Source organism: Pseudolabrys taiwanensis (assembly GCF_003367395.1).
GTDB lineage: Bacteria > Pseudomonadota > Alphaproteobacteria > Rhizobiales > Xanthobacteraceae > Pseudolabrys > Pseudolabrys taiwanensis.
In genome coordinates this window covers 3,054,275-3,111,606 of sequence record NZ_CP031417.1, presented here as the reverse complement: position 1 = coordinate 3,111,606, position 57,332 = coordinate 3,054,275, and the positions used below count along the sequence as shown (strand labels likewise).

Below are 57,332 nucleotides of genomic sequence, written 5' to 3'. Positions count from 1 at the left end.
GGCCTCACCATCGAGGAATGGCTCCGCTACGCCTCGCCGGAAAGCCTGTCGCTGTTCATGTATCGCGAGCCGAAGGCGGCCAAGCGCCTGCACTTCGACGTCATCCCGCGCAATGTCGACGACTACTATCAGTTCCTCGACGCCTATACGCGGCAGGACGGCAAGCAGCGGCTCGCCAATCCGGTTTGGCACGTCCACGGCGGTGAGCCGCCGAAGCCGGACATGCCGGTGTCGTTCCAGATGCTGCTGACCTTGGTGTCGTCGTCGAACGCCGAGAACGCCGAGACGTTGTGGGGCTTCATCGGCCGCTATCGTCCGGGCGTGACGGCGCAGACGCATCCCAAGCTCAACGAGCTGGTCGGCTACGCCATTCACTATTTCCGCGACTTCGTGCTGCCGGAAAAGAAATTCCGCGAGCCTTCCGATCAGGAGCGCGCCGCGCTCAACGACCTGCGCGATGCGCTGTCACAGCTCGCGCCAGACGCGACCGCGGAAGACATCCAGAATGTGGTCTACGAGATCGGCCGCCGCGAGCCGTTCCTCGATCACAAGAAGAAGTCGAAGGACGGCAAGCCGGGCGTGTCGCTCGACTGGTTCAACATGCTGTACCAGGTGCTGCTCGGCCAGGAGAAAGGCCCGCGCTTCGGCTCGTTCGTCGCCGCGTTCGGCATTCAGAACACCGTCGACATGATCGACGGCGCGCTGGCGCGGAGCGGGTAGCCCCATAAATGTCATCGCCCGCGAAAGCGGCGATCCAGTAATCACTGAGGCGATCGTGTACTGGATGCCCCGCTTTCGCGGGGCATGACAGCAAGTGTGTGCGGGCCGCTTACGAGCTCAGCACGAAGCGCCGGTTGTCCTTCTGCGCCGGACGCGCGTTCATCGGGAAGAGCTTGGCGAAGGCGTCGATGTCGGCCTGCGCCACCTGGATCGGCGCGCGCAGCAACAGCCAGTTGACGACCTCGCTGCAGGGCGGCGTCGTCTCTGTTGTCCCTCCCCCGCTTGCGGGGGAGGGTGGCGAGCGACAGCGAGCCGGGTGGGGGCATTTATCGGCTTCTCAGGCAACCCCACCCCGATCGCGCTGACGCGCGATCGACCCTCCCCTTTCAGGGGAGGGATCAAGAGCCCCGCCTTACGAGCTCAGCACGAAGCGCCGGTTGTCCTTCTGCGCCGGACGCGCGTTCATCGGAAAGAGCTTGGCGAAGGCGTCGATATCGGCCTGCGCCACCTGGATCGGCGCGCGCAGCAGCAGCCAGTTGACGACCTCGCTGCAGGGCGGCGTCGTCAGCGAACCGGCATAGCTGTAGTAGTGGCGATCGGCCGGCAGCATCAGGTTCGGATCGGCCGCCGGCATCTTCACCGGCTCGCCTTCTTTGGCCGGCATCGCGGCGGCGATCTGCTTGAACGCGGCGTTGGGCTTGCCGGCCGTCATGAGCACGCCGACCACGGCCAGCGTGCCGGCGGCGTTGCGATGCACGAAGTGCACTTCCATCGGATAGTTCTTGCCGCCGATGAGATGCTCGCTCGGATGATGGAAGTGGTATTGAAGTAAGTCGTATTTATCCTTGCCGACGGTCAGCGTGTTGCCGGCACCGCTGTTGACCTGGATCGTATGGCCGTTGTTGACGATCATGTCGGGCTTGGCGCGCCAGCTGATCTGCAGCGGCGGCAACTGAGCCCTGACGCTGCTCTGGATGTCGATCGGCGATTGCTGGGAGCCCGCCGTACAGACTTTGCTGGCGGCATCGACATCGCCCCAATGCGACGGGCCGGTGTCTCCTTCGTAGCTCCAGTGTGCGCCCTCGGCAGCAAAGCTCGTTGGTGCGCAAAGCGGGCAGAGCGCGAGCCCCGCCAGCGCCTTCAAGGCGTGACGACGATCCATGTGATAACCCCCTAAGATAGAACTTCCCCCGCGTCGACGACTTGCGCAGGCAAGCCGCGACGGTGCGCGAATCATATACGCGCCGAAGCTTTTCCGACAGGAGTTTTGGCCGATCGATGCGCGCCGTTACGTGACGTTTACATAACGGCAGTCTGCGACGGCGCCCGCACGGCGAAGGTTACTGGCTCGCCCAAACGACGCGCGCCATCCACAGCACGTCCGACATCGGCACCACGCGTTCGCGATCGCCGTTGACCGCCTTCAGCTCGAGCTGCTTTGTGGTCTTGCGCTTGAACTCCTTGACCATCACTTCGCCGTCCCGCGCTTTGACCACCACGCGGTCGCCGCGGCGAACCGGCACGGACGGCGAGACGACGATCACGTCGCCGGCGCGATAGGTCGGCTTCATCGAGTCGTTGGAGATTTTCAGCGCGTAGGAATTCTCGTCGGTCACGGTCGGCAGGTTGATCTCTTCCCAGCCTTTACCGGTCGGCATGCCGCTGTCGTCGAAATAGCCGGCCTGGCCCGCCTCGGCGAAGCCGATTGCCGGCACGTTATAGAGCGGCGGCTTGGCGGCGTCGGTGATCAGCGTCACGAACGTGTCCACTTTGGTGCCCGTCGCGGCCAGTGCTTTGGCGACGGACTCCGTCGAAGGCCACCGCGCCCGCCCTTCCGGCGTGATGCGTTTGGACTTGTTGAACGTCGTCGGGTCGAGCCCGGCCTTCTTGGCGAGACCCGACGGCGTCAGCTTGTTGCGGGCCGCGAGACGGTCGATCGCGTTCCAAATCTGGGCGTGTGTGAGCATGGCCTTGGACCCCTCGTACGGCGCATGGGCGTGAAACTCATTTATAGGAATTATACCCTTATTTTGCCCCCTTTTAGCAACTACTTTCGCCAGACGGCTTGAACTGAGGCAGCCCTCGCCGATAGGGTCGCCGCCATCCCAACCGTCCGGAGCCGAAATTCGTGATCGGTCTGTTCGATCGACTGTCCCTGCCGCTTCTGCGCGCCCTTGATCCCGAAGATGCGCATACGCTGGCCATCAAAGCGTTGCGTTTCGTGCGGGGCAGCAAGCCGGCCGATCCGCCGGAGCTGGCGGTGCAGGCCTTCGGCCTGACCTTTCCCAATCCGGTGGGGCTCGCGGCCGGGTTCGACAAGAATGCCGTGGCGCCGGATGCGCTGCTGCGGCTGGGCTTCGGCTTCGTGGAGGTCGGCACCATCACGCCGCGGGCGCAGGCCGGCAATCCGCGGCCGCGTCTGTTCCGCCTCGCCGCAGATGGCGGCGTCATCAACCGCCTGGGTTTCAACAATGAGGGGGCCGCGGCGGCCCTGGCGCGGCTGTCGGCGCGCGCCGGCAACGGCGGCGTCGTCGGCGTCAACGTCGGCGCCAACAAGGACTCCGCCGACCGCACCGAAGACTATGTGCGGCTGATCGAGACTTTCTCGCCGGTGGCGAGCTATTTTACCGTCAACGTTTCGTCGCCGAACACGCCCGGTCTGCGCGACTTGCAGCAAGCCGAGGCGCTGGACGAATTGCTTGACCGCGTGGTCGAGGCGCGGGATCGCGCGCATCGGCGCGGCGGGCCGGTGCCGCTGCTGCTCAAGATCGCGCCTGATCTGACGCTGTCGGATCTCGACGACGTGGTCGGCATCGCGCGCAAGCACCGTGTCGACGGTATGATCGTCAGCAACACGACGATTTCGCGTCCCGGCTCGCTCCGCGACCGCGAGACGGCGAAAGAGCCGGGCGGTCTTTCCGGGCGCCCGCTGTTCAAACTGTCGACGCGGATGCTGGCGGAGACTTTCGTCCGCGCGGAGGCCGCTTTCCCCCTGATCGGCGCGGGCGGCATCGACTCCGGCGCTGCCGCCATCGCCAAGATCAAGGCGGGCGCGACTTTGGTGCAGATCTATTCGGCGCTGGTCTATCGCGGCGTCGGCCTGGTGGCGGAGGTCAAGCGCGACCTGTCCGCCGCCATCAAGCGTGGCAACCGCAATTCGCTTGGGGCGATGATCGGCGTCGACGTGGCCGAGATCACGGCCGAGAGCTGGCCGACCTGAGGCTCACGCGAACGGCGCTTTGACCAGCGCCGGATAGCGCGCGGCCTGCAATCCGCCGCGGCTGATGAAGAAGACCAGGATGGCGATCCACAGGCCCGTGTTGTCGAGCGGCTGCGTGAGCCACCACGTCGCGAGATAGATCGCGAGCGCCGCGATCATCAGGTTGCGCATGTCGCGCGCCCAAGTGGCGCCGACATAGATGCCGTCATAGCAGAACGCCATCACGCCGCAGACGGGCGCCAGCGCCGCGAGCCAGAGGAACCGACGCGCGACATCGCGTACGTCCTCGCTCGCCGTCATGACGTCGATCATCCAAGGCCCGATTGCAAAGAAAAGTAGCGTCGCGGTGACGCCGAACACAAAGCCCCAGCCCAGCACAAGCTTCACGGCGCGGCTGAAGCCCGTGCGGTCGCGTGCGCCATAGGCCTGACCGCAAAGCTGTTCGGCCGCTGTCGCCATGCCGTCGAGGAAAAAGGCACCAACCAAAGTGAAGTTGTGCAGCACCGCGTTGGCGGCGAGTGTCACGTCCCCGGCGCGCGCGCCGCGCGCGGTGAAGAACAGGAAGGCCGCGATAAGCGCCGCGGTGCGGATCATGATGTCGCGGTTGACCGCCAGCATGCGCATCAGCCGCTCTCGGTCGAACAAGACCGCGGTGGCGAGCCCGAGCCGGCCGCCAAGAATGTGCCAGGCGACGCTCAGCCCGAGCACGAGCCCCACGCATTCGGCCAGCACAGAGGCAAGCGCGGCGCCGGTGATGCCGGCATCGAGCTTGAGCACCAGCGCGGCCATCAAGGCCATGTTGACGAGATTGACGAAGATTTGGATCGCCATGCCGGTCTTGGCGCGGGCAAGGCCGATCAGCCAGCCAAGCATGACGTAGTTGGCAAGCGCAAAGGGCGCGGACCAAAGTCGCACGAAGAAGTATTGCTTCGCCGCCGTTGTCACGGCCTCGCTGCCGCCCATGGGGCTGAAGATCGCGGCGGCCAATGGCACCTGCAGCGCGATCAGCGCCAGTCCGATGGCGCCGGCGATGAGCAAGGCGCGGGCCAATACCGCGCGTTGTTCCGTCTTGTCGCCCGCGCCTAAAGCCTGCGCGGTGAAGGCGACCGTGCCCATGCGCAGGAAGCCGAAGAGCCAGAAGATGCAGTCAAAGGCGACCGACGCCATCGCCACGCCGCCGAGTAGATGCGCCTCGCCGAGCCGGCCGATCACGGCCGTCGCGATGACGCCGAGCAGCGGCGTCGTGACATTGGTGAGCATCGCCGGGCCGGCGATGGCGAACACGCGTGCGTGGGTAATCTCGGCAGGCGCTGTCACATCAACGGCCGCGGGGCGCGTTCACCAGACGAATGATGATCCAGATCGGGATGACGATGACCGCTCCGAGCAGGAAATAGCGCCACAGCCAGCGCACAGCGTCGAAGCCCATGTTCCAGATCGAGCGGATCAACCGTTCGATGCTGCGCACGATGTCGAAAGGATCGAGCCCGAGTGCCGCCAGAACGACGCCGACGAGGACCGATACCAGGATCAGCCGTACCAGCACCGCCAAAGGCGAGCCGCCCAGAAACTTGGTCACGCTGTCGTTGGCCACCGGCGGCTCCGTACGCTGCATTTCATTCGGCATGTCACACCTGACGCAAGAAGGGGGAACGGGTCAAGCTGCGCGTCCCGATTCGAGTTTAGCCAACATCCTCTCCAGCGTCTCCAGCCGGTCGGCCTCGCGCGGTGGCTTGTCCCAGCGCAGACGGTTGATTCGAGGAAAGCGCATGGCGATGCCGGATTTATGGCGGGTCGAGCGCTGCAAGCCTTCGAAGGCGACTTCCAGCACCAGCCCCTTGTCGGCCTCGTGCGTGACTTCGCGCACCGGGCCGAAGCGGTCGACGGTGTTGCGGCGAACGAAGCGGTCGATCTCGAGCAATTCCTCGTCGGTGAAGCCGAAATAGGCCTTGCCGACCGGCACCAACTGGTCGGCGTCGTTCCAGACGCCGAAAGTGTAATCGGAATAATAGGAGGAGCGCTTGCCGTGGCCGCGTTGGGCGTACATGAGCACCGCATCGACGATCATCGGATCGCGTTTCCATTTCCACCAGGGACCTTTCGGTCGGCCGGGGACGTAAGACGCATCGCGCCGTTTGATCATGACGCCTTCGACGGCCTCGGCATCCTGACCGGCGCCGGCCGATGCGGGATCGGCGCGGGCCGCAGTGAGTTCGGGCCAGGATTCGAAAGGCACTAAAGGTGAGAGGTCGATGCGCGGATCATTGAGCTTTTCGACGAACTTCGTCAGCCGCGCGCGCCTTTCCTCGAAAGGGTGGCCGCGCAGATCGTGGTCGCCTTCGGCAAGCAGATCATAGGCGCGCAGATGTGCGGGAAACTCTTGCATCAATTTGGGCGTGACCGCTTTGCGGTTGAGCCGCTGCTGCAAAACATTGAACGACTGCACACGGCCATCGCGCATGATCAAGAGCTCGCCGTCGATCGCCGCCGGCAGATTTAGCGACTCAAGCAAATCGGGAAAGCTCTTGGAGATGTCCTCGCCCGTGCGCGAGTAGAGCCGCGCCACAACGTGGCCTTCGGCATCGCGGCCCGCGACGGCCTGGACGCGGATACCGTCCCATTTCCATTCGGCCAGGAAGTCCCGCGCGTCGAGCGTTTCGAAGTCCCGTTCTTCGATGGCATGCGCCAGCATCGGCGGATGGAACGGCGCCGGATCGGTGTTCGATGGCTTCTCGCCGCGGCCTTCCAGCCAGGCAAACAAGTCGAGATACGGCGGCGTCAGGCCCGGCCAGAGGATTTCGAGTTCGTCCGGGTCCTTGTCGCCGAGCGATGCGGCCGCGGTCTTGGCGAGCCGCGCCGACACGCCGATGCGCATGCCGCCGGTGACGAGCTTGAGCAGCGCCCAGCGCGCGGTTTCGTCGAGCGCATCGAGCCAGCGCGCGATCTGGGCCGGCAATTGCGCCTTGCCGAGCGTGGAGAGTGTGTCGACGACGTCCGTGAGCGTGGGGATGCTTATCCCTCCCCCGCTTGCGGGGGAGGGTGGCGGCCGCAGGCCGCCGGGTGGGGGAGCGCTGTCGTCATTTGCTGCCAAACCCCACCCGGCCGCTTCGCGGCCACCCTCCCCTTTCAGGGGAGGGATAGAAGAAGGCCACATCAATGCGACGGTTTCCGACAGATCGCCCACGTAGTCGTAGGACAGCGCGAACAAGGCCGGGTCGGTGCGCTCGGCGATCAACGCGCGGATCATGCCGCCTTTGGCGTGCTTGAACGACAGCGCGCCGGTGAGCGCCGCGAGCGCCCAGCCGCGATCGGGATCGGGCGTGTGGCGCAGATAATCGGCGATCAGCCGCAGCTTGGCGTTGCGGCCGGGCTCATAAGCGAGACGGTCGAGCAGTTCGGCGAAGCGGTTCATCTTTCTTCACCTCCCCCTTGTGGGGAGGTCGACCGCCGAAGGCGGTCGGGTGGGGGTGGCTGTGATGGTCAAGACACGCCCCCTCCCTGACCCTCCCCCACGAGGGGGGAGGGAATTGAGAGGCTCTCATCCGATGCAACTAACTCGCTCTCTTCTTCATCGCCATAGCCGACGATATCCAGTGGCCGTGCCTTGAGCCCTTGCGACACGCACCAATGCACGAGTGCGTCTTCCTGGCCGTGCGTCACCCAGACTTCCGACGCGCCGGTGGCGGCAATGGTCGACGTCAGCCCATCCCAGTCGGCGTGATCGGAAATGACCAAAGGCAGTGTCACGCCGCGCTGACGCGCACGGGCGCGCACGCGCATCCACCCCGAGGCGAAAGCAAACACCGGATCGGGAAAGCGCCGCGACCACAGATCGCCCATCGCCGTCGGCGGACAGATGGTGATGTGACCGGCGAGCTCCGACTTCTTGGCGCCGCGTACGAGCTCGAGTTCGCCAAGGTCGATACCGCGGCTTTCGTAATAGCGTGTGATCTTCTCCATTGCGCCGTGCAGATAGACGGTCCGATCGTGGCCGGATTCACGGAGCATCGCGATGACACGCTGCGCCTTGCCGAGCGAGTAGGCGCCCACAAGGTGCGCGCGCTCGGGGAACAGCGCCGCCGAGCGCAGCAACTTGTCGATTTCGCCTTTGGCGTCGTGATGCCGGAACACCGGCAGCCCGAATGTCGCCTCGGTGATGAAAACGTCGCATTGAATGGTTTCGAAAGGCGCGCAGGTCGGGTCCCGCACGTCCTTGTAGTCGCCGGAGGCGACGATCGTGACGCCTTCGCATGCCACCTTGATTTGCGCCGATCCGAGCACATGTCCGGCCGGATGGAAGCTGACCGTCACGCCGCCCAGCTTTAGTTCCTCGCCATAGCGGATCGCCTGCGTCGTACCGGCGAAATTATCGCCGTAGCGCAGGCGCATGATGTCGAGTGTCTCCTGGGTGGCGAGGACCGCGCCATGGCCGGCGCGGGCGTGGTCGGAATGGCCGTGCGTGATCAGGGCCTTCTCGACCGGCCGGGTCGGGTCGATATAAAAGCCGCCGCGCTTGCAGCAGACGCCGGCCGGTGTGGGGGCGAGGATGTCTTCGGCACGCATGCGCTATAGATAAGGGCTGCGGGCGAAACCGCGAGGCAAGGACCGAAAGAAGAATGGCTACGGTGACGCGTCCGGCTTCGTCCGGCGACCTTCTCATCGACCGACGGTTCGAGTGGGCGCGGGAAAGCCTCGCGGCGGGCGATGCGGCGGGCGCCGCGGACCTGCTCGGCCAGCTTTTGGAGTTGGCGCCGCGCTACGCGCCGGCCTGGTTCCTGCTCGGCGAGGCGCGCGAGCAACTCGGTGACGGGCCGGGCGCGGCGGCGGCTTTCGAAAGCGCGCGGGCGGCCGATCCCGAGGACGGGCAGGGCGCCGTGGTACGGTTGGCGCGGCTCGGCGCGGTCGCCGCGGCGCCAATGCCCGCGGGCTATGTGCGCGCGCTGTTCGATGGTTACGCGCCGCAGTTCGACCAGGCCCTCACGGAAGGGCTCGGCTATCGCGGGCCGGAAGTCCTGCTTCAGGCGGTCGAGCGCGCCTGTGCCGGACGACGCTTTGCGCGTGCGTTGGATCTTGGTTGCGGCACCGGCCTTGCGGGTGTCGCGTTCCAGCTGATGTGCGATGAACTGACCGGGGTCGATCTGTCGCCGCGCATGTTGGCGGTTGCCGATAGCAAAGGTGTCTACAACCGGCTCGTTGAAGGCGACGTGATGCAATTCGCCATCGCCGAAAGCGCGGCCGAACGGCGTTATGATCTTATCCTCGCGGCCGACGTCTTCATGTACTTTCATGATCTCGCGGCGTTTCGCGATATCGCGCCGTTGCTTGAGCCGGGCGGCCTGTTCGCCTTCACGGTCGAAACCTATGCCGGCGACGGTGCGCTCCTGCGCGACACTTTGCGTTATGCGCACGGTGAAGCGCATGTGCGTGACGCTTTGCGCGCGGCGGGCCTTACGCTTGTCAGCCTTCATGCGGCCTCGACGCGCACGGAGAAAGGTGTGCCGGTTCCCGGTCTGGTCGTGGTCGCACGGAGGCCGTCATCTTGAGGTGCGCGCTTTCAGCCCTGGGATGACGGGCTAACGACGGAGTCATACTGCTGCTCGAACGTCATGAAGCATTGCCCGACGTGTTCACGCGCTGGTTCGCCGCGCGCGGCTGGGTGCCACGCGCGCATCAGCTTGCATTGTTGGAGAAGGCACGGGCGGGACGTTCAGCGCTGTTGATCGCGCCGACGGGCGGCGGCAAGACCTTGGCGGGTTTTCTGCCGACCCTGGTGGAGTTGTACGAACAAAATACGCCACGGGCGGAGCGCGTTCCCCTCCCCCCGCGCAGCGGAGGGGAGAAGAAGAAACTCGTTTCCACCGGCCGCTCGATCCGTCGCGAAGGCGGGCTGCACACGCTCTACATCTCACCGCTCAAGGCGCTTGCCGTCGACATCGCGCGCAACCTCGAAACGCCCGTGCGCGAGATGAAGCTGCCGATCCGGCTCGAGACGCGCACCGGCGATACGCCCGCCTCGAAGCGTCAGCGGCAGCGACGCGATCCGCCCGACATCCTGCTTACCACGCCCGAACAGCTTGCGCTTTTGTTGGCGAGCGCCGATGCGCCTTATCTGTTCGGCAGCTTGAAGCGTGTCATCCTCGACGAATTGCATTCGCTGGTGCTGTCGAAGCGAGGCGATCTGTTGTCGCTGGATCTGGCGCGCCTGTTCGTGCTGGCGCCGCAGCTCACGACCATCGGTCTGTCGGCGACCGTCGCCGAGCCTGACGATCTGCGCCGTTTCCTGGTGCCCCAACCGCTCGATGGCGCAGCGATGGCCGACCTGGTGCTCGGGCAGGCCGGCGCGCAGCCACAGGTCACGATGCTCGACACGGCGGCGCATCTGCCCTGGGCGGGGCATTCGGCGCGCCATGCGCTGCCTGAGATCTACGACCTGATCAGGACGCACAAGACCACGCTCATCTTCGTCAATACGCGCAGCCAGGCCGAGTTCTTGTTTCAAGAGCTTTGGGGCATCAACGACGACAATCTCGCCATCGCCCTGCATCACGGTTCGCTCGACGTCGCGCAACGGCGCCGAGTCGAGGATGCGATGACGCAAGGCAAATTGCGCGCGGTGGTGTGCACCTCCTCGCTCGATCTCGGCGTCGACTGGGGCGACGTCGATCTCGTCGTCAATGTCGGCGCGCCGAAGGGCTCATCGCGCTTACTGCAACGGGTCGGCCGCTCCAATCACCGGCTCGACGAGCCGTCGCAAGCCGTGCTCGTGCCGGCCAACCGCTTCGAAGTTTTGGAATGCCGTGCGGCGATCGATGCGGTCGCCGAGAACGCGCAGGACACGCCGCCGGCGCGCACGGGTGCGCTCGATGTGCTGGCGCAGCATATTCTCGGCCGCGCCTGCGGCGAGCCGTTTCTCGCCGACGATCTGTTCGCGGAGGTGCGCGCCGCCGCGCCTTACGCATCGCTGACGCGGCGCGATTTCGACGATGCGATCGATTTCGTCGCCACCGGCGGCTACGCGCTAAAGGCTTACGAGCGCTTTGCCAAGATCCGGCAGGGCGCGGACGGCAAGTGGCGCATCACCCATCCGAACATCGCACAGCGCTATCGCATGAATGTCGGCACCATCGTCGAGGCCGACATGATCAAGGTGCGCCTCGTGCGCTCGCGCGGATCCGGCGCCGTCGTCGCGCGGGGCGGGCGCATTCTCGGACAAGTGGAGGAATACTTCATCGAGACGTTGACGCCCGGCGACACCTTCGTGTTCGCCGGCGAGGTTCTCAAATACGAGACCCTGGTCGAGGATGAGGTCTACGTCTCGCGCGCAACCGGCGCCGATCCCAAAGTACCGGCCTATGAGGGCGGCAAGTTCCCGCTGTCGACTTATCTCGCCGCGCGTGTGCGCGCGATCCTGGCCTCACATGACGCCTGGCGCGCGCTGCCCGACCAAGTGCGCGAATGGCTGGAGATCCAGGAGTGGCGGTCGCTCTTGCCCAAAGCCGGCGATCTCCTGGTCGAGACCTTTCCACGCGCCGCCAAGTATTACCTCGTCTGCTATCCCTTCGAGGGCCGTCTCGCGCACCAGACGCTCGGTATGCTGCTGACGCGGCGCTTGGAGCGCGCGCGCCTCAAGCCGATGGGCTTCGTCGCCAACGAGTATGCGCTGGCGGTGTGGGGCCTCGGCGATCTCGGCTTGCGCATCGAGCGCGGCGATGTGTCGCTCGCCAAGCTGTTCGACGAGGACATGCTCGGCGACGACCTGGAAGAGTGGCTCGCCGAATCGGCGCTGATGAAACGCACCTTCCGCAATTGCGCCATCATCTCCGGGCTGATCGAACGCCGGTTCCCTGGGGAAGAGAAGTCGCGCCGGCAGATGACGATCTCGACCGACCTCGTCTATGACGTGCTGCGCAAGCATCAACCCGATCACCTTCTCTTGCGCGCGGCCCGGGGAGATGCCGCGACTGGGCTGCTCGACATCAAGCGGCTCGGCGAGATGCTGTCGCGCATCAAGGGCAGAATCGTGCATAAGCCGCTGGACCACGTGTCGCCGTTGTCGGTTCCGGTGCTGCTCGAGATCGGGCGGGAGACGGTCTATGGTGAGGCGTCGGACGCGTTGCTGGCGGAAGCCGCGGACGAACTGATCAAGGAAGCGATGCAGTGACCTTTTCTTCCGTCCATTCCCGCGAAAGCGGGAATCCAGCGCTGAGCCGCCCAGCTGGGTCCTCGCTTTTGCGGGGACGAGCGGAGCATGTTGTCGCCCTCTGCGATATTGCCCTCGTCGCCGATCCAGCCGGCGCTTTGTACTGGGCCGACGAAGGCGTGCTCGTCGTGTCCGATCTGCATCTGGAGAAAGGCTCGAGCTTTGCCCGTCGCGGCGTGTTGCTGCCGCCTTACGACACGGCGGCGACGTTGGCGCGACTTGCGCGCCTCGTCACGCATTACGCGCCACGCGTGGTCGTTGCGTTGGGCGACAATTTCCATGACGGGGGTGGAGCGGCGCGTCTCGGCGATGGCGATCGCGCACAGCTCGTGGCATTGCAGCGCGGGCGCGATTGGATATGGATCACCGGCAACCACGATCCGGAGCCGGCGGACAACATCGGCGGCGTGTTTCAGGAAACGCTGAGGCGCGGGCCGCTCACCTTCCGCCATCTGCCGACGGGCGCCTCGGGCGACATCTGCGGCCATCTGCATCCGGTCGCGCGTATATCGCATCGCGGCCGTGCCATCAGCCGCGCCTGCTTCGCCGCGGATCCGACACGCCTCGTGATGCCGGCCTTCGGCGCCTTCACCGGCGGCCTCAATGTGCGCGACGCCGCCTTCGCCGATGTGTTCGGCACGCTTGCCTTCACGGCGCATATGCTCGGCGAAGACCGGCTTTATGCGTTCGCCGCCAGGCGTTGCCTTCCAGGCTGAGGCGCAACAGGCGCGCGCGGATCGGTGCTCGAGCAGAAATCGACCAGCCGCTCGGCCAATTGCCGTGTTGCCAGGCTCGGATGATCCGTGGCGACCAGCGCGATTTCCGTGTTGGTGATCGGCGGAAGCGCCTCGGCGCCGAGGGTCTGATGCTCCGCGAGGATGGCGACCTCGGGCAGAATGCTGATGCCAAGCCCGACCGACACGGCGGCCTGAATGCCCGGCAGGTTCGGACTCGTATAAGCGATATGCCACGCGCGGCCGGAGGCTTCCAAAGCATGGATCATTCGTTCGCGATAAAGGCACCCTTGTTCCGACATCGCCAGCGGTACCGGGTCGCGCGATAAATCGACGGGGTGCGTGCGGCTCGTCACCCAATGCAGTTTTTCCGGCCACGCCGCGATGCCGCTGCGACCACCCGCCTCGCGTTTGAACAGCGCAAGGTCGAGCTCGCCGCGTTCGAGTGCTTGTCTGAGCGACACGCTCAATCCGCAACGCACGTCGAGCCGCAAGGTCGGTCGCGACCGCGCGAAATCCGACAGCACTTCGGTCAGTCGATATGCGGCGAAGTCTTCCGGGAGACCGAGCCGCACGATGCCGTCGGCGGCCGGCCGCGCCACCACATCGCGCGCCTCGCGCTCGAGCGCGAGGATGCGCCGGGCGTAGGTGAGAAGCCGTTCGCCTTCCTCGGTGGGCGTTGCCTGCTTGCCGTTGCGGACCAGGAGCGGCCGGCCGACGGATTCCTCGAGCCGTTTGATCTGCTGGCTGACAGTCGACTGCGTGCGGTGGACGCGCTCGCCGGCGCGGGTGAAGCCGCCGGCATCGACCACCGAGACGAAGCTGCGCAGGAGCTCGATATCGAGCATAGTCATTTCCATTCACAAAACCACTAGCTCTAATTCTATCATTTAATTTCCAAATGGATAGGGGCCGGCCTATCTGCCTCGGTGCAGAAAGGATTTTCTCATGCGCCCAGTCGCCCTCTCGCCCTCGGTTCCATCCGCGGTCTCGCCCGGTATCCCGCTGCCGCTCATGGTCGGCATCTTCTGCGTGCTCTGGAGCTCCGCTTTCGGTGCCGCCAAGATCGCCATCGCCGACTGCCCGCCGCTCTTGTTGCTCGGCACGCGTTTTCTGATGGCGGGTGTCCTCATGTTGGGAGCGGCCAAGCTGCAGGGCGCGCGCTGGACGCTCGGCCGCCGCGACGTCGTCCTGTTCGCCGTGCTCGGCATCGCCAACCAGGCGATTTACCTCGGCCTCGGTTACCTCGGCCTGCGCGAGGTCTCCTCCGGCCTGTCGGTGATCATCGTCAGCACGGCGCCGATCGCGACTGCGGTGTTCGCCTATCTGGCGCTGGGCGAGCGCATGACCTGGGGCAAGAGCCTCGGCCTGCTGCTCGGTATCGGCGGCGTCGCCTACATCGTCGAAAGTCGGCTTTCGATGGGCGGCGGGGATCATCTGCGCGGCATTCTGCTGTCGGTCGCGGCGATGCTGTCGCTCGTCGCCGGCACGATCCTGTTCAAGCGCTTCGCGCCGAAGGATGGGCTCTGGCTCGGCAACGGCGTTCAAAGTCTCGCCGCCGGCATCGCCACGATGCCTTTCGCGCTGAGCTTCGAGAGCGTCGGCGATGTCGTCGTGACGTGGCGATTGGTCGTGGCCTTCGCCTATCTCGTCTTCATCGTGTCGGTCTTCGCTTATTTGCTCTGGTTCCGGATCCTCGCAGTGTCCGGCGCGACGGCGGCCAGTTCCTATTACTTCCTGATGCCGCCGCTCGGCATGCTGTTCGGCTGGCTGCTGCTGGGGGAACAGGTCGCCTTCGCGGACATGCTCGGCATCGTGCCGGTGGTGTTCGGCATCTATCTGGTGACGCGGCCGGTCAGTCGCGCCTGAACACCACGCTGGCGAACCAGCCAGTGAGCAACGCCATCATCGCGGTGGCAAGGCCGTAGAGCAGTCCATGGTCGCGCGCCGACTCCGCGACAAACTGTTCGAAGCCGGCCTTGATCACTTCCAACGCCGAGCTGGTGCGCGCCACCATCTCACCGTCCGCGAACAGTTTGACGTCGATCGGGTAACTGCCGGTCGGGGCATTGGATGGCAGCGGGATGGTGGCGCGGAATACGGTCGGGGTCAGGAAGGTCACTGCCGTGCCGGATTGCCGGTAAAGCCCGTATTGCGTCTGCAGGCGTACGAAGGCGGTGCGGAACGGATCGTTGGGCACCGTATCGGCGACATCCGGTCCGATGCGCTGCGGCAGGAGAAAGTTATCGATGCCGACTTGCAGCCGGCGCAGCGTCTCGGCATTCGCGACGGTATTGACCGGCTGGTTGCTCAGCACGGCCAGATAAGCCGGTACGCTCACGAACTCGCGCGTGTCGGTGTTGACCCAGATGCCAAGCACGCGCTCTTTGCGGCGTGTGCGTAATGTCTGCTTGGGACCCGTCACGGTTACGACGAGATCGTATGCGGAGCGCAAGGCTGCGCGCGGCCGGTCGGGCTCGATGGTGCCGAACAGCACCAGCTCCTCGCCGGTAAAGCTCGAGGTCACAGCGACACGGTGGTTGGAGAGCGAGACCACGAGCTTTTCGGCCGCGGCGGGGGCTGCGCCGGCGACAAGCAAGACGAGCGTGAATGCGAGCCGGCGCATCACTCGCTCCTCACATGGCGCAGCGAATAGAGATCCTCCGGCTTGACGACCAGCTCGAACGCGAAGCGCAGGCCGACCGCGAACACTAGAAGGCCGAGCAGGAGCCGCAGGCGTTCGCCGCGCATGCGCTGGCCGGTGCGGACGCCGAATTGCGCGCCGATCACGCCGCCGACCATCAGGATCAGCGCCAGCAGCGCATCCACCAGATGATTGGTGACGGCGTGCATCACCGTTGCCGAAGCCATGGTGATTAGCGTCAGGACCATGGAGGTGCCGATCACGGTCGCCGTCGGCACGCGCAGGAAATAGATGAGCATCGGTACGAGCAAAAAGCCGCCACCGATGCCGAGAATGGCGCCGACGAAGCCGATCGAGAAGCCGATCGCCCAGACCGGAATGGCCGACACGTAGATCTTCGAGCGCTTGAAGCGCATCTTCAACGGCAGGCCATGCACCCAGCTATGGCTGCCGGGCCGGCGCAGGGTGGCCGGCATGCCTTTGCGGGCCCGCAACTCGGCGCGCACGCTTTCCCAAATCATCATGCCGCCGACCGACGTCAGCAGCGTCACGTAGGAGAGGCCGATCACCAGGTCGAGCTGGTCCATGGTCCGCAGCACGGTGAACAGCCACACGCCCGTCGCCGTGCCGAGAATGCCGGCGGCCAGCAGCATCATCGCCAGCGCGACGTCGATGGCGCGCTTGCGCCAATAGGTGATCGCTCCGGTGAATGACGAAGCCGAGATGTGGCTCGCGACGCTGGCGACGGCCACGGCGGGTGAGATGCCGATGAAGATCAGCAGCGGCGTCATGAGGAAGCCGCCGCCGATGCCGAACATGCCGGAAATGAAACCGACCGCCAGCCCCATCCCCAGCACCAGGAAGATGTTCACGGGCATGTCGGCGATCGGGAGATAGATCTGCACGCGTCGTGTCCGGTTTTTTAAGGTCGGCCGGTACTGGAAAAAGGCTAACGCCGCGAGGCCGGAAACAAGGCGTGCGACGCCGCCACCTTCCGGTCTCGCGCAAACTCAACTCGAATTTCGTCGATCTTAGCGGGGAATGCTTTAGCGATCACGAACTCAAACGAGCGACCGCACTTGTTCACCGTTTTCCGACCGTGAGGGCGCCGAGCGACATCGGCGTGGCCGAGCGCATTTTGCCCTGTGTCGGCGCGGCGCTGCCGTTGTCCCAGCCGCCGGCCGGTTCAGGCACGTTGACCGCATCGTTGGGTTGCTTTTCCGGCACGAAGGCCGCGACCGCCTGTTGCGCGGCGGAGAGCGCGGCGGGCGCGAGTTGCCCCGCGACTTCATCGCGCTTGCGAGTGGCTTCCTTGTCGCCCTGCGCGGCGGCGAGGGCGAACCACTTGTAGGAGTCGGTGAGGCTCTTGGGCGTGCCAAGGCCACGCGCCGCCAGCACACCGAGATTGTACTGGCTGTCGGGCACGCCGTGCTGCGCCGCCTTGGTGAACCACTGCGCCGCGGCGGCGTAATCGGGCTTGCCGTCGACCCCTTCGGCATAAAGCACCGCGAGGTTATGCATCGCCTTCGCGTTGCCCTTGGCCGCGGCTGCAAGATAGAGCTTGCGGGCCTGGGTGAGGTCCTTCTTCACGCCCTGGCCCTTCTCCAGCAGGCTTGCGTAGCGGAATTGCGCTGGCGCAAGGCCCTTGGCCGCGGCGCGCTCGTACCAGCGCGCGGCGTCGTCGAGGCTCGCCGGCACGCCACGGCCTTCGGCATAGCGGGTCGCAACCTCGTAGGCGGCAGCGCCACTGCCGGCGAGCGCGGCCTCGCGGAGCTTCGTTCCGCCGATCGCGATCGGCAGACGGTCATTGTAGACGCCGGCGCTCGTCTCCTGCTGCCGCGCCGTCGGCAGCGGCTTCGCCGGTTTCGGGATCGAGCCGGTGATGTCATTGGCCGCCGGCGGGTTCATCGCCGGCGGGGCAAGCAGCGACGGCATGTTCTGATTGAAATTGAGCGGGGCGGGCACAAGCGACGGTGCGCTTGGCGCAGCTGGCGCAGTCGGCGCTATCGGTGCAGCAGCGCGGTCGGACGGCGTAGCGCGGTCGGCCGGTGTCGCGAGCGGATTGGCCGCCGGCCCGTCCGCCACGGCATCGTCATCGGCCGCGTCGAGCGCGTCGGCCTTGGCGGCGTCCGCGTCCGAGCTCTTGATGCTCTTGGTCGTCAGCGGCAGCGGCCGGTGCACCATGTTGCCCATGATCTGCACGGCGCCGACGACGCCCGCGACGATGCTCGCGGCGACGATCAGCGACTTCACGCGCTTGATCAGACCGGCGCGCGACTTCGGCGACGCGTCGTCCGGCTGCTCGGCGCCCTGACGCGGCAGATGAGATGCCGCCTCATCCACGGCCGCACGCGCGGCGCGGCGTGCCGCGGCAATGAAGTTCGACTTGCTGTCCGCGGGCGCCGCCGCCGTGGGCCGCGCCGGCCCCAGCGCCGCTTCTGACATGGCAATGCGCGCGCCGGGCCGCACGCGCGGCGGGCCGGAACCCGGCTCGAGCGGCTGATCGGGCGGCAGATCGGGATTGATGGGCCCATGGCCCGCCGGCGGCATGCGGCGCTGTGCCGGATGCGGTCCGGCCGCCTGCGGCGCCGCGTGCGGCGGCGCTTGCGGCGCCATCATCGGCGGTGCCGGTGGCCGCGCAAATTGCATCGGCGGCTGCGGTTGCGGCGCGGGCGCCCGCTGTATGTCGAGCTGCGGGGCCGGCGGCATGTGCGGCACGGTCGGCGGCGCTTCCTCAACCATGCGCACGGCGACCTTGCCGGGCATCGGCTGCGTCAGTTCGAGCGTGTCGCTGTGGAAGGCCGGGCCGCTGCGCTTCTCGCCGCGGATGTCCTTCTCGATCATCGCCAGCCGGTCGACCACATGGCCGAGCGTGCCGTTCACCGCCTCCAGCACGTTCTGGGTGCGGGCGATATCCTGCTTCAGCGCGTCGACAGCAGGCCCGCCTTCGGCGCGCAGCGCCTCGGACTGCCTGTTGGTGCGCATATCCTCGATATGCACGAGCAGATCGGCCAGGCCGCGCTCGATCGTCTCGAGGTGGCCGAGCCGCGAATCGGACGCGTCCAGCCGCTCGACCAGCTTGACGATGCGGTCTTCGAGATGGTCGACCGCGACGTTGTCGCCGCGGCGCTGCTGGATCAGCTCGATCTTGTCGGTCAGCGACTGTACCAGCGCTTCGAGTCGCGGCGGGACGACATTGCCGTTCTGGGCGCGCTCGGCGAGCGCGCGGGCCAGCGCATCGATGCGGTGTTCGAGGTGATTGAGCGCGTCGCTGCCGGGGCCGGCCGCGGACAGATGCTCGACGCGTTCGCTCAAGGCATGGACCTGGGCCGCCAGTTCGCCCACCGCCTCGTTCGAGGCGACGTGCTGCGACATGTCCCGCAGCGTGGTGATGGCGTGCTCGAGCTGGTTCAGCGTCGCGGGGTCCTTCTGCGCGACGATGAGATCGATTTTGTGCGCGAGACCGTGCACCGCCTCGTTGAAGCCGACCAGGTTTTCGGCGGGCGTCAGGCCGCGCAAGGCATCGCGCACTTCCGCGAGCGCGCTTTCGACGCCGGCAAGGGCGCCGCCGTCGATGCCGTTGTGGCGGCCTTCGGCAATGCGCTGGTTCAGGCCCTGAATCTGCCGCTCGATGGTGTCGATGGCGCGGCGCGGCATGGCCTCGTTGAGCGCGCGGCCGATTTCGCCGAGCTCGCCACGCAGGGCGTTGATCGCCTCTTCCACGCCCGGCTTGCGCAGGGTCTCGATCTGGTCGGTGATGCGGCGGAGCTGATCTTCGAGGCCCGAGAGATCCTGCGTCGGCACCGGCTGCAGCACCATTGGCAGTGGCGGCTGCGGTTGCGGCCGGGGTTGCGGCTCGGCCGGCGGCGGCGCCGGCTGCCGAATCGCAGGCTGCGTTGCGGCGCCGTTGAGCGCACGCTGACGGGCGCTGATCTCGGCGATCGCGCGGTCGAGGGCCGGCGGCATCTGCACCGGCGGCATCGGCTGCGGCATCTGGATATGCTGCGGCGGGGTCATATGCTGCGGCGGCGGCATATGGTGCGCGGGCGGCGGCATGTGCGCCGGAGCGGGGGCCTGTTGCGGGACGTAGGGCGCCATGGCGGGCGCTATTGCCGGCGCCATCGGCGGCGCGACCTGCGGCAAGGTGCGCGCGGTCGTGACGAACTGGTCGATGCGGTGGTCGAGGCGCGAGATCAGCGCGGCGAGCTGGTCGTTATCCTCGCGCGATTCGCGCTGGCGCTTGGGCGCGTAGGCCTGCGGGCCCGTACGCGCGAAGTGATCGATCTTGCGGGTGAGCTCGTCGAGGCGCTGATGCACGCTCGTGAGGTCTTCGCCGTAGAAGTCTTCATCCTCGTCGGCGCCGGGCTGTGTGCCGTTCGTGGCGGCCTGCTGCAGGATGACCGAGTTCAGCCAATCGCCCAAAGACATACCGGACCGACGCGCTGCCTCGCGCGCGCTTTCGCGCGCTTCCGGTCGGATGCCTTTGACACTCCACGGCACGCCAAGCTTCATTCTCACACCCAGTTAGGTGGAGGCGTAAGGGCCAGGATCAGCCCTCGTGGAACCGGTGCTCGTTAACGGCAGGTGGATACAAGCTCGGTCCTTTCGTCCACTCGCCGACTTTTGACGTTTGCGGTAAACAACACGTTAATGCTGGACCGAAGTGTCGGATTTGACCGGCACTTTTCGCGGCACTGTGGCCGAAGCCGGGCTTAACGCCGCTGAAAGCCCCGGTCCGGCACTCTTGGCGGGCGCTGCCGGGGGTTGCGGCGTCCTTCGAACGGAAGCCGGCCGGTCGCAAATCGGTTGCAACCGTTCAATACGTAACGAGTTGTTAACGGCTCAGCGGCCGGCCTCAACGATGCCGGCGGGAAGAGGAAACATGCCGACCTACAAAGCGCCCGTCGACGACACCTTGTTTTTGCTGAACGACGTCTTCCACATCGATCGCTACAACAACCTGCCCGGATTTGCCGACGCCTCCCCGGACGTGGTCGAGGCCGTGTTGCGCGAAGCCGGCAAGTTCACCGAAGAGGTGCTCGCCCCGCTCAACCGTGTCGGCGACAAGGAAGGCTGCACGCGTCACCCGGATGGACGCGTCACGACGCCGACCGGCTTCAAGGATGCCTATCGTCAACTGCGCGACGGCGGCTGGATCGGCATGTCGGCGCCGGGCGAATACGGCGGCCAGGGGCTGCCGAGCACGCTGACGGTGATCGTCAACGAATATCTCGCTTCCGCCAATCTTGCTTTCTCGATGTATCCGGGCTTGGTGCAGGGTGCGGTCGCCGCGCTGGTTCAGCACGGCAACGACGAATTGAAACAGAAGTATCTGCCGCACCTCATCTCCGGCGAGTGGGCCGGCACGATGAATCTCACCGAACCGCATTGCGGCACCGATCTCGGTCTGTTGCGCACCAAGGCGGTGAAGCAGGGCAACGGCTCGTACAAGATCTCCGGCACCAAGATCTTCATCTCCGGCGGCGAACAGGATCTCACCGAAAACATCGTCCATCTCGTGCTCGCGCGCATTGAAGGCGCGCCCGAGGGCACCAAGGGCATTTCGCTGTTCGTCGTGCCGAAACTCCTGGACGGCGCACCGAACGGCGTGTCCTGCGGCTCGATCGAAGAGAAGATGGGCATTCACGGCAACTCGACCTGCGTCATGAATTATGACGGCGCGACCGGTTGGCTGGTCGGCGAAGAAAACCGCGGCCTCAACGCCATGTTCACGATGATGAACGAGGCGCGTTTGGGCGTCGGCCTGCAGGGCCTTGCGCTGTCGGAGGTCGCCTACCAGAACGCGGTCGTCTACGCGAAGGAGCGTTTGCAGGGCCGCGCGCTCACCGGCGCGAAAGCGCCCGACAAACCGGCCGACCCGATCATCGTGCATCCCGACGTCCGCCGCGTGCTGATGACCATGCGTGCCTTCAACGAGGCGGCCCGCGCGCTGGTGATCTGGACCGCGCTCAACGGCGACATCTCGCATCGCTCGCCCGACACCAAGCAGCGCGAATCGGCCGACGACGCCATGGGTCTGTTGACGCCGGTGGTGAAGGGTGTGCTCACGGACATGGGCTTTGCCAACACGGTGCTGGCGCAGCAGGTGTTCGGCGGTCATGGCTACATCGCCGAGCACGGCATGGAGCAGTTCGTGCGCGATGCGCGCATCGCCATGATCTACGAGGGCGCGAACGGCATCCAGGCGCTGGATCTCGTCGGCCGCAAGCTCGCGCGCAATGGCGGCCGCGCCATCATGGCCTTCTTCAACGAGGCGCAGGGCTATGTGAAGGACCGCGCCGCCAACGAGGCGATGGGCCCCTACGTCAAGCCGCTGGAGAAGTCGCTGGCGCATCTGCAGCAGGCGACCATGTGGTTCATGAACAACGCCATGGCCAAGCCCGATAATGCCGGCGCGGGTTCATACGACTACATGCACCTGTTCGGCCTGGTCGCGCTCGGTTACATGTGGTGCCGTATCGCCGAAGCGGCGCAGGCCAAGCTCGCCGCCAAGGAGGGCGATGCGCAGCAGTACAACACCAAGCTGGTGCTCGGCCGCTTCTTCATGGAGCGCATGCTGCCGGAAACCGCGACGCGGCTCTCGCGCATCGAAACCGGCGCGGCGAGCACGATGGAATTGCCGGCCGAGGCGTTTTGATCGTCGAGCGGAAACGAAGCGGATCTTCTTTGGCGCTTTAAGAGGGCCTCTTCGCCGGTCATGGCCGGGCTTGTCCCGGCCATCCACGCTTCTCTTTGTTGCGATCGTTGGAAACGTGGATGCCCGGCCCAAGGCCGGGCATGACGCGCTTCGAAGCCGGGACAAGCAGTACGGTGTCTGCGTCTCCGCTCAAATGTTCAACGTCTGCATGCCGGCCGCGGCGTAGCGTTCGCCGGCGGCGGCGCCCTTTGGAAAAGCCTTTTCCAGGCGTTCGAAGTCTGCCGCGCCGAGCCTGATGCCCGCGGCCGCCGCGTTCTCTTCCAGATAAGCGCGCCGCTTGGTGCCGGGTATCGGCACGACGTCATTGCCGCGCGACAGCACCCAGGCAAGCGCGATCTGGGAAGGCTTGCAGCCTCGCTCTTTGGCCAGCGCCTCGATCGTCCGCACCAGCTCGAGATTGCGTCCGAAGTTCTCGTCCGAGAAGCGTGGCGATACACGGCGGAAATCGTCGGTGGCAAGGCTCTCCGCCTTCTTGATGCCGCCGGTGAGAAAGCCGCGGCCGAGCGGCGCATAAGCGACAAAGCCGATGCCGAGTTCGCGCACCGCCGGCAGGATCTCGTCCTCGACGTCGCGGCTGAACAGCGAATATTCGGTCTGCAGCGCGGCGATCGGGTGCACCTTGTGCGCGCGCCGAATGGTTTGCGGCGCGGCCTCCGACAGGCCGAGGAAACGCACTTTGCCCGCCTTCACGAGGTCCGCCATGGCGCCGACGGTGTCCTCGATCGGCGTCTGCGGATCGACGCGGTGCTGGTAGTAAAGGTCGATGACATCGACGCCGAGCCGCTTCAGGCTGGCATCGCAGGCGCTCTTCACATAATCGGGCTTGCCGCTGATGCCGAGCCGTTCGCCGTTCGGCCCGCGTATGAAGCCGAACTTGGTCGCGATGACGACCTTGTCGCGCCTGCCCTTGACGGCACGGCCGACCAGTTCCTCGTTGCGGCCGACGCCGTATTGGTCGGCGGTGTCGAGAAAGGTCACGCCGAGTTCGATGGCGCGATGGATGGTGGCGACGGATTCGGTGTCGTCGCCGGGGCCGTAATATTCCGACATGCCCATGCAACCCAATCCAAGTGCCGATACGGTAAGGCCGCTGCGGCCAAGGCTGCGCTGTTCCATCGGTCTTCTCCTGAGCGGAATGCCGTCAGTATAACCGACTTCCCTCGTCTTCTCGATAGATCGCCACGGGAATCTTGCTGCAATGAAGCGCAAGAGGGAACAAACCCTCTCGCTTTCCGTTTCTCACGCGCGTGGCCGCGGCGGTACACGAAGAGGAGGGCAGGGATGAACGGGCTTATCTATCTGGTCGGTTTGATTGTCGTGATCATGGCCATTCTTTCGTTCCTCGGCTTGCGCTGAGAACGGGACGGGAGACACCCTATGGCCATGGAAACGCAGGTTGCGACCATCGCAACCGATCGAACGTCGAATGTTTCGTGGGGTGCCGTGATCGCCGGAGCGATCGCTGCATCCGCGCTTGCGTTTGTGCTGCATAGCTTTGCAGCGGCGCTCGGGCTGTCGCTATCGTCGACCGCGCCGACGTGGCGCGATACGTCCTTTGCCTTGGTGTTTCTGGCCGGGCTTTATCTGGTGCTGCTGGCGATCGTGTCCTATTCGTTCGGCGCTTACGTTACGGCGCGGCTGCAGACGCCGTTGGCGGGCGTCAGCAGCGATGCGGAATTTCGCGACGGCATGCATGGTCTCCTCGTGTGGGGGCTGGCAACGTTGCTCACGGGCATCATGGTGATCGCGGCGGCGCAAGCGGTGCCGCGTCTCGCCGCGCCCTCCGCAGGCGCAGCGTCGACCTCGGTCGCCGGCGAGAACATCATCGCTTTCGATCTCGACCGGCTGTTCCGCAGCGAGCGGCGTCCGCCTGGCAACATGGATTATCCGCGGGCCGAGGCCGCGCGCATCCTGCTCACGGCGCCCAGCCATCGCGGCATGCAAAGCGATGACCGCGCTTATCTCGTGCGGCTGACCGCGGCCATGACCGGTCTCGCGCCGGCCGATGCCGAGCGCCGCGTCGACACTGTCATTGCCAGCGCGCAGGAGAATCTCAATCGCGCCCGGCGCAGCGGTATCGTGCTCGGGTTCATGGCCGGGGCTGCCGCGCTGATCGGAGCGGTTTGCGCCTGGTATGCGGCCTGCGCGGCCGGCCGGCATCGCGACGGTCGCGAGGCCCTGAGTCCGCTGTGGGATTGGGGCCGCCCGGCCGTCCGGCCTTAGCGGTCGAGCCGATTCGATGCAGAAGCGCCGCGCTTTGCGCGGCGCTTTCGTTTTGACGAAGAGCAAAGCGCTGGCGCAGAGTTTCGCCCAACAATGAAAAAAAGTGGGGTGGAAACGATGTCTGTCATTTCGGGGAAGGTCGATCCCGTCGTGCGCCCGATCGCCGCGGCCGACGTGATCGATGCGCTCGGCAAGGGCCTGCGCGATTTTCAGGCCATGCCGCTTTACGGTCTCGCCGTCGGCGCGCTGTACGCGGCCGGAGGCAATCTCATCGTGCTGTCGGTCACCGCGCTCGGCATGACCTATCTCGCTTACCCGCTGGCGGCGGGCTTTGCGCTGATCGGGCCGTTCGCCGCCATCGCGCTCTACGAGGTGAGCCGGCGCCGCGAAAGGGGCGAAGCGCCGTCGGCGCGCGACATCTGGCGCGCGATCCGCACGCGCGGCGAACTCGGCTGGATGGCCTTCGTGACGCTCTTCATCTTCATCATGTGGATGTATCAGGTGCGCTTCCTGATGGCGCTGTTCCTCGGCCTCCATGCCTCGTTCAGCGACATCCACGGGTTCATCGGCGCCGTGCTCACGACCAACGAGGGGCTGGCGTTCCTCGTCGTCGGCAATGTCGAGGGCGCCGTCCTGTCGCTGATCCTGTTCTCGTTGACCGTGGTGTCGTTTCCATTGCTGCTCGACCGCGACGTCGACTTCGTCACCGCGATGATCACCAGCGTGCGCGCGGTGGTGATGAGCCCCTTGCCCATGATCGGCTGGGCGCTGGTGATCGTGGTCGTGCTGATCGTGTCGGTGCTGCCGTTCTTCGTCGGCCTGCTGGTGACGCTGCCGGTGCTCGGCCACGCCACTTGGCATCTCTATCGGCGCGTCGTCGCGCCGGCGCCATAGCTAGGCCGCCGCCATCTCGATCTTCGCCGCCAGCTCCAGTACGGGCGGCGCGGTTTGTACGTGCATGATGTTGTCGCCGTCGAACGCGCCGTCGAGACAGACGAACTCGGAGGACACCAGCACGCGATCGACGCGGAGCCCGTCGCCGGAGAACGGCAGCAGCAGCCGTTCGTACTGGACGACGCGGCCGTCGCGGTCCCTGATGGTGTGGATCGTGTAAATCGGACAGCCGTCCCTGGCCGCTCGCGTGAAAGGCGGCAGGCCGTCGGGGCGCATAAGCGCCGGCATGACCTCGTCGAGGTGCTTTCCGCGGTGGTCGGGGGAGCCGTAGGCCTTGTCGATGATGCTGCCGTTGAACCGAATCTGAAACCGGGGGGCCTCCCCGTCGCCGGTCACGGTCAGCATGCTCAGATTGGCCGAGCGGTCGGACAGCTTTTCCACCACGACGCCTTGCCACCGCGGTACGGGATGTGGACCGCGGTGAGCCTGCCAAAACTTCAAAAGCCAGCGCTGATTGACTGCCCGGACGACGTCCGGGCGCCCAATCGAGAATTCCATCCGTCGCAGCCCCGCCCGATCTGCCCATCGTAAAGGTGAGTCGGTTTGGGGAGGTGGTATTGGGCTATCGTCGTGCCGGCGCGGTCCCGTCCGGGTTTGGAGGGCCGAACGTCGCCACGTGATCGTGACGCTGTGCGGGATTGCCGCTAACCTGCCGGGTATGCCGTCGCGCAAAGAAACGGCTTCAGGGAGGAGTTGATGATCACGTTCACACGACAATCCGTGCTTGTCCTGGCCGCGGCATTGCTCACGGCGAGCGCGGCCAGCGCCCAACAGACCGTCAAGGTCGGCCTGATCATGGCCTATTCCGGCCAGTTCGCCGACACCGCGGCGCAGATGGACAATGCCATCAAGCTCTATGTGAAGCAGCACGGCGACACCGTCGCCGGCAAGAAGATCGAGTTCGTCCGCAAGGACACCGGCGGCCCCAACCCGGACGTCGCCAAGCGCCTGGCGCAGGAACTCGTCGTGCGTGACAAGGTCGACATCCTGGCCGGCTTCACGCTGACGCCGGAGGCCTTCGGCGCGGGCGACGTGTCGGCGGAGGGCAAGAAGTTCATGGTGGTCATGAACGCCGCAACCTCGGCGATCACCACCAAGTCGCCCTACATCGCGCGCACCTCGCTGACCATTCCGCAGCTCGAGCATCCGTTCGGGCAGTGGGCGTTCAAGAATGGCCTGAAGAAGATCTACACCATGGTCTCGGACTACGGCCCCGGCATCGATGCCGAGACCTGGTTCGTGAAGGGCTTCAAGGACGCGGGCGGCGAGATCGTCGGCTCCGTGCGCATGCCGGTCGCCAATCCCGACTTCTCCGCCTTCGTGCAGCGTGCCAAGGACATCAACCCCGACGCCATCTTCATCTTTATCCCGGGCGGCGCGCAGCCGATCGCCATCACCAAGGCGATGCAGGAGCGCGGCTTCCCGGGCAACAAGATCCTCGGCCAGGGCGAGATCACCATGGACGACAACGCGCTCAAGAGCATGGGCGATGCGGCCGTGGGCATCCGCACCGTGTTTCACTATGGCTGGGAACACAAGTCGAAGATGAACCAGGACTTCGTGAAGGCCTATAACGCCGAGTTCAAGCGCAACCCCGATGTGTTCTCCATCGGCGGCTGGGACGGCATGCATCTGATCTACGAGGCGCTGAAGAAGACCGGCGGCAAGGCCGATGGCGACAGTCTCATCGCCGCGGCCAAGGGCATGAAGTGGGAGAGCCCGCGCGGGCCGATCTCCATCGATCCCGAAACGCGTGACATCGTGCAGACGGTCTATATCCGCCGCGTCGAGAAGGTCGGCGGCACGAACCAGAACGTCGAGTTCGACAAGATCGACGCGGTGAAGGACCCCGCGAAGGCGAAATAGCAGCTTTGCCCTCAATGCACCGGCCTCCCCCGTGGGGAGGCCGGCTCGCGCCGTCGCGGCACGCGCGGATGCGCGCCAACGCGGGCTCGCGCGACGCGCCATAGTGGCCGGCATGTGCCCTTGCTAACCTCGCACGGCAATTTGGGGGGGATGCAAGTGAAGCAAGCGATCAAACTTTTGGCTGTGGCCTTGTTGGCGGCACTTTCGTTCACGCGGAGCCCACTCGGTGCGGCATCTGTTGCGGCCGCGGAGACCGTCCGCGTTGCGCACGATCAACGGTTTCCGCCTTTCGCCGAAGTGGTGGACGGCCACTCGGCGGGTCTTGCCGTCGACGTTCTCAAAGCGGCGGCTACGCAGGCAGGGCTTGAACTCGTTCTCGTGCCGGTGCCCTTCGTCGAGGTGCAGAAGACGCTCGAGGACGGCCGCGCCGATGCGATCTTCCCGCTGGCGATCAATCCGGAGCGTGTGAAGCTGTTCGACTTCTCGGCGCCGCTCGTCGTGACGGGCGGGGCGCTGTTCGTTCGCTCCGGCGCGCCGACGCCCGATTTCGCCGCGCTCACCGGCAAGACAGTTACGACGCCGAAGACCGGACCGCTCGCCGAATACATCGCCAAGCGCTATCCGGATGTGAAGCTTCTTGTCACCGCCAACTACGACGAGAGCCTCAATCAGCTCGTGAGCGGTCAGGCGGATGCAGCGGCCCTGAATTTCCAGGCCGGCGCGCGCATCGCCCGCATGGTGGTGCCCGGCAAGGTGACCGAGCCGAAGACGTTGTTTTGGGAGTTGCCGTTGGCCGTGGCCGTGCCGAAGGGCAGGCGCGCCGATCTGGTCGACAAGCTGAATGGCGGCATCGCCGCGATCCGCGCCGACGGCACCTGGCAGAAGATCAACGACGCATATCTCGCGCAATGACGCCGGCCGGGGAGGGGCGGGCGGAATCGCGTTTTTCGCCCCCTTAAGGAGGAGTAGGAGGGCCTCGCGCTCGCGGTCCGCGCCCTCTATTGTGAGCGGACCTTCCTGAGTCTCCTGGACCCGCCGGACCCATGGACGTTCTCAATCTGCCTCGTCCCGATTGGATGACCGAAGATCTCGTGCTGCTGGAAGAGCAGGCGCGGCGCTTCATCGACGACGAATTCGCCCCGCATGTCGACCGCTGGCACGAGCAGGGCATGTACGAGCGCGAGGTTTGGACCAAGGCCGGGCAGGCGGGTCTCCTCTGTGCTTCGATGCCGGAGGAATACGGCGGCGCCGGCGGCACCTTCGCGCACGAGGCCATCATCAATCGCGCGTATTCGCTGGCCGGCTTCGATAGTTTCGGCGCGCCGCTGCATTCGGGCATCGTTGCGCCCTACATCCTGCACTACGGTACCGAGGAGCAGAAGCAGCGCTGGCTGCCCAAGCTGGCAACCGGCGAACTCGTCGGCGCCATTGCCATGACCGAGCCCGGCACCGGCTCCGACCTGCAGGGCGTGCGCACCAAGGCCGAGAAGTCCGGCAACGGCTATGTGCTGAGCGGCTCCAAGACCTTCATCACCAACGGCCAGCACGCCAACCTGGTCATCGTCGTCGCCAAGACCGATGCGAAAGCCGGGGCCAAGGGCGTGTCGCTGCTGGTGGTCGAGACCGATGACGCGCCCGGCTTCCGCCGCGGCCGCAAGCTCAAGAAGCTCGGCATGGATTCGGCCGACACGTCCGAATTATTTTTCGAGGACGTGCGGCTGCCGGCGGAAAACCTGCTCGGCACCGAGGAGGGGCAGGGCTTCTACCAGCTCATGCAGGAACTGCCGCAGGAGCGTCTGATCGTCGCGCTGCACGCGGTCGCGATGATGGAACGGGCGCTGGCGCTCACTGTCGACTACGTGAAGCAGCGCGCCGCCTTCGGTAAAAAGATCATCGAGTTCCAAAATACGCAGTTCGAACTGGCCGAGTGTAAAACCGATGTCACAATGGCCAAGGTATTCCTCGATCACTGCATCGGCCGCCACGTCAAAGGCGAACTCGACACCGTGACTGCCTCCATGGCCAAGTACCGGCTCACCGATATCCAGGCGCGGGTGATCGACCGTTGCCTGCAGCTGTTCGGCGGCTACGGGTTCATGGACGAATATCCTATCTCCCGCCTCTACCGCGATGCCCGGGTGCTGCGTATCTATGCGGGAACGAACGAGATCATGAAGCTATTGATCGCGAGAAGTTTGTAAGTTTCCGTCGTCCCGGGCGAGCGCATAGCGCGAGACCCGGGACCCATACTCCGCAGCGTCTCGATAGGCTGCGGCGTATGGGTCTCCGCCTTCGCGGGGACGACAGCGGAGAAAACACGGAGGCTCCATGCCCGACGCATTCATTTTCGACCACGTCCGCTCGCCCCGCGGCCGCGGCAAGCAAGACGGCTCGCTGCACGAGGTGACGGCGCTCAACCTCGCCGCGCAGACGCTCGCCGCCGTGCGCGATCGCAACAATCTCGACACCAAGCTGGTCGACGACGTGGTGTTGGGCTGCGTCGATCCGGTCGGTGAGGCCGGCGGCGACATCGCCCGTGCCTCGGCGCTGGTGGCCGGCTTCGGCAACCATGTGCCGGGCGTGCAGATCAACCGCTTCTGCGCCTCCGGTCTCGACGCGGTGAATTTCGCCGCGGCCGAGGTGATGTCCGGCCAGCACGACATGACCATCGGCGGCGGCGTCGAGTCCATGAGCCGCGTCGGCATCGGCGCCTCGGGCGGCGCTTGGCCGGTCGATCCGACCATCGCGGTCGAGCACTATTTCATGCCGCAGGGCATCTCCGCCGATCTGATCGCAACGAAATACGGATTCTCGCGCGACGAGGTCGACGCTTACGCGGTGGAGAGCCAGAAGCGCGCGGCGAAAGCCTGGGAAGAAGGCCGCTTCAAGAACTCGGTGCTGACGATCAAGGACGTCAACGGCCTGACCATTCTCGACAAGGACGAGCACATGCGGCCGACCACGACGATGCAGTCGCTCGCCGCGCTGCAGCCGTCGTTCGTGCAGATGGGCGAGATGGGCGGCTTCGATGCCGTCGCCATCCAGGCCTATCCGGAAGTCGAGGCGATCAATCACGTGCACCACGCCGGCAACTCCTCCGGCATCGTCGACGGCGCCGCCGCGGTCTTGATCGGCAGCAAGGAAGCCGGCGCGCGCGCGGGCCTCAAGCCGCGCGCCCGCATCAAGGCCTTCGCCAATATCGGCTCGGAGCCGGCGATCATGCTCACCGGACCGGTCGAGGTGACCGAGAAGGTGCTCAAGAAAGCCGGCATGAATCTGTCCGACATCGATCTCATCGAGATCAACGAGGCTTTCGCGTCCGTCGTGCTGCGCTTCATGCAGGCCTTCGACATCGACAACACGAAGCTCAACGTCAACGGCGGCGCCATCGCCATGGGCCATCCGCTCGGCGCGACCGGCGCGATGATCCTCGGCACGGCGCTCGATGAACTCGAACGCACCGGCAAATCGACCGCGCTGATCACGCTCTGCATCGGCGCCGGCATGGGCACCGCGACCATCATCGAGCGGGTGTAATCACGATGCACCAGTTCTGCCTCATCCTGAGGAGCCCGAGCGAAGCGAGGGCGTCTCGAAGGATGGGCGGCCCCATGCTTTGAAACGGCGCTTCGCGCCTCCTCAGCATGAGGCCGAGAAAGGTTGAACGGAAAAGCGATGCCCAAGATCGACATCGACAAGGTGCCGGACGACGTCGCGACCGGGTATCCGGTCCAATTCCGCGACGTGATCGCGGGCCGGTCGCGCAAGCGGATCGGCAATGCGATCGGCCTCACGCAGTTCGGCGTCAACATCTGCACGCTTAAACCCGGTGCGCAGTCCTCGCAGCGCCATTGGCATCGTAACGAGGACGAGTTCGTCTATGTGCTCGACGGCGAGGTGGTGCTGATCGAGGACGGCGGCGAGACCGTTCTGAAGCAAGGTGACGCGGCCGGCTGGAAGGCCGGCGCGCCGGACGGCCACACCATCGTCAACCGCGGCGACCGTGACGCGCTCGTGCTCGAAGTCGGCACGCGCGATCCGGTCGGCGACACGGTCACTTATCCCGACATCGATATGCTGTTTGAACGCACCGCGACAACGCGTGTTTATACGCGCAAGTCCGGCGAGCCGTACTGAGTTTACCCGTCATCCTGAGGTGGCCGCGCAGCGGCCCTCGAAGGATGGCGGCCCCGACAATGCCGCGTCATCCTTCGAGGCTCGCGCTCCGCGCTCGCACCTCAGGATGACGCGACCAGGAGCAGAACAAAGGGCCAGACTATGACCGATTTCAAATTCGACATCGACGGCGACGGCATCGCGCTCATCACCTGGGACATGCCCGGGCGCTCGATGAATGTCATCACCATGGAGGTGATCGAAGAGCTCTCCGGTCTCGTCGACAAGGTGACGAACGACGCCGCGATCAAGGGCGCGGTCATCACCTCGGCCAAGGAGGCGTTCTGCGGCGGCGCCGACCTCACCATGCTCGAGCGCTTCGGCGCCTTGTTCGCCGATATCGCCAAGGCGAAGGGCGAGACGGCCGCCAACGCCATGGTCTATGAGGAAAGCCGCAAGCTGTCGCTGCTCTACCGGAAGCTCGAGACGTCGGGCAAACCGTGGGTGTGTGCGATCAACGGCACCTGCGTCGGCGGCGGCTTCGAACTGGCGCTCGCCTGCCATTATCGCGTCGCGTCGGAGAACCCGAAGACACGCATGGGCCTGCCGGAGATCAAGATCGGTCTGTTTCCGGGCGCCGGCGGCACGCAGCGCGTCGCGCGCATGATCGCGCCGGCCGATGCCTTGCAGTTCCTGCTCAAGGGCGACCAGCTCAAGACCGATCGCGCCAAGGCGATGAAGCTGATCGATGCCGTGGTGCCGGCCGATCAACTCGTCGCGGCCGCCAAGGAGTGGATCAGGGCCGGCGGCAAGGCGGTGAAGCCGTGGGACGAGAAGGGCTTCAAGCTGCCGGGCGGCCCGGTCTATTCCAAGGCCGGCATGATGACCTTCCCGCCGGCCAACGCCATCTACCGCCGCGAGACCTACGACAACTACCCGGCCGCGCGCGCCATCATGCAGGTCGTCTACGAAGGCCTGCAATTGCCGATGGACACGGCGCTGCGCGTCGAGTCGCGGTGGTTCGCGCATATCCTGCGCTCGAAGGAAGCGGCGGCGATGATCCGGTCGCTGTTCGTGTCGATGCAGGACCTCAACAAGGGCGCGCGCCGGCCGGCGGGCGTGCCGGCTTCGAACTTGAAGAAGCTCGGCATCGTCGGCGCCGGCTTCATGGGCGCGGGCATCGCGCAGGTGAGTGCCGCCGCCGGCCTCGACGTCGTGTTGATCGACCGCGACCAGGAGACGGCCGACAAGGGCAAAGCCGGCCTGCACAAGGCGCTCAGCGACCGGGTGATGAAGGGCCGCATGAAGGGCGCCGAGCGCGACGCCATTCTGGAGAAGATCACGCCGACGCCGGACTACAACGCGCTCAAGGACTGCGACCTCGTCATCGAGGCCGTGTTCGAGGATCGCAAGGTCAAGGCCGACGTGATCGCGAAGATCCAGGCGGTGATCCGCGACGACGCGGTGTTCGCCTCCAATACGTCGACACTGCCGATTTCGTCGCTCGCGTCCGAGTTCAAGGAGCCGGCGCGCTTCATCGGCATCCATTTCTTCTCGCCGGTGGCATTGATGATGCTGACCGAGATCATCATGGGCAAGGAGACCGGCGACAAGGCGCTGGCGGTCGCGCTCGATTACGTGCGCATGATCAAGAAGACGCCGATCGTGGTGAACGACAGCCGCGGCTTCTACGCCAACCGCTGCGTGCTCGCTTACATCCGCGAAGGCCATCTCATGCTGCTCGAGGGCGCCCCGCCGGCGCTGATCGAGAACTCCGCGCGCATGGCCGGCATGCCGGTCGGGCCGCTGTCGCTGAACGATGAAACCGGCGTCGACCTCGGGCTCAAGATCGTTCGCGCCACCGAGGCCGACCTCGGGCCCGAGGCGGTCGATCCGGGCATGAAGAAGCTGCTCGAAGACATGGTCGAGAAGCAGCAGCGCTTCGGCCGCAAGAACGGCAAGGGCTTCTACGACTACACGCCGGGCCAGCCGAAGAAACTGTGGCCGGGCCTGGCCGATCTCCTGCCGAAGAAGCTCACGCGCGAAGAAGTCGAGGCGATCGACGTCGAGGAACTCAAGCAGCGTTTCCTGGTGGTGCAGGCGGTGGAAGCCGCGCGTACCTTCGAGGAGAAGGTCGTCACCGACGTGCGCGAGGCCGATGTCGGCTCGATACTCGGCTTCGGTTTCGCGCCGTTCACCGGCGGCACCTTGTCTTACATCGACATGATGGGGACGAAGACGTTCGTCGCGCTGTGCCGCAAATTCGAGAAGAAATACGGCACACGCTTCACGCCGCCCAAGCTGCTGGTCGAGATGGCCGAAAAGGGCGAGACGTTCTACGGTCGCTTCGCCCCGGCGAAGAAGAAAGAGGCGGCGTGATGTCTGTCGTCCCGGCCGACCCCCGACTTGGTCGGGGGGAGGACCGGGACCCGCGCGCCGCAGCTTCTCGTTAGTCCGAGGCGTATGGGTCTCCGCTTTTGCGAGACTTCTGCGAAAGACTCTCCTCTGTCATTCCGGGGCGCGAGCACTTGCGAGCGAACCCGGAATCCAGCGGCGAATGCGGTCGATTCGGCTGGATTCCGGGTCCGCGCGTTTCACGCGCGTCCCGGAATGACGGATTTGCAGAGGTCTCGCTTTCGCGGGGACGACAGACGAGAGGCTGCCATGGATATCCGCGCCATCATCCTTCGCCAGCGGCCGCAGCTGTATCTGGCGCTCAGGATCGTGATCTCCGCCGTCGCGGCGCTCGCGCTCGCGCAGATGCTGAAGCAGCCGCTGCCGCTTTGGGCCGCCCTGACCGCCGTGATCGTCACGCAGCTGAGTGTCGGGCGATCGCTCAAGGCCACGGTCGACTACTTCATCGGCACCATCGGCGGCGCCATCTATGGCGGCGCGATCGGCATCTTTGTCCCGCATGCGAATGAATATGCGATGCTCGGCGCGGTCGCGCTGACGGTGGCGCCGCTCGCTTATATCGCGTCCATCAGGCCAAGCTTTTCGGCCGCGCCGATCACCGGCGTGCTCGTCCTCTTCATCCCGACAATTGCGCACATCAGTCCGCTGGCCTCGGCGGTCGACCGCGTGATCGAGGTCGGCGTCGGCGGCGCTGTCGGGCTCGCGGTCTCGCTTTTGATCTTCCCCGCAAGCGCGCACCGTCTTTTCGTGACGGCGGCCGCGCAGGTTCTCGCGCAGATCGCGCAGGCGCTCGACGAATCGCTCGGCAGCGCATCCGACGGTCTCGATACGGACGCGCATAACCGGCTCCAGGACGGTATCGCGCAAGCGGCCGCGCAATTGTCGGTCGTCGGCGCCGAAGCGGAGCACGAGCGCGCGGCACGTTTATCGGCTGGTCCCGGCACCGGACCGATGTTGCGCACCATCACGCGCTTGCGTCATGACCTTGTGATGCTGGGGAGGGCGGTCAACCAGCCGCTGCCCGCCGATATCGCAAAGCGGCTCCAGCGTCCCCTCACCGATGTGCGCACGGCCTTGGCGAGTTATCTGCACGGTTGCGGAAGCTCGCTGCTGGCGCGTCGCGGCCCGCCGTCGCTCAATGCCGTACTGTCGGCGCTCGAGTCCTATGACAGCGCCGTTAGCACGCTGCGGCGCGACGGGCTCACGCTCAATCTTTCGGGCCATGCCGCCGAGCAGTTCTTCGCCCTCGGATTCGCGCTCGAGCAGATGCGCGGCAATTTGAACGACCTCCACCGCTGCGTGTCCGAATGGGTCGAAGCGGACGCCGCCGTGGCGCGCGCAAAGTCCTGATCGGCGGCAGTTTCGTTGACCTGGATCAAACGCAGCGCCGTCCCGCCCTGAGAAAATCGCCGTGTTTCGCAAGGGTGGATTCGATGCGTGTTCTCGACATCATCATGTGGCCGTTTCATGCACTGGCCGATCGGATTGCGCTGCGGCGCCGGCTGGCGCGCTTTACCTGCGCCGACTGCGAGCGCCACGATCACTGCGGCATGCCGCCGGACGATCTGTGCATTGCACGCCTGGCGCAGATCGAGCGCTTTGGCGACACGCCACGGCCGAGGCCGTTCGTCAGACAGTTCTCGCCGTAGCAGGAGCGCCTTGTCCGTCTAGACGACGATGGTCAGCCGCTTCGCCGCACGCGTGATGCCGGTATAAAGCCAGCGCGCGCGGCTCTCCTGAAACGCATAGGACTCGTCGAACAATACGACGTCGTCCCATTGCGAGCCCTGCGCCTTGTGCACGGTGAGCACATAGCCGTAGTCGAATTCGTCGTACGGTTTGCGCATCGTCCAGTCGAGCTGTTCGATGCCGCCGGTGAAGCACTCCGGCCTCACCGATACCTTGACGCCGCGCCGCGCCGTTTCGTCGTCCGGCAACAGGTGCATGGTCATGATGCCGGATTTGCTCTTGCCGCGGCTGCCGCGGTCCTTGACCGTCCACAGGCCGCCGTTGAACAGGCCCTTCTTGCGGTTGTTGCGCAGGCACACCAGCTTGTCGTCGGCCTGCGGCATCTCGCCTTCGAAGCCGCGACGCTCGCGCATCCGGTTGTTGTAGGCGCGCCGCGTCGCATTGCGGCCGACCAGCACTTGGTCGGCATCGAGCACGCGCTGCGGATCGAGCTCCTTTTTCGGCACGACCTCGGTCTCGCCGTAGCGGCCGGGTTCGAGATATTCGCCGGCGCGCACGTCCATCGACAGGCGGACGATCGGATCGTCTTGGGCCTGCCGGTGCACCTCGGTCAGCATCGCGTCGGGTTCGACGTCGGTGAAGAAGCCGCCGCCCTGGATTGGCGGCAGCTGCGCCGGATCGCCCAGCACGAGAAGCGGCACGCCGAACGACAACAGATCCTTGCCCAGCTCGGCATCCACCATCGAGCATTCGTCGATGATGATGAGCGAAGCCTTGGAGGCGGGGGCCTCGTCCCACAAGTCGAAGCTCGGGATTTCGTCGCCGCTTTCGCGCGTCCGGTAGATCAGCGAATGAATGGTCGAGGCGCCGTAGCAGCCCTTGCCGCGCATGACCGAGGCGGCCTTGCCGGTGAAGGCGGCGTATTTCACGTCGCCATCGACGCCGTCGGCGATGTGCCTCGCGAGCGTCGTCTTGCCCGTGCCGGCAAAGCCGAAAAGCCTGAAAATCTGCGGCGTGCCGCCGGACCCGGGCTTGGCCTTCAGCCAGTCGGCCACGGCTGAAAGGGCGTCGTCCTGATGGGGGGTAAATTGCGTCATTGCGCGAACCAATAAAGCATCCGCTGGCCCTGGAAAAGAACGAAATATGAACCGGGCGATTGAAAAGTACCTTTTCCCGGTTACACTCGGCGGGTCCGGGCTCTCTCCATCCTTTGGTTCACCGCCATGTCGACGGACGAGTCGGCCTATCGAGATGACCGGCCCGGCGACGAGCGTGGACTCGCCTACAGCCGCGTCGCGGCGTCACGGGCCGCGCCGCGCTATATGGAAAGCAACGTCCTTTTTCCGATACGCAGCGTCGGCCTCGACCGGAACACGACACTGAAGGCGACGTTCTGGGACTGTACGCTTGCGGAAACGGTCGGACTTGGCGACCCCGACTTTGCCGGCATCGCGCTCATGACTCGCGGCCGCGCCTGGCGCAACAGTGAGGCTAAGGCCAATCACGCCGGCGGGCTTTCCATGATGCCTTTCGAGGGCGCGCGCTGGCGTTTCGACGGCCCTTGCGGTTTTGTTCAGCTCTATGTGCCCTTCAAGCTGATCGGCGCCGTCAGTGAAAGTCTTTTCGAACGTGAGATAACGCAGGCGGCGCTGCAAATGCCGTCCGCTCTCCGCGACGACAAGCTGTGCCGCACCGCCAACATTGTTGCGAACCGTCTTGCGGTGACCGACCCGACCAATCTCATGCTCGACAGTTGGGCCTTGATGCTCGCCGATGTCATGGTGCGGCACTTCTCCAGCCACACCGGCAAACATGTGCGAACCTCGTTCGGAAAAATTCCCGGCCGGGGCATCGCCCACGTGGTCGATTACATCGAGGCGAATATCGATCGCGATCTCGATTTGGCGTCTCTCTCCGGCGTCGCGGCGATGAGCGTCTACCATTTCGCTCGCCGCTTCAAGGAAACGGTCGGCATCAGCCCGCACGCTTATGTGCTTTCCCGGCGGATTCGCCGCGCGCGCGACATGCTCAATCACGGCGAAACCAGCCTTGCCTTCGTGGCCACAGCCTGCGGCTTCGCCAGCCAGGCGCACTTTACCATGGCGTTTCAGCACGATCTCGGCGTCACGCCGGGGCAGTACCGGCGCGCCATATCGCTGTGATGCGCGCGCGCTTCCGGCCCGGCGTCCGGTAAAAATAGCAAGATTTTGAAATACCGCGCCCGGGCGATTCCGTACATCGGTACCGCAGTTGGGGGAGGGAATTGTGGAATCTCTTTCCCACCGGGAAAACGGACCGGAGGGGCGTCGGTATGTTTCGTCGGGCGCTATTGAGACTCGGCGCAGTCGTGCTGCTGATGATCGTCGGTCTCGGGCTCTATCTATGCTTCTGGCCCGTTCCCGCCGAACCGGTCGCCTGGTCGGCGCAGACGCCGCCGGGCTTTACCGGCGCTTATGCGCCGAACACACGTTTGGCCGGCCTGCGCGTGATCGATCTCGGGGACGAAGTTGGGCCGGAGCACATCGCGATAGGACGTGACGGGAAGCTCTATGCGGCGATGTTAAGCGGCAATCTCATCCGCATGGATCGGGACGGCGGCAACCGGGAGGTCTTTGCCAACACCGGTGGCCGTGTCCTCGGCTTCGATTTCGACGCGCAGGGCCGCATGATTGCCGCGGATGCCCTGAAGGGGTTGCTGGCCATCGGCCCTGATCGGCGCGTGACGGTGCTGACCGATCGTGTAAGTGTCGACGATCCGATCGGCTACGCGAACGCCGTTGCCACGGCGTCGGACGGAGCGATCTACTTCACGCAGTCATCGACGCGCTTCCTGCCGGCGCAGTGGGGCGGCACCTATGCGGCGAGCCTGCTCGACATCATCGAGCAATCCGCGACCGGCCGGGTGCTTGCCTTCGACCCGGCGACCGGCAACACGCGGGTCGTCGCCCACGGCTTGTCTTTCGCCAATGGCATCGCATTGTCGTCGGACGGGCTCAGCCTGTTCGTGAATGAGACTGGCCGCTACCGTGTCTGGAAAGTCGACAGCCGGGCAGACAATCTCGACGTACAGAGTGGTTCGCCGCAAGCGCGCGTGCTTCTCGACAACCTCCCGGGCTATCCGGACAATCTCATGCGTGGTCGCGACGGGCGCATCTGGGTCGGGTTGTTCAAGCCCCGCAATCCGGCGGCGGACTCGCTCGCTGAAAAGCCATTTCTCAGGAAGGTCCTCTTGAGACTGCCGCGGTCGTTCGTGCCGTTGGGACAGTCCTACGGACACGTCTTCGCGACCGACGAGGAAGGCCACGTCACGATCGACTTGCAGGACCCAAGCGGCGCCTATCCCGAGACAACTGGCGCGACCGAGACAGCGGATCGCCTTTACATCCACAGTCTGCATGCGCATGGCCTCGGTTGGCTGCCGCGCAATTCGTTCGCTGAGCGGCCGGATGGTGCAAAATAGAATGACGGGTCTTCGCGGCGTCGGAGAAGGCTCCGCCAAGGCAAATGGGGCAACACGGGTTGGGAGAGCGCGATGATAAACTCGACACCGGAGCAGAAGAAGCTGGGGTTTCGTATCCACGCCATGGTCTTCGTACCGGCGGTCGTGGTGATGTTGATCATCAATGCGCTTACTGGCGCCCCCTATTGGAGCCTATGGGCCGCATTGGGATGGGGCATCGGACTCTTCTGTCATTGGTTCTTTGTTCTAGGGCCCGGAGCCCCCAAAACCCAGAGCACGCAATGAGGCTTTCGGTTGGCCATCGGGTAGGTGTCGCAGTGCGGCGATGTATTGCGTTCATCGGCGCGGCATCTGCCGCCATTGTCGCGGCACTGTGCGTCTGGCCGGTGTTGCCGGGGCCTGCGGGCGCTGAGCCGGCGGAAGCGCTGGAAGAAATCTACATTCTCCGCAGCATCCGGGAGCCGCATACGCCGGCCGACAATTGGTGCTCGTCCACGCGTTCGGGATTCGAGCCGTTCAAGACGGACGCGGAACGCTTCTATTCGTTCTGGAGTCTTCGGGTGCGGCCGGACAACGGCCAAGTCATCCAAATGAAAGATACGCGCGTCGCGGAACTGCGCGCCTGCTTCGGTGACACCAGCGAACGCGCGCGACAGAACTTCTACGCCGAGGTCCAACTCGGTGCGATTTCCTTCCGAGGCCGTGGCGAGTGCCTCGCGCTCAACATCAATTTCCCGGCACCAGGCCTTTTTCCGGTGCGCTGCCAACTCGTCCTGAGCGGGCTACCGGCGCCTTATGTCGGCGGCCTTCTGACGACGAATACGATGACCAGCCAGGCGGCCTTTGGTGGCGATACCAAGCCGCCCGGCTATACCCAGGCCTCGATCGCCACAATTCGCCTCTGGAAAACCCGCTGAGGTCAGCGGTCTATTTTCACAGCGTCGCGACGGGATGAAAGAACACAAATAGAACGGCGGCAGGCGAGACAATCGGTGCCCGGTCCGTGGTCCCGATCCGGTTAGCCCGTCGGACAGGTCAAAAAATCAAGTCCCCCTCGGGCATTGCTTGGTTTCAGACGATGCATTGCCCTTTGCTTCGCCGCATGTTTAAGGTCGCGACCCTTTTTCTGCGGATCCCTTCATGGCGCGTGACCAAATCGACATGACACCCATCGAGACGCGCGACGAACTCGTCGCTTGGCTCGAACAAGGGTGCAAGCCGAAATCGCAATTCCGCGTCGGCACCGAACACGAGAAATTCGCCTTTCTGATCGAAGACCATCGGCCGGTGCCCTATGACGGGCGCCGCTCGATCCGTTCCTTGCTCGATGGCATGCAGCATCTGCTCGGCTGGGATCCGATCATGGAGGGCGAGAACATCATCGGCATGTTCGACGTCACCGGCGGCGGCGCGATTTCGCTGGAGCCGGGCGGCCAGTTCGAACTGTCCGGCGCGCCGGTCGACAACGTGCATCAGACCGCGTCCGAGCTGTTCGCGCATCTGGCGCAGGTGCGCGAAGTGGCCAAGCCATTGGGGATCGGCTTCCTCGGCCTCGGCATGACGCCGAACTGGAGCCGCGCCGACATGCCGGTGATGCCGAAGGGGCGGTATCGCATCATGACGGCTTACATGCCGAAGGTCGGCCAATACGGCCTCGACATGATGTACCGCACTTGCACCGTGCAGGCGAACCTCGACTTCTTCTCCGAAGCCGACATGGTCAAGAAGCTGCGCGTGTCGCTTGCGCTGCAGCCGTTGGCGACCGCCTTGTTCGCCAATTCTCCCTTCACCGAGTGCAAGCCGAACGGCTTCCTGTCGATGCGCTCGCAAATCTGGACCGACACCGACAACAACCGCGCCGGCATGCTGCCCTGGGCCTTCGAGGACGGTATGGGCTTCGAGCGGTGGGTCGACTATGCGCTCGACGTGCCGATGTATTTTGTCAAACGCGGCGACAAATATATCGACGTTTCCGGCAAGTCGTTCCGCGATTTCTTCGCCGGCAAGCTCGATGTGTTGCCTGGCGAGCGCCCGACGATTTCCGACTGGGCGAACCATCTGTCGACGATCTTCCCGGAGGTGCGCCTCAAGCGCTATCTCGAAATGCGCGGTGCCGACGGCGGACCGTGGCGGCGGTTGCCGTCGCTGGCCGCTTATTGGGTCGGGCTGCTCTACGACGACGAGGCACTCGACGCCTGCTGGGACATGGTCAAGGACTGGACCGCCGAAGAGCGTCAGAAGCTGCGCGATGACGTGCCGCGGCGCGGCTTCCGTGCGGAAATCGGCAACACCAACGTGCTGACTTTGGCGCAGGAAACGTTGCGCATGTGCCGGCGTGGCCTGCAGAAGCGTCAGCGGCTCGACCGCAATGGACGCGACGAGACGCGCTATCTGCGGCCGCTGGAAGAGTCGGTCGCGCGCGGCATCACGCCGGCGGAAGAGCTGCTGGAGAAGTACTTCAACGAATGGAACGGCTCGATCGATCCGATATTCGACGAGTACGCGTATTAGGACTCGTGAGCGACGTGCCGATTTTGACGTCATCCTGAGGTGGCCGCGTAGCGCGGCCCTCGAAGGATGAACGGCCGAGGCCGTCGCCCTTCGCGGCTCGACGCAAGCGCGCCGAGCACCTCAGGGTGACGGGTCCGAGGGTTGCTCCAAGGTTCGCGGTTGCTTGGTGAGATTAACGGTCATGGCCAAATCCACACCCGCCACGCTTGCGCTGCAGAAAGCCAAGGTCGCCTTCGATCTGCACGAATACGACTACGATCCGAATGCCGAACGCATCGGCATGCAGGCGGCGGAAGCGCTCGGCATCGAGCCGGCGCGGCTTTTGAAAACGCTGATGGCCAAGGCCGGTGACGAGATCGTCTGCGTGCTGGCGCCCTCGGATCGCGAGGTGAACTTGAAGAAGCTTGCCGCCGTGGCCGGCGCCAAACATGCGGCGATGCTGGCGGCGGCCGATGCCGAGCGCATCACCGGCTATTACGTCGGCGGCATTTCACCCTTCGGCCAGAAGAAGCGTGTGCGCGCGTTCGTCGAGCAGACGGCGCTGGCGTTTCCCAAGGTTGTGTGCAATGGCGGCCGCCGCGGCTTGCAGGTGGAGCTTGCGCCGGCGGATCTGGTGCGGGTGCTGGACGCGAAGGCGGCGGAGATTTGCTGAGCGGTTATCGCTGTCGTTCCCGCTTTCGCGGGGACGACGATAAATTACTCCGCGGCCTGCGCTTCCGACAGGTTGTCGAGCGAGGACACGATGTGCTCGGCCAGCGCATCGGCCAGTGCCGATGTTTCATGCGCGTTGCGCACCAAGCCGACATGGCAAGGCGGCAGCTCCGGGAAGCCGTCGGCGGCGGTGAGCACGCGCATGCCGGGACGCAGGCCGGATTCGGCCAGCACCGACACGGCAAGGCCGGACAGCACCGCCGCGGCGACCGCGCCCGCATTCGAGCTCGAGTACAGCACGCGATACGGCCGGCCGAGCGCTTCCAACTTGTCGATGGCCGTGCGCCGCCAGGAGCAGCTCGGCCGCCCGAGCGCCAACGGCACCGGTTGCTCCGTATGCGTCGGATGCCGGTTCGACGTCACCCATAACAGCCGCTCACGGCGGAATGTCTCCGACGCGCGCTTGGATTCGCAATTGGTGACAATGACGAGGTCGAGCTGGTTGGCGTCGATGCGCTCGAGAAGATCGATCGACGGCTCGCAGATCACCGTGAGCTCGACGCTCGGATAAGCGCGCGAGAAGCGCGCCATGATTTCGGGGAGATAACGATCGGCATAATCGTCCGGCACACCGAGCCGCACGCGGCCGGACAGCTGCGCATCGGAGAAGGCGGCGATCGTTTCGACGTTCAATTTGACGATGCGGCGCGCGTAGTCGAGCAGCCGCTGGCCGTCCTCGGTGAGCTTCGAGGCGCGGCCGTCGCGCAGGAAGATCGCCCGTTCCAGTCGCTCCTCCAGCCGCTTCATCTGCATCGAAACCGCCGATTGCGTCTTGTTCACCACCTCCGCCGCTTTGGTGAAGCTGCCCGTTTCGGCGATGGCGATGAAAGTGCGCAATTGATCGACGTCGAGGAGCGCGGTCATGGTGCAACGTCCTGAGCGGCCGGCGTCATTTTCCCGGCAGGGGTAACATCACCAGTTCTGATCGGTCAGATTAAAAACATTCGTTTCACTAATCAATACCGCGCGAGCATATTCAAGGTCCAAGCCGAGCCGAGGAATCGGGTGGGGCTTTCGGGTGGTTTCGGTGCCGGATTTGAGGCGGTGTGGCGCCTCGAGGCTGCGAACCGCAGGAGATTGATCGATGACTGCGCATTACCCCGTTCTGCCGATTGCCGCCGGCGCCTCGCTGCGTGCCTGCGCGGCGGCTGTTGGCGTTATGGCCTACTGGGTCCGGCAGATTGCCCGCGCGCACCGCAACCGTCGCAACGCGACGGTCCTGGCCGGTCTCGACCGTCGCATGCTCGCCGACATCGGCATCACCCGCAGCGATGTGCAGGACGCTTTCTCCGAGCCGTTCTGGGAAGACCCGACCGCACTCTTGCGCGAGCGGGCGCTGGAGCGGCGTTGGAATAAGGCGCTGCTGCGCGATGAGATCGCGCGCCGCGCCGAGCCCCAAAACGGCTTCCGGCGGCCGCCGACGGATCGCCCGGCCCGAGAGGCTGTGTGACGACGCCTTAAGCCAAACGGCCGATCCCTCTCATCGGCCGCCGATCCGACACCCGCGAAAATCCCCTCTCGCGGCCGGATCTAGCGCCCGCTGGCCCCTCCAGCGGGCGCTCACTTTTTCGGCATGAGCGCTTCGGGCAAAAAGCTACACCTGCCCAATTCGCTGCGATCGCGTTACAGTCCGTGCCAGGGAAGGTGCAGGTTGAGCGCGGGTGCATGCGGCTGTTGACGAGGTTATGCGGCGGGCTGCTTGCCTTGGCCTGCGCGCTATTGGCGCTTGCCCTGCCGTTCGGCGCTGCCTCGGCGCAGACCGGCTACGATCGCTTCGGTGGCGATTACGCCCATTTCGAAGTGCGCACCGGCGATCCCGACGTCTGCGCCGCCCGCTGTGAGCGCGACGCGCGGTGCCGGGCCTGGAGCTTCTCTTATCCGAAAACCGCCGCGGGCGCGGCGACGTGCTGGCTGAAGAACCAAGTGCCGCCGCGCGCCGAAAATTCATGCTGCGTGTCGGGCGTGCGCGGCGCCGGCGTGGTCGAACCGCGCCAGGGCGAAACCGAATACTCCATCGATCGACAAGGCGGCGACTACCGTTTCGTCGACCTGCCGGCCGATGGGACGGCGGATAATTGCAAGGCGATCTGCGACGGCGAGAAGCGCTGTCGTGCCTTCACCTTCGTGCGGGCGGGCTACATCTCCGCTGCGCCGCGCTGCTATCTGAAGGACAGGATCACGCGGCCGCGCCACAAGCCGTGCTGCATTTCCGGCGTAGTGCGGTAGAAACCCGTTAAAAACCCAGGAAGATCAAGTCGATTGCGGCGATAATAGAGTCGCGTCGTTCCGAAATGCTGCCAACTGCCGCGCGTAGGACGCGGCGGTCCACGGCAAACAGTTCGTGCGTTGCAAGCCAATACTCTCTGCCGGCCACCGTCACGATCGGATTTAGCCGCTGGGCGCCGGCCATCCGCTCTCGTGCGATGAGCGGAGCGACAATGATCGACGCGAGGCCAGATAATAGATTGGATTGGAGGATGACGAGGTATGGTCGGATCTGCGCTTCCTGCGCGTCAGGATTAACGACAATGTCGAATTGCCTGAGCATCAGTTGCCGCGATAGCGCAACCGGCTTGCTAACAATCCATTCTGCTCGATGAATTCATTGATCGAAGAAATCGCGGACTTATTCTCTTCGAGCCAACGCTTCTCGTCTTCGGTCTTGAGTAGGGACCGCAGCTGCTGTTCAAGCGCCAGGGCGAGATCAATTTTCATGCGGCTCGCTTCGTCGAGGAGATCGGCCTCGACGAACAAATTGACCGCGCGTTTATCGGACTGCTTGCCCATCGGACCGCCTCCCTAAGGAAGATTAATGCGGGCGTCCGACCCAGGCAAGTTGCCGCGCCCGTCCCTCAATGCACCGCGCTGAAGAAACGCGACAGGCGCAGGCCCGCGGGCCAAGTCCAGATCGGTTGATCCTTCATCCCGAGATCCCACGAGCCGACGATTGCGTCGACGCGGCCGACGAGATTGTCGACCGGCAGCATGCCGACGCCGCCCATGCGGACCGGCACGCGGCTGTCGGCCGAGTTGTCGCGGTTGTCGCCCATGACGAACAGGTGATCCGGCGGCACCACGGTCTCGGCCATGTTGTCGAGGGGATTGTCGTTGGTGAGCTTGAAGATCGTATGCGCGCGTCCGCCCGGCAGCGTCTCCGTGAAGCGCGCCGCGGCGATCTCGCTGCCGTCTTCGCGTTCCGATTGGCCATCGCCGTTCGGTGCGATGCCGACAGGCTCGCCGTTGATGAAGACCCGGCCGTCACGCAGGGCCACATGATCGCCCGGTAGGCCGATCACGCGCTTAACCCAGACCTGCGAGCGATCGCCCGGCCAGCGGAACACGACGACGTCGCCGCGTTGCGGCAGTGCGCCGAGGACGCGTTTGCCCTCCGGCAGCGTGATGAAGGATGGCAGCGACGCGGCGTTGTAGCCATAAGGATACTTGGTCGCGAGCAGTTCGTCGCCGATCTGCAAGGTCGGCTCCATCGAGCCGGACGGCACGTAGAACGGCTCGGCAATGGCGGTCTTCGCCGCCATCACCAGGAGCACGATCGCGACAATGTCGCCGATGCTTCGGAGCCAGCTTTGTGTGCGCGGCTTGTCCGCAGCGCTTTTTTGCTCGGTTGTCGTCATGATGCAGTCCCGCCGACGGTGATCTTGTCCATGCGCAGCGACGGCTGGCCGACGCCGACCGGTACGCCCTGGCCGTTCTTGCCGCAGGTTCCGATGCCGGGGTCGAGCGCGAAGTCATTGCCGATCATCGAAATGCGATGGAGATCGGTCGGTCCGTTGCCGATCAGCATGGCGCCCTTCACCGGCACCGTCACCTTGCCGTTCTCGATCTTGTACGCCTCGGTGCACTGGAAGACGTATTTGCCCGAGGTGATGTCGACCTGGCCGCCGCCGAAGTTCACGGCATAGAGGCCGTTCTTCACGGAAGCGATGATCTCCTCACGCGGCTTGTCGCCGCCGAGCATATACGTATTGGTCATGCGCGGCATCGGCACGTGCGCGTGGCTTTCGCGCCGGCCGTTGCCGGTCGGCTTCATGCCCATGAGGCGGGCGTTCTGCCGGTCCTGCATGTAGCCGACAAGAATGCCGTCCTCGATCAGTACGGTACGGTTGGTCGGCGTGCCCTCGTCGTCGATCGACAATGAACCGCGACGCGACTGCATGGTGCCGTCGTCGACCACGGTAACGCCCTTGGCGGCGACCTGCTTGCCCATCAGACCGGCGAAGGCCGAGGTCTTCTTGCGGTTGAAATCGCCCTCGAGCCCGTGACCCACGGCCTCGTGCAGCATCACACCGGGCCAGCCGGCGCCGAGGACGACGTCCATCTCGCCGGCGGGCGCGGGCACCGCATCGAGATTGACCAGCGCCTGCCGCACCGCCTCGTCGACCGCCGTCTGCCACGCGTGCGTGGCGATGAACTGGCCGTAACCTTCACGGCCGCCGAAACCGAACGAGCCGGTTTCTTGACGGTCGCCGTCGCCGGTCACCACTGAGACGTTGAGGCGCACCAGAGGACGAATGTCGCGGTAGATCTCGCCATCGGCACGCAGGATCTCGACCACCTGCCAGGTTGCGGCAATGCTGGCGGACACCTGCCGCACGCGCGGATCCTTGGCCCGCGCATAAGCGTCGATCTGCTCGAGCAGTTTGACCTTGGTTTCGAACGAGGGTTCGCCGAGCGGGTTCTCGTCGCCATAGAGCTTGCGGTTAGTGCGGCCGGGGGCGTCGGCGTAGGTGCCGGTGTGGCCGCTGTTGACCGCGCGCACCGCTTCCGCCGCGCGCGCGAGCGCCGCTTCCGACACGTCCGAAGCGTGGGCGTAGCCGACGGCCTCACCCTTTACCGCGCGCAGGCCAAAGCCTTGCGAGGTATCGTAGGTCGCCTGCTTCAGGCGCCCGTTGTCGAACACGAGGCCCTCGGATTGCTTGTATTCCAGGAACAGCTCGCCATCGTCGGCGCGCTCCAGCCCGCGTCCGATGAGCTGCCGCACTTTGGTCCGGTCGAGGCCGGCGCGGTCGATAAGCGAGGAAATGGCTGGATCCATGGGTAATCTCTCCGGGTAGTGCCCTGCGCAACTCAGATAGGCACTTTACGGCGATTTAGCGAGGGCCGGAACCCGGAGGCTCATTCGGCCGGTTGGGTCCCAAGCTGCTCCTCCGCCGCCCCATGCTCTCGCGGCCGACGGCGCGTCAGCCAGTGCGAGAACTGGTCGAGGTAGATGTAGATGACGGGCGTCGTGAACAACGTCAGCGCCTGGCTGACGATCAAGCCGCCGACCATGGCGTAGCCCAGCGGCTGGCGGATCTCCGAGCCGGTGCCGTGGCCGAGCATCAGCGGCACGCCGCCCAGCAACGCGGCCATCGTCGTCATCATGATCGGCCGGAAGCGGAGCAGCGCGGCCCGCCGGATCGCTTCCACCGGCGACAGCTTGTCGTCGCGCTCCGCCACGATGGCGAAGTCGACCAGCATGATGCCGTTCTTCTTTACGATGCCGATCAGCAGGATGATGCCGATCAGGGCGATAAGGCTGAAATCGAAGTGAAACAGCATCAGCATCATCAGTGCGCCGACTCCCGCCGACGGCAAGGTCGAGAGAATCGTGATTGGGTGGATGTAGCTTTCGTACAGGACGCCGAGGATCAGATAGACCACGATCAGGGCGGCGATGATCAGCATCGGCACAGTGGACAGCGAATCCTGGAAGGCTTGCGCGTTGCCTTGGAAGGTCGTGTTGATCGTCGCCGGCGGATTGAGTTCGGCCATGGCGCGGCCGATCGCCTCCGTCGCCTGCCCGAGGGCGGCACCCTGCGCGAGGTTGAAGCTGATCGTGATGGCCGGGAACTGGCCTTGGTGGCTGATCGAGAGCGGCTGGATCGGACGCGTTGTCCACTTAGCGATCGCCGACAACGGCACTTCGCCGCCGGTGGTGGGCGAGCGAAGGAATATCCGGTCGAGCGATGACGGGTCGCCTTGCAGCGCCGGCGTCACCTCCATGATGACGTAATAGCTCGAGAGCTGCGTGAAGTACTGGGAAATCTGCCGCTGGCCGAAGGCGTCGTAGAGCGTGTCGTCGATCACCTGCGGCGTGAAGCCGTAGTGCGAAGCCTGATCGCGGTCGATCTGCAAAGTGAGTGTCGTACCGTTCGTCTGCTGATCGCTGGCGACGTCGCGTAGTTCGGGCAGGCCCTTGAGCTTGTCGAGGATTTTCGGCGCCCACTCGTTCAGTTGCGCGATGTCGGAGCCTTGTAGCGTGTATTGGAACTGGGTGCGCGAGGCGCGGCCGCCGACGCGCACGTCCTGTGCCGCCTGTAGGAACAGCCTTGCCCCTTGAACCTTATCGAGCCGCGTGCGCAGCCGGGCGATGACTTGGTCGGCCGTGACGTCTCGCTCGTTGCGCGGCTTCAGCGTGGTGAATATGCGGCCGGTGTTCGGCGGATTGCCGGAGCCGCCCATGAACATGGCCACGTGATCGACAGCAGGATCGCTGCGCACCACATCGCCGAGCTCCTGCAGGTGCTGCATCATCTGCCGCGGCGAGACGTCTTGCGAGGCTTCGGCGATGCCGGTGAGCAGGCCGATGTCCTGCTGCGGGAAGAAGCCTTTCGGGATAACGATGAAGAGATAGGCCGAGAGGCCGAGCGTGGCGAAGAAAACGCACAACGTCACGAACCGGTGGCGCAGGCACACGTCGAGCCCGCGCTCGTAGGCATGTAGCAGCGCGTCGAAGGCGCGCTCGCTTATGGCATAGAAGCGGCCGTGGTGCGCTTCCTTCGGCGGTTTCAAGAAACGCGAGGCCATCATCGGGGTGAGGGTGAGCGACACGGCCGCCGAGACCACGATGGTCATGGCCAGGGTCACCGCAAACTCACGGAACAGACGACCGATGATGCCGCCCATCATCAGAAGCGGTATCAAGACGGCGATCAAGGAGATGCTGATGGAGACGATGGTGAAGGCAATTTCCTTGGAGCCGCGCAGCGCGGCCTGGAACGGCGACTCGCCCTCTTCGACGTAGCGCGAGATGTTCTCGAGCATCACGATGGCGTCGTCGACGACGAATCCCACGGCGATGGTGAGCGCCATCAGCGACAGATTGTCGAGGCTGTAGCCGAAGATCCACATCAGCGCACACGCGCCGAGCAGCGCCAGCGGCACGGTGATGCTCGGGATGATGGTCGCCCAGACGCTGCGCAGGAAAACGAAGATGACCATCACCACCAGAGCGATGGTCAGAAGCAGCGTGAACTGCACGTCGTCGACGGCGGCGCGGATCGTCTGGGTGCGATCGCTCAGGGTGAAGACGTTGATCGACGGCGGCATGGCCGCGCGCAGCTTGGGCAGGGCCGCGTTGATCTTGTCGACTGTGTCGATGACGTTCGCGCCGGGTTGCTTGAAGATCACCAGGATGACGCCGCGCTTGCCGTCGGCCCAGCCGGCCTGTGTCGTATCCTGCGGTCCGGTGACAGCTTGGCCGATGTCGCGCACGCGTAACGGCGCGCCGTTGCGATAGGCAACGATGACGTCGTTCCAGTTCTTGGCCTGGGTGAGCTGGTCGTTGGTGTAGATCGTGTAGGAGCGCGTGTCGCCGCGCACGGTGCCTTTCGGGCCGTCGACGGTGGTGACCGACAGCGGCGTGCGCACGTCTTCGAGCGACAGGCCCTTGGCCACCAGCTTTGCTGGGTCGAGCTGGATGCGGATCGCCGGCTTCTGCTGGCCGCCGATAAGCACCTGCGCCACGCCGGAGATCTGGCTGATCTGCTGGGCGAGCTTGGTCTCGACGTTGTCGTCGACCTCGGTCAGCGGCAGCGTATCGGATGTCGCGCCGAGCAGCAGGATCGGCGAATCGGCCGGGTTCACTTTGCGATAGGTTGGCGGGCTGGGAAGGTTCTTGGGCAATTGGCCGCCGGCGGCATTGATCGCCGACTGGACGTCGTTGGCGGCCGCGTCGATGTTGCGGTTGAGGTCGAACTGGATGGTGATCGCGCTGGAACCAACGACGCTGGTCGAGGTCATCTGCGCGACGCCGGGGATCTGGGCGAACTGCGTTTCCAGCGGCTGAGCGACCGCCGAGGCCATGGTGTCGGGGCTGGCTCCGGGCAGGCTGGCCGAAACCTGGATGGTGGGAAAGTCGATCTGCGGCAGCGGCGCAACGGGCAACTGCGGATAGGCGACGAGACCGACGAACAACAAACCGACCATCAACAGTGACGTTGCGATCGGCTGGCGGATAAAGGGCGCTGAGATGCCACCTTGCATGATCAGTGCACCTTACGTTCGCCGTTCTCGGCCTGCTCATTGGCGGGCGCGGTCTGGCCGCCCGCTGCCCGTGCATCGACCAATGTGCCCGGCGTGAGCCGGTACTGCCCGGCGACGACGACACGGTCGCCGGCCGCGAGCCCTTTGGTGACGACCGAGTGCGTCGATCCCTCGTCGCCGACCGTGATATTGCGCACCGACACTTTGTTGTCCGCGCCGACGACAAAGGCGTAAAGGCCATTTGGCCCGTGCTGGATCGCGTCATTCGGCGTGACGACGACATTCTTGCGCGTGTTGATGAGCAGACGCGTCGCCACCGACAGCCCGGGCCAGAGCGCATTATTTTCGTTGGTGAACGTCGCCTTCATCTGGATGGTGCCGCTCGCCTGATCGATCTGGTTGTTGACGAGCGCCAAGTGTCCCTGCGCGAGGGTGCGGCTGCTGTCGGAGGACAGTGCGGTCACCGGCACGGTGCCATCCGCAAGGGCCTGATTGATCCGTTGCAGATCTTCCTCCGGCGCCGTGAACACCACCGAGATCGGCTGCAGCTTCACGATCGACACGATGCCCGTCGTATCCGCGGCATGGACGATGTTGCCGGGGTCGACTTGCCGGAATCCGGTCTTGCCGGAGAGCGGCGAGCGGATCGCCGTATAGTCGAGCTGCGTTTGCGCGTTATCGATTGCGGCCTGATCGCCTTTGATCTGCGCGGTGAGCTGGTTCACCATCGCCTGCTGGGTGTCGAGTTGCTGACGCGAGGCGAAGTCGCTTTTGGCAAGCGTGGAGAACCGTTCGAGGTCGAGCTCGGCATTGCGCAGGTTGGCTTCGTCCTGAGCCTTCTTCGCTTGCGCCTGATCGAGGGCGGCCTGATAGGGGCGGGGATCGATCTGCACCAGGAGATCGCCTTCTTTCACCATTTGTCCTTGGCGAAAGGCGACTTTGATTACCTGACCGTCGACGCGGCTGCGGACGGTGACCGTGTCGTAAGGTTGCACGGTGCCGAGACCGTTGAGATAGACGGGGAAATCGGACTGCTGCACGACTTGCGTCGTCACAGGAACAGCTGGCGTTCGGGTTGTCGGACCCGCCTGCGGTGTCACGCTGCCATGCGCCGGCAGGAAGTGCCAGGCAGGGTAGGCCAACACAATCAAAAGCCCGATCAGCGCCCACATAGCTGTTCGGCCGTGGCGCTTCGCATTCTGAATTTCCGACAAAGAACTGCTCCGTTGGCCCGCTTTCGGCGCCCGGCTCGCGTATGGCAGTCGCTCCCAACTAATTAACGAGAGAAACTGCCGAACCCGGCGGCGCGTACGGCTCAAATAAGGGCGGAGGAGTAGCGAATTAGGACGTTGCGGGACTTTAATGCCGCACTGCGGCAATTGCCGTCTAGGTCTTTAGGATAAGATAGCGACGTAAGCGCTTTTATCCGCACCGCTTATCGGCGCCGCCTCACGTTATCGTGTGCGCAACGTGGAAAATGTCGAACCGGCATAGCGTGGTGCGAGTCGTGTGGACGAAATCCGGAGACGTTGGCCGGGCGCGGGGAACGTCCCGCGCCCGGCGCACGCCGATCAACCGGCAAGCGCGGGATAGTCGGTGTAGCCCTTCGGGCCGGGCGTATAGAACGTTGCCATGTCGGGCGCGTTCTCGGCGGCCTGTTTCTTCCAACGCTCGACCAGATCCGGATTGGCGAGGAAGGCGCGGCCGACGGCGATCAAATCGGCTTTGCCGGTTGTCAGGTCCGCTTCGGCGCGTTTGGCGTCATAGCCGCCCGACAGGATCAGCGTGCCTTTGAACTCGTCACGGTAGATGGACTTGATCTTCGCCGGCACGGCCGGTGCGCCCATCGCGGAATGATCGACGAGGTGCACGTAGACGAGGCCCTTCGTATTGAGCGCCCGCGCGAGATACGCGTAATCGGCTTCCATCTCCGGATAATCGGGCATGTCGTTGAACACGCCGTAGGGTGAGAGGCGGATACCGACCTTATCCTTGCCGATGGCCGCGATGGTGGCGTCGACCACTTCCAGCACGAAGCGCGCCCGGTTCTCGATCGAGCCGCCATAGTTGTCGGTGCGGGTGTTCGAGTTCGGCCGGATGAATTGCTCCAGCAGATAGCCATTGGCGGCGTGCAACTCGATTCCATCGAAGCCGGCGGCGACCGCGTTCTTGGCGGCCTGCACGAACTCATCCAGCGCATGCTTGAGGTCGGCGCTGGTCATCGCCTTCGGCACCGGATGCGGCTTCATGCCCTCGGCGTCGGTATACATCTCACCCTTGGCGGCGACGGCCGACGGCGCCACGACCTCCGCGCCGGCGGGCAGATTGAGCGCGTGGCTGATGCGGCCGGTGTGCATCAACTGTACGAAGATTTTCGCGCCGCGCGCGTGCACGGCATCGGTAACCTTCTTCCAGCCGGCGACTTGAGCATCGGAGAAGATGCCGGGGATGCGCGCGTAGCCCAGACCATTGGGGGACGGCGAGGTGCCTTCGGTAACGATCAGGCCGGCTGACGCGCGCTGCGCATAATATTCCGCCATCAAATCATTGGGCACATTGTCGATGGCTCGGCTGCGGGTCATCGGGGCGATAACGAGGTGATTTTGCAGCGTGAGCGATCCCAGCTTGGCAGGGGAAAAAAGGAGCGACATGCATGTCTCCGGAAAGAGGATCTGGTACCGGCGCGGACATAGGTGCCATGCAACCGTGCCGCAAGCGGTATACTTTTTTAGTGCGACCAAAGAATAAAGCGCTTTGTCCGACACACAGGATCGCGCCGGATCATTCTACATGTGGGAGACGCGGAAGTTGCCCCCGTCCTATGAGTCAAGTCGCAGACAACTAGGCCGCAGAGGCAGCACCCGCCGTTGTATTTTTGAACTGGTCGAAAGCATCGATCGCGTGACTCGCGTACATGACGGCAGGGCCCGCGCCCATGTAGATCGCCATGCCCAAAGTCTCCATCACCTCTTCACGGGTCGCGCCCTGTTCGAGCGCCGCCTTGACGTGAAAGCCGATGCAGTCGTCGCACCGCACGGCGACCGCAATGCCGAGTGCGACGAGCTCTTTGGTTTTGACGTCGAGCGCCTTCGGCGAAAGCGCCGCCTGTGCGATCCCGGCGAAAGCTTTCATCACCTCCGGCGCGCCGCCGCGTAGCGTGCGCAAGTGCGCCGCCATGTCTTTCGTGTGCTCGGGCCAGTTCGTCACGACGCCACCTCCGCTGATGCACGCCGACCTTCGCGGCGCGGTAATATTCAAACTCACGCATATAACTCGAGGCGAGGTCGGTGGTTGATTTCGATCAAAGAGAGCGGTGGTCGTGGCTGCCGCGCGTTGTGCTTAAGCCGACCTGGCCCGACGTCTGCGTGTCGGGCGGGACGTCGCGAGCCTTGCGGATTGCTCTGCGAGGGGACGCGCTATGACCTTTGTCGCCGATCAGGAGAGCCGCCTGAGTGCTGCACCCTTGTGCAGGGCGACGTGATCGGTCTTGTCGCTCTTGATCTCGTACTGCGGCTCGTCCTTGCTGGCGTGGTGCGTATAGCCTTTGTAATCAACGTCATGCGTATGGACCTTGACGATCCGGCCGCTGACGTGCCCGGCCTCCGAGTTCCAGCTGACGTGATCGCCGACTTTGAAGGTACTTTTCATGGGCGGCCTCTCGGAGAAAACGCACCCGGGAAGCACCCGGTTCAGCTCCAGTTGAAATTCACCGCGACCTCGCCGATCGGATCGATCGCGTGTGCGAGGACGGTTTCGTCCCGCTCGATCATCAGCGGAGGCGTGATCGAGCCAGTGATGATGATGTCGCCGGCTTTGAGATTTTCGCCGAAGGCGGCGAGCATATCCGCGACGTGGGCGACGATATCGACCAACCGGCCGGTCAGTGCTTCGGGGTCGGAAGTACGGTTGAACTCCGCACCGCGACGGATGACGCGGGATGTCAGCCCACGCACGACGCCGCTCGGGTGCGCGCTTTCGCCCAGCAGGACGTGGCGCTGGAAGATGTCACCGGCGAGCACCTGATCGAGATTGTCGGGCTCAGGCGTCAGATCGAGGTCGGCAATCTCGATCGCCGGACGCAACTCTTTGATCGCGGCAAGCACATCAGTGGGCGCCGCGCCCGCGGCGAGATCGCCTCCCATGACAGCCGCGATTTCCGGCTCAGCTACCGGCCGCACGTAATCCTTGAGCGATACGGCCGCGCCAGAGGGCAGGCGCGCGCCTTCCATGAGATAACCGATCAGCGGTTCGCTCAATCCGAGTTTCTTCATGCTCGCCGGCGCGCCGAAGCCGACCTTCCACCCAAACGGTTTCTCGCCCGCCGCGATGCGCGCGCGCCGTGTCGTAAGCTGTGCGGTCATGCCTTTCTTGATGAGGGGATTGTCCCACACGGGCATCGATTGTTCCTTCCTCTTTACCCTTCCCTTTGTGGGGAGGGTCGACCGCCGAAGGCGGTCGGGGTGGGGCTGCCTATTCCCGCTCGCTTTCGCTCGCGATCCTCGCCAGCTGGGGAGGGTAAAGAGAGCGTGGGGCTATCGCAGCGTATCTATTGCTGATGGCCGCTACTTATGACTTTCCGCATGCACCTCGTAGCCGGAGTCATCGATCGAGCCCGCGCCCATCCAGCCCCAGACCAGTACCACGTCTTCATTCGACGTGTTGTTGAAGCCGTGCCAGCAGCCGCGCGGCGAATAGACCACGTCGCCTTCCTTCGACGGCTTGTCGCCGTGGTCCGTGTAGATGTGCCCCGAGCCCTTCAGCACGATGAAGAACTCGTCGCAGTTATGATGGCGGTGGTTCTCGTGCCGCGCGCCGGGTTTAAGCACGGTCCAGCCAACGACGTGATTGGCGCCTGCAGACTTCTTGTCGATGAGGAACTGCACCTGCATGTCGACCCAGCCGTCGTCGCGCTTGAGGCCTTCGACCTTCGGCACATCGTTGATGTTGGTGATGTACATGACCGGCGCCTCCTTCATCTTGGCCGTTGTCCCCTTGATTGCCTTGGCGAGCGCCGAACCGAACTTCTCTCCTTGCGATGTCATCGTCTTTCTCCGTTATTCCTGTCCGCCGAGCTGTCTGTAGACCCGGTGCGCGACCACGAAATCGTTGCCGTCGATGCCGAGCCCGCGGCAGGCATTCATCATTTCATTGGCCGCGGCCGCGAGCGGCACCGGCGAGCCGAGCGTGCGGCCGAGATTGAGCGCAAGCATCATGTCTTTCTGTTGCAGTGTCACGTCGGCAAGCGGCACCTCCGGCATCTTGCCGTCGAGAATGAAAGGCCCGCGATAGCCGAGCACCGGCGAGGCCGCGACGCTCTTGAGAATGGCGTCGACGGCGGCCTCGCGCGCGACGCCGCCCTTCTCGGCGAGCGCCACCGCTTCGCCGAAGGCGATGACCTCCACCATCAGCAGCAGATTGACGGCGATCTTCATCTGGCACGCGAGGCCGTTTCCGCCGATACGCGTCACTTTGGGGCCGATGGCGAGCAGCACGGGCTTAGCCCGCTCGAAAGCCTCCTCGTCGCCCCCGACCATCACCGACGCATTGCCGGCCTTCACCGTCACCGGCGAGCCCGAGATCGGCCCGTCGAGCATCGTCGCGCCGCGCTTCTTGAACTCGGCCGCCACCGCCCGGCTTTCGTCCGGCTCGATCGTGCTCATGTCGACATAGATCGCGCCGGGCTTGATGCCGGCGATGATGCCGTCGTCGCCGAGCGCGCAGGCCTTCACGGCCTTGGCGTCTGTAACGATGGAGAACACGATGTCGCTTTGCGCCGCGACGTCGCGCGGCGTGTCGGCCCATTTCATGCCTTGCGCGATCAGCGCGTCGGCCTTGTCGCGGGATCTGTTCCAGCCGGTCACCGTGTGCCCGCCTTCCATCAAGCGCGGCACGATCAATTGTCCCATGGCCCCGAGGCCGCAAAATCCAAGTTGCACGGTCGCCTCCCGATTGCGCCTAGCTGGACGCCGACGCGTCTTCTTTGCAAGCGAGAGTAAAGATGCGGCAGGCGGCGGCAAGCCCGGATGTGACGAAGAAGCGCGCGTGCCTTTGCCCACAGCTTTTCACTGTGTGAAGGCTTGGCTAGGCCGGTCAGTGGGCGAGCTCGGCCAGCGCGCGGCTCAATTCGTGAATACGGTACGGCTTGCGCAGGATCGGATATTTGCGCAGCGCTTCCTGCGCCGCCTGGCTGTAGCCGGTCGTCAGCAGGATGGGCAACTGAGGAAACTTCGCCTTGATCGCTTCCGCAAGACTAAATCCGTCCATGGGACCCGGCATCACGATATCGCTGAACACGACGTCGATGCCGTTGCGTTCGAGTTCGTTGAGCGCGCTTTCGGCGTCCGCCACCCAGCGCACCGCGTAGCCCAGTTGCGTGAGCAGTTCGGCGCTCGCGCTCGCCACGTCGGGATTGTCCTCGACAAGCAGCACCGTGCCGCTCCCCGAGGTGATCTGAGGCATGTGCATTTCGGTTTGCGCGCGCTCGGTGCCGGCGCGCGGCAACAAGATAGTGATTTGCGTGCCCTTGCCGATCTCGCTCTCTACCGTCACGGTGCCGCCAGCCTGGTGCACGAAGCCGTGTACCTGCGACAGCCCGAGACCCGTGCCCTTGCCGACAGGCTTGGTGGTGAAGAACGGATCGAAAATCTTTCCCACCACGTCCTTGGCGATGCCGACGCCGGTGTCGACGACGCTGATCGACACGAACTCGCCGCTCGGCTCGTTGCACTGAATATTTTTAGCGGTGACACGCACGAGGCCACCCATTGGCATCGCGTCACGGGCATTGATCACGAGGTTCACGAGAGCGGTTTCAAATTCGCTTACATCGGCGACGACAGGCCATGTTTGCGGCGCGAGATCGAGTTCGAGCTTTATGTCGCGGCCG

Annotated in this window: 53 protein-coding genes (2 of these 53 running past the window's edge); 25 read left to right on the top strand and 28 right to left on the bottom strand. The window is 64.8% G+C overall.

All coding sequences use genetic code 11. The annotated features are described in order from the left end of the window. Positions 1–720, top strand: partial view of a lysine--tRNA ligase gene (locus DW352_RS14875; RefSeq protein ID WP_210209835.1) — the 3' end only. The gene continues 912 nt to the left of window position 1, outside the view; 720 of the gene's 1,632 nt are visible here — the last part of the coding sequence; its start codon lies beyond the left edge, outside the window; the stop codon is at positions 718–720. Between the two features lie 109 nt (positions 721–829). On the opposite strand, the gene DW352_RS14870 is transcribed toward DW352_RS14875, so the two are convergent. From DW352_RS14870 to DW352_RS14860, 3 genes are all read right to left on the bottom strand, one after another. Then, a complete protein-coding gene (locus DW352_RS14870; RefSeq protein ID WP_425374610.1) occupies positions 830–946 on the bottom strand; it encodes a hypothetical protein in 117 nt (38 codons plus the stop codon). A gap of 186 nt (positions 947–1,132) precedes the next feature. Then, the gene (locus DW352_RS14865) at positions 1,133–1,882 is read right to left on the bottom strand and encodes a carbonic anhydrase (protein WP_115692067.1); all 750 of its coding nucleotides are present in this window, start codon (positions 1,880–1,882) and stop codon (positions 1,133–1,135) included. A gap of 178 nt (positions 1,883–2,060) precedes the next feature. Then, positions 2,061–2,687: a S24 family peptidase gene (locus DW352_RS14860; protein WP_115692066.1), complete on the bottom strand. Its 627-nt coding sequence runs from the start codon at positions 2,685–2,687 to the stop codon at positions 2,061–2,063. 161 nt (positions 2,688–2,848) lie between these two features. On the opposite strand from DW352_RS14860, the gene DW352_RS14855 reads away from it, so the two are divergent. Further along, complete coding sequence (locus DW352_RS14855) at positions 2,849–3,940, top strand: quinone-dependent dihydroorotate dehydrogenase (RefSeq protein WP_115692065.1); 1,092 nt, start codon at positions 2,849–2,851, stop codon at positions 3,938–3,940. A 3-nt stretch (positions 3,941–3,943) separates the two neighbouring features. Here DW352_RS14855 and DW352_RS14850 read toward each other — a convergent pair whose 3' ends face one another. The 4 genes from DW352_RS14850 to DW352_RS14835 all read right to left on the bottom strand — a co-directional run bounded on the left by DW352_RS14850 (position 3,944) and on the right by DW352_RS14835 (position 8,503). Beyond that, positions 3,944–5,200 (bottom strand): MATE family efflux transporter, encoded by a 1,257-nt coding sequence (locus DW352_RS14850; RefSeq protein WP_115694422.1) that lies wholly within the window; start codon positions 5,198–5,200, stop codon positions 3,944–3,946. A 58-nt stretch (positions 5,201–5,258) separates the two neighbouring features. Beyond that, the gene (locus DW352_RS14845) at positions 5,259–5,567 is read right to left on the bottom strand and encodes a DUF6460 domain-containing protein (RefSeq protein ID WP_115692064.1); all 309 of its coding nucleotides are present in this window, start codon (positions 5,565–5,567) and stop codon (positions 5,259–5,261) included. A 30-nt stretch (positions 5,568–5,597) separates the two neighbouring features. Continuing rightward, positions 5,598–7,352, bottom strand: a complete 1,755-nt coding sequence (locus DW352_RS14840) for a cisplatin damage response ATP-dependent DNA ligase (RefSeq protein WP_115692063.1) — start codon at positions 7,350–7,352, stop codon at positions 5,598–5,600. 68 nt (positions 7,353–7,420) lie between these two features. After that, a complete protein-coding gene (locus DW352_RS14835) occupies positions 7,421–8,503 on the bottom strand; it encodes a ligase-associated DNA damage response exonuclease (protein ID WP_115692062.1) in 1,083 nt (360 codons plus the stop codon). 53 nt (positions 8,504–8,556) lie between these two features. Between DW352_RS14835 and DW352_RS14830 the strand changes: the two genes are divergently transcribed. The 3 genes from DW352_RS14830 to pdeM all read left to right on the top strand — a co-directional run bounded on the left by DW352_RS14830 (position 8,557) and on the right by pdeM (position 12,856). Continuing rightward, on the top strand, positions 8,557–9,483 hold the full coding sequence (locus DW352_RS14830; RefSeq protein ID WP_115692061.1) for a class I SAM-dependent DNA methyltransferase: 927 nt from the start codon (positions 8,557–8,559) through the stop codon (positions 9,481–9,483). 44 nt (positions 9,484–9,527) lie between these two features. After that, complete coding sequence (locus DW352_RS14825; protein ID WP_115692060.1) at positions 9,528–12,101, top strand: ligase-associated DNA damage response DEXH box helicase; 2,574 nt, start codon at positions 9,528–9,530, stop codon at positions 12,099–12,101. Between the two features lie 68 nt (positions 12,102–12,169). After that, entirely contained in the window at positions 12,170–12,856 is a 687-nt protein-coding gene (pdeM, locus tag DW352_RS14820) for a ligase-associated DNA damage response endonuclease PdeM (protein ID WP_115692059.1), read from the top strand. Here pdeM and DW352_RS14815 read toward each other — a convergent pair. Next, positions 12,820–13,722, bottom strand: a complete 903-nt coding sequence (locus tag DW352_RS14815; protein WP_115694421.1) for a LysR substrate-binding domain-containing protein — start codon at positions 13,720–13,722, stop codon at positions 12,820–12,822. The two genes, pdeM and DW352_RS14815, sit on opposite strands and share 37 nt — an antisense overlap. A 100-nt stretch (positions 13,723–13,822) precedes the next feature. Between DW352_RS14815 and DW352_RS14810 the strand changes: the two genes are divergently transcribed. Further along, on the top strand, positions 13,823–14,743 hold the full coding sequence (locus DW352_RS14810; protein WP_115692058.1) for a DMT family transporter: 921 nt from the start codon (positions 13,823–13,825) through the stop codon (positions 14,741–14,743). Here DW352_RS14810 and DW352_RS14805 read toward each other — a convergent pair. From DW352_RS14805 to DW352_RS14795, 3 genes are all read right to left on the bottom strand, one after another. Continuing rightward, positions 14,730–15,500 (bottom strand): TIGR02186 family protein, encoded by a 771-nt coding sequence (locus tag DW352_RS14805; protein ID WP_115692057.1) that lies wholly within the window; start codon positions 15,498–15,500, stop codon positions 14,730–14,732. The genes DW352_RS14810 and DW352_RS14805 overlap by 14 nt on opposite strands. Further along, a complete protein-coding gene (locus DW352_RS14800; RefSeq protein WP_245434124.1) occupies positions 15,500–16,423 on the bottom strand; it encodes a sulfite exporter TauE/SafE family protein in 924 nt (307 codons plus the stop codon). The genes DW352_RS14805 and DW352_RS14800 overlap by 1 nt, the downstream gene beginning before the upstream one ends. Before the next feature lie 178 nt (positions 16,424–16,601). Then, positions 16,602–20,018, bottom strand: coding sequence for a tetratricopeptide repeat protein (locus DW352_RS14795; protein ID WP_162826979.1), 3,417 nt, complete (start codon positions 20,016–20,018; stop codon positions 16,602–16,604). A 382-nt stretch (positions 20,019–20,400) separates the two neighbouring features. On the opposite strand from DW352_RS14795, the gene DW352_RS14780 reads away from it, so the two are divergent. Next, the gene (locus DW352_RS14780) at positions 20,401–22,176 is read left to right on the top strand and encodes an acyl-CoA dehydrogenase C-terminal domain-containing protein (RefSeq protein ID WP_115692054.1); all 1,776 of its coding nucleotides are present in this window, start codon (positions 20,401–20,403) and stop codon (positions 22,174–22,176) included. 189 nt (positions 22,177–22,365) lie between these two features. Here the strand turns inward: DW352_RS14780 and DW352_RS14775 are convergent, their stop codons facing one another. Continuing rightward, positions 22,366–23,352, bottom strand: coding sequence for an aldo/keto reductase (locus DW352_RS14775; protein ID WP_115692053.1), 987 nt, complete (start codon positions 23,350–23,352; stop codon positions 22,366–22,368). 261 nt (positions 23,353–23,613) lie between these two features. Here DW352_RS14775 and DW352_RS14770 point away from each other — a divergent pair, with 261 nt between their 5' ends. Together DW352_RS14770 and DW352_RS14765 are read left to right on the top strand one after the other, a co-directional pair. Beyond that, positions 23,614–24,459: a hypothetical protein gene (locus tag DW352_RS14770; RefSeq protein WP_115692052.1), complete on the top strand. Its 846-nt coding sequence runs from the start codon at positions 23,614–23,616 to the stop codon at positions 24,457–24,459. Positions 24,460–24,576: 117 nt separating this feature from the next. After that, on the top strand, positions 24,577–25,353 hold the full coding sequence (locus tag DW352_RS14765; RefSeq protein ID WP_115692051.1) for a DUF2189 domain-containing protein: 777 nt from the start codon (positions 24,577–24,579) through the stop codon (positions 25,351–25,353). On the opposite strand, the gene DW352_RS14760 is transcribed toward DW352_RS14765, so the two are convergent. Further along, positions 25,354–25,794 (bottom strand): PAS domain-containing protein, encoded by a 441-nt coding sequence (locus DW352_RS14760; protein WP_162826978.1) that lies wholly within the window; start codon positions 25,792–25,794, stop codon positions 25,354–25,356. It abuts the gene before it with no gap. 315 nt (positions 25,795–26,109) lie between these two features. Here DW352_RS14760 and DW352_RS14755 point away from each other — a divergent pair, with 315 nt between their 5' ends. The 8 genes from DW352_RS14755 (at position 26,110) to DW352_RS14720 (ending at position 35,459) form a co-directional block, all read left to right on the top strand. Beyond that, positions 26,110–27,279, top strand: a complete 1,170-nt coding sequence (locus DW352_RS14755; RefSeq protein ID WP_115692049.1) for an ABC transporter substrate-binding protein — start codon at positions 26,110–26,112, stop codon at positions 27,277–27,279. A 156-nt stretch (positions 27,280–27,435) separates the two neighbouring features. Beyond that, positions 27,436–28,191 carry a substrate-binding periplasmic protein gene (locus tag DW352_RS14750; protein ID WP_162826977.1) on the top strand — a complete coding sequence of 252 codons (756 nt, stop codon included), beginning with the start codon at positions 27,436–27,438 and terminating at the stop codon, positions 28,189–28,191. A 131-nt stretch (positions 28,192–28,322) separates the two neighbouring features. Further along, positions 28,323–29,480, top strand: a complete 1,158-nt coding sequence (locus tag DW352_RS14745; protein WP_115692047.1) for an acyl-CoA dehydrogenase family protein — start codon at positions 28,323–28,325, stop codon at positions 29,478–29,480. 127 nt (positions 29,481–29,607) lie between these two features. Further along, entirely contained in the window at positions 29,608–30,816 is a 1,209-nt protein-coding gene (locus DW352_RS14740; protein WP_115692046.1) for an acetyl-CoA C-acetyltransferase, read from the top strand. A gap of 138 nt (positions 30,817–30,954) precedes the next feature. Continuing rightward, positions 30,955–31,416: a cupin domain-containing protein gene (locus DW352_RS14735; RefSeq protein ID WP_115692045.1), complete on the top strand. Its 462-nt coding sequence runs from the start codon at positions 30,955–30,957 to the stop codon at positions 31,414–31,416. A gap of 141 nt (positions 31,417–31,557) precedes the next feature. Continuing rightward, on the top strand, positions 31,558–33,774 hold the full coding sequence (locus DW352_RS14730; RefSeq protein WP_115692044.1) for a 3-hydroxyacyl-CoA dehydrogenase NAD-binding domain-containing protein: 2,217 nt from the start codon (positions 31,558–31,560) through the stop codon (positions 33,772–33,774). 285 nt (positions 33,775–34,059) lie between these two features. Then, positions 34,060–35,160: an FUSC family protein gene (locus DW352_RS14725; protein WP_115692043.1), complete on the top strand. Its 1,101-nt coding sequence runs from the start codon at positions 34,060–34,062 to the stop codon at positions 35,158–35,160. A gap of 83 nt (positions 35,161–35,243) precedes the next feature. Next, entirely contained in the window at positions 35,244–35,459 is a 216-nt protein-coding gene (locus DW352_RS14720; RefSeq protein ID WP_115692042.1) for a hypothetical protein, read from the top strand. 18 nt (positions 35,460–35,477) lie between these two features. On the opposite strand, the gene DW352_RS14715 is transcribed toward DW352_RS14720, so the two are convergent. Beyond that, on the bottom strand, positions 35,478–36,596 hold the full coding sequence (locus DW352_RS14715; RefSeq protein ID WP_115692041.1) for an ATP-dependent DNA helicase: 1,119 nt from the start codon (positions 36,594–36,596) through the stop codon (positions 35,478–35,480). Positions 36,597–36,722: 126 nt separating this feature from the next. Between DW352_RS14715 and DW352_RS14710 the strand changes: the two genes are divergently transcribed. The 6 genes from DW352_RS14710 (at position 36,723) to ybaK (ending at position 42,122) form a co-directional block, all read left to right on the top strand. Beyond that, entirely contained in the window at positions 36,723–37,661 is a 939-nt protein-coding gene (locus DW352_RS14710) for a helix-turn-helix domain-containing protein (RefSeq protein ID WP_115692040.1), read from the top strand. 149 nt (positions 37,662–37,810) lie between these two features. Continuing rightward, complete coding sequence (locus tag DW352_RS14705; RefSeq protein ID WP_115692039.1) at positions 37,811–38,959, top strand: SMP-30/gluconolactonase/LRE family protein; 1,149 nt, start codon at positions 37,811–37,813, stop codon at positions 38,957–38,959. Positions 38,960–39,031: 72 nt separating this feature from the next. Continuing rightward, positions 39,032–39,244, top strand: coding sequence for a 2TM domain-containing protein (locus DW352_RS27580; protein ID WP_115692038.1), 213 nt, complete (start codon positions 39,032–39,034; stop codon positions 39,242–39,244). A gap of 32 nt (positions 39,245–39,276) precedes the next feature. Then, complete coding sequence (locus DW352_RS14695) at positions 39,277–39,876, top strand: hypothetical protein (RefSeq protein WP_115692037.1); 600 nt, start codon at positions 39,277–39,279, stop codon at positions 39,874–39,876. Positions 39,877–40,099: 223 nt separating this feature from the next. Next, on the top strand, positions 40,100–41,470 hold the full coding sequence (locus DW352_RS14690; protein ID WP_115692036.1) for a glutamate--cysteine ligase: 1,371 nt from the start codon (positions 40,100–40,102) through the stop codon (positions 41,468–41,470). Positions 41,471–41,651: 181 nt separating this feature from the next. After that, positions 41,652–42,122, top strand: coding sequence for a Cys-tRNA(Pro) deacylase (gene ybaK, locus DW352_RS14685; RefSeq protein WP_115692035.1), 471 nt, complete (start codon positions 41,652–41,654; stop codon positions 42,120–42,122). Between the two features lie 44 nt (positions 42,123–42,166). On the opposite strand, the gene DW352_RS14680 is transcribed toward ybaK, so the two are convergent. Beyond that, entirely contained in the window at positions 42,167–43,045 is an 879-nt protein-coding gene (locus tag DW352_RS14680) for a LysR substrate-binding domain-containing protein (protein ID WP_115692034.1), read from the bottom strand. Positions 43,046–43,265: 220 nt separating this feature from the next. On the opposite strand from DW352_RS14680, the gene DW352_RS14675 reads away from it, so the two are divergent. After that, on the top strand, positions 43,266–43,631 hold the full coding sequence (locus DW352_RS14675; RefSeq protein WP_115692033.1) for a DUF1127 domain-containing protein: 366 nt from the start codon (positions 43,266–43,268) through the stop codon (positions 43,629–43,631). A gap of 215 nt (positions 43,632–43,846) precedes the next feature. Next, positions 43,847–44,407, top strand: coding sequence for a PAN domain-containing protein (locus tag DW352_RS14670; protein WP_115692032.1), 561 nt, complete (start codon positions 43,847–43,849; stop codon positions 44,405–44,407). Positions 44,408–44,414: 7 nt separating this feature from the next. On the opposite strand, the gene DW352_RS14665 is transcribed toward DW352_RS14670, so the two are convergent. From DW352_RS14665 to DW352_RS14605, 13 genes are all read right to left on the bottom strand, one after another. Continuing rightward, positions 44,415–44,729, bottom strand: coding sequence for a CcdB family protein (locus DW352_RS14665; RefSeq protein ID WP_115692031.1), 315 nt, complete (start codon positions 44,727–44,729; stop codon positions 44,415–44,417). Next, complete coding sequence (locus DW352_RS14660) at positions 44,729–44,968, bottom strand: type II toxin-antitoxin system CcdA family antitoxin (protein ID WP_115692030.1); 240 nt, start codon at positions 44,966–44,968, stop codon at positions 44,729–44,731. Before DW352_RS14660 ends, DW352_RS14665 begins: the two co-directional genes overlap by 1 nt. A gap of 65 nt (positions 44,969–45,033) precedes the next feature. Beyond that, positions 45,034–45,813 (bottom strand): signal peptidase I, encoded by a 780-nt coding sequence (gene lepB / locus DW352_RS14655; RefSeq protein WP_115692029.1) that lies wholly within the window; start codon positions 45,811–45,813, stop codon positions 45,034–45,036. Then, entirely contained in the window at positions 45,810–47,234 is a 1,425-nt protein-coding gene (tldD, locus tag DW352_RS14650) for a metalloprotease TldD (protein ID WP_115692028.1), read from the bottom strand. The genes lepB and tldD overlap by 4 nt, the downstream gene beginning before the upstream one ends. Positions 47,235–47,314: 80 nt before the next feature. Further along, a complete protein-coding gene (locus tag DW352_RS14645; RefSeq protein ID WP_115692027.1) occupies positions 47,315–50,446 on the bottom strand; it encodes a multidrug efflux RND transporter permease subunit in 3,132 nt (1,043 codons plus the stop codon). Positions 50,447–50,448: 2 nt separating this feature from the next. Next, entirely contained in the window at positions 50,449–51,501 is a 1,053-nt protein-coding gene (locus DW352_RS14640; RefSeq protein WP_245434123.1) for an efflux RND transporter periplasmic adaptor subunit, read from the bottom strand. Between the two features lie 516 nt (positions 51,502–52,017). Beyond that, positions 52,018–53,097 carry an alkene reductase gene (locus tag DW352_RS14635; protein ID WP_115692025.1) on the bottom strand — a complete coding sequence of 360 codons (1,080 nt, stop codon included), beginning with the start codon at positions 53,095–53,097 and terminating at the stop codon, positions 52,018–52,020. 190 nt (positions 53,098–53,287) lie between these two features. Continuing rightward, positions 53,288–53,623: a carboxymuconolactone decarboxylase family protein gene (locus DW352_RS14630; protein ID WP_115692024.1), complete on the bottom strand. Its 336-nt coding sequence runs from the start codon at positions 53,621–53,623 to the stop codon at positions 53,288–53,290. 258 nt (positions 53,624–53,881) lie between these two features. After that, on the bottom strand, positions 53,882–54,094 hold the full coding sequence (locus DW352_RS14625; protein WP_115692023.1) for a hypervirulence associated TUDOR domain-containing protein: 213 nt from the start codon (positions 54,092–54,094) through the stop codon (positions 53,882–53,884). A 41-nt stretch (positions 54,095–54,135) separates the two neighbouring features. After that, a complete protein-coding gene (locus DW352_RS14620; RefSeq protein ID WP_115692022.1) occupies positions 54,136–54,843 on the bottom strand; it encodes a 2-keto-4-pentenoate hydratase in 708 nt (235 codons plus the stop codon). Positions 54,844–55,008: 165 nt separating this feature from the next. Next, positions 55,009–55,488: a cupin domain-containing protein gene (locus tag DW352_RS14615; protein WP_115692021.1), complete on the bottom strand. Its 480-nt coding sequence runs from the start codon at positions 55,486–55,488 to the stop codon at positions 55,009–55,011. 12 nt (positions 55,489–55,500) lie between these two features. Beyond that, positions 55,501–56,382 (bottom strand): NAD(P)-dependent oxidoreductase, encoded by an 882-nt coding sequence (locus DW352_RS14610; protein ID WP_162826976.1) that lies wholly within the window; start codon positions 56,380–56,382, stop codon positions 55,501–55,503. A 154-nt stretch (positions 56,383–56,536) separates the two neighbouring features. Further along, a protein-coding gene (locus tag DW352_RS14605) for a hybrid sensor histidine kinase/response regulator (RefSeq protein WP_115692019.1) crosses the window boundary here: on the bottom strand, positions 56,537–57,332 show its 3' end. 1,109 nt of this gene lie beyond the right edge of the window; only the last 796 of its 1,905 coding nucleotides appear in the window; its start codon lies off the right edge, out of view — the gene reads right to left on this strand; it ends in the stop codon at positions 56,537–56,539.

Excerpts from the sequence above, each read along its gene's own strand:
- DW352_RS14865 (WP_115692067.1), bottom strand. The coding sequence starts at position 1,882 with ATGGATCGTCGTCACGCCTTGAAGGCGCTGGCGGGGCTCGCGCTCTGC.
- DW352_RS14860 (WP_115692066.1), bottom strand. The coding sequence starts at position 2,687 with ATGCTCACACACGCCCAGATTTGGAACGCGATCGACCGTCTCGCGGCC.
- DW352_RS14850 (WP_115694422.1), bottom strand. The coding sequence starts at position 5,200 with ATGCTCACCAATGTCACGACGCCGCTGCTCGGCGTCATCGCGACGGCC.
- DW352_RS14845 (WP_115692064.1), bottom strand. The coding sequence starts at position 5,567 with ATGCCGAATGAAATGCAGCGTACGGAGCCGCCGGTGGCCAACGACAGC.
- DW352_RS14840 (WP_115692063.1), bottom strand. The coding sequence starts at position 7,352 with ATGAACCGCTTCGCCGAACTGCTCGACCGTCTCGCTTATGAGCCCGGC.
- DW352_RS14835 (WP_115692062.1), bottom strand. The coding sequence starts at position 8,503 with ATGCGTGCCGAAGACATCCTCGCCCCCACACCGGCCGGCGTCTGCTGC.
- DW352_RS14830 (WP_115692061.1), top strand. The coding sequence starts at position 8,557 with ATGGCTACGGTGACGCGTCCGGCTTCGTCCGGCGACCTTCTCATCGAC.
- DW352_RS14815 (WP_115694421.1), bottom strand. The coding sequence starts at position 13,722 with ATGCTCGATATCGAGCTCCTGCGCAGCTTCGTCTCGGTGGTCGATGCC.
- DW352_RS14810 (WP_115692058.1), top strand. The coding sequence starts at position 13,823 with ATGCGCCCAGTCGCCCTCTCGCCCTCGGTTCCATCCGCGGTCTCGCCC.
- DW352_RS14805 (WP_115692057.1), bottom strand. The coding sequence starts at position 15,500 with ATGCGCCGGCTCGCATTCACGCTCGTCTTGCTTGTCGCCGGCGCAGCC.
- DW352_RS14780 (WP_115692054.1), top strand. The coding sequence starts at position 20,401 with ATGCCGACCTACAAAGCGCCCGTCGACGACACCTTGTTTTTGCTGAAC.
- DW352_RS14775 (WP_115692053.1), bottom strand. The coding sequence starts at position 23,352 with ATGGAACAGCGCAGCCTTGGCCGCAGCGGCCTTACCGTATCGGCACTT.
- DW352_RS14770 (WP_115692052.1), top strand. The coding sequence starts at position 23,614 with ATGGCCATGGAAACGCAGGTTGCGACCATCGCAACCGATCGAACGTCG.
- DW352_RS14765 (WP_115692051.1), top strand. The coding sequence starts at position 24,577 with ATGTCTGTCATTTCGGGGAAGGTCGATCCCGTCGTGCGCCCGATCGCC.
- DW352_RS14755 (WP_115692049.1), top strand. The coding sequence starts at position 26,110 with ATGATCACGTTCACACGACAATCCGTGCTTGTCCTGGCCGCGGCATTG.
- DW352_RS14745 (WP_115692047.1), top strand. The coding sequence starts at position 28,323 with ATGGACGTTCTCAATCTGCCTCGTCCCGATTGGATGACCGAAGATCTC.
- DW352_RS14740 (WP_115692046.1), top strand. The coding sequence starts at position 29,608 with ATGCCCGACGCATTCATTTTCGACCACGTCCGCTCGCCCCGCGGCCGC.
- DW352_RS14735 (WP_115692045.1), top strand. The coding sequence starts at position 30,955 with ATGCCCAAGATCGACATCGACAAGGTGCCGGACGACGTCGCGACCGGG.
- DW352_RS14730 (WP_115692044.1), top strand. The coding sequence starts at position 31,558 with ATGACCGATTTCAAATTCGACATCGACGGCGACGGCATCGCGCTCATC.
- DW352_RS14725 (WP_115692043.1), top strand. The coding sequence starts at position 34,060 with ATGGATATCCGCGCCATCATCCTTCGCCAGCGGCCGCAGCTGTATCTG.
- DW352_RS14720 (WP_115692042.1), top strand. The coding sequence starts at position 35,244 with ATGCGTGTTCTCGACATCATCATGTGGCCGTTTCATGCACTGGCCGAT.
- DW352_RS14715 (WP_115692041.1), bottom strand. The coding sequence starts at position 36,596 with ATGACGCAATTTACCCCCCATCAGGACGACGCCCTTTCAGCCGTGGCC.
- DW352_RS14710 (WP_115692040.1), top strand. The coding sequence starts at position 36,723 with ATGTCGACGGACGAGTCGGCCTATCGAGATGACCGGCCCGGCGACGAG.
- DW352_RS14705 (WP_115692039.1), top strand. The coding sequence starts at position 37,811 with ATGTTTCGTCGGGCGCTATTGAGACTCGGCGCAGTCGTGCTGCTGATG.
- DW352_RS27580 (WP_115692038.1), top strand. The coding sequence starts at position 39,032 with ATGATAAACTCGACACCGGAGCAGAAGAAGCTGGGGTTTCGTATCCAC.
- DW352_RS14690 (WP_115692036.1), top strand. The coding sequence starts at position 40,100 with ATGGCGCGTGACCAAATCGACATGACACCCATCGAGACGCGCGACGAA.
- ybaK (WP_115692035.1), top strand. The coding sequence starts at position 41,652 with ATGGCCAAATCCACACCCGCCACGCTTGCGCTGCAGAAAGCCAAGGTC.
- DW352_RS14680 (WP_115692034.1), bottom strand. The coding sequence starts at position 43,045 with ATGACCGCGCTCCTCGACGTCGATCAATTGCGCACTTTCATCGCCATC.
- DW352_RS14675 (WP_115692033.1), top strand. The coding sequence starts at position 43,266 with ATGACTGCGCATTACCCCGTTCTGCCGATTGCCGCCGGCGCCTCGCTG.
- DW352_RS14670 (WP_115692032.1), top strand. The coding sequence starts at position 43,847 with ATGCGGCTGTTGACGAGGTTATGCGGCGGGCTGCTTGCCTTGGCCTGC.
- DW352_RS14665 (WP_115692031.1), bottom strand. The coding sequence starts at position 44,729 with ATGCTCAGGCAATTCGACATTGTCGTTAATCCTGACGCGCAGGAAGCG.
- DW352_RS14660 (WP_115692030.1), bottom strand. The coding sequence starts at position 44,968 with ATGGGCAAGCAGTCCGATAAACGCGCGGTCAATTTGTTCGTCGAGGCC.
- lepB (WP_115692029.1), bottom strand. The coding sequence starts at position 45,813 with ATGACGACAACCGAGCAAAAAAGCGCTGCGGACAAGCCGCGCACACAA.
- tldD (WP_115692028.1), bottom strand. The coding sequence starts at position 47,234 with ATGGATCCAGCCATTTCCTCGCTTATCGACCGCGCCGGCCTCGACCGG.
- DW352_RS14645 (WP_115692027.1), bottom strand. The coding sequence starts at position 50,446 with ATGCAAGGTGGCATCTCAGCGCCCTTTATCCGCCAGCCGATCGCAACG.
- DW352_RS14635 (WP_115692025.1), bottom strand. The coding sequence starts at position 53,097 with ATGTCGCTCCTTTTTTCCCCTGCCAAGCTGGGATCGCTCACGCTGCAA.
- DW352_RS14630 (WP_115692024.1), bottom strand. The coding sequence starts at position 53,623 with ATGGCGGCGCACTTGCGCACGCTACGCGGCGGCGCGCCGGAGGTGATG.
- DW352_RS14625 (WP_115692023.1), bottom strand. The coding sequence starts at position 54,094 with ATGAAAAGTACCTTCAAAGTCGGCGATCACGTCAGCTGGAACTCGGAG.
- DW352_RS14620 (WP_115692022.1), bottom strand. The coding sequence starts at position 54,843 with ATGCCCGTGTGGGACAATCCCCTCATCAAGAAAGGCATGACCGCACAG.
- DW352_RS14615 (WP_115692021.1), bottom strand. The coding sequence starts at position 55,488 with ATGACATCGCAAGGAGAGAAGTTCGGTTCGGCGCTCGCCAAGGCAATC.